The following is a 56,314-nucleotide window of genomic DNA, read 5'->3' as shown; positions in this document are numbered from 1 at the left end:
GAGCGAGACGAGGGCGATCTCCGCCGCGGCGAAGACACCGCCGACGAGCACGAAGAGGATGACGAGCCCGAAGGCGATCCAGGTGTCGGCGTCCATCAGCGGGACACCACCGTGGGTCGGCGACGGGCGGGCGGTCTGTGGTGATCGTCCATGCTGTGATCCTGGACAGCCATGCTGGGACGTCGCCGCGCCGGTGCTGCACGAGTGCTGTGGGTCCGGGGTGCACGGACCGGGACGTCAGCGGTCCCGAGGATCCGCCGGGGCGCCCAGGTCGGATCGGGACCGGGTCGGATCGTGCTCGGGTCGGGTTGGGTCGGATCGTGCTCGGGCCGGGTCGTGCTCGGGTCAGATCGTGAGCGAGCGGCCGATGCGGGCCTCGAGCCAGGCCTCGGGGTCGATCGGCGTGACACCGTCCATCAGGACCTCGAGGTGCAGGTGTGCACCCGTCGAGACGCCGGAGGAGCCGACGCTGCCGATGAACTGGCCGGCCTCGACGGTGTCGCCGGCCCGCAGCGGCGACGACCCGGGGATCATGTGCCCGTACAGGGTCGAGACCCGGCGGCCCTCGATCACGTGGTCGATGATCACCGTCGTGCCGTACGAGAAGTACGTGCCCGAGACGCGGACGGTGCCGGCGGCGACGGCGCCGATCGGGGCACCCATGCCCGGGTTGAAGTCGAGACCCTGGTGGAGCGAGGAGCACGCGGCGCACGGAGCGGAGCGGTACCCGAACCCGGAGCTCATGCGCACCGGGCCGGGGAACGGCGAGCGGACCTCGCCGCCGTACGACACCGCGCCCTCGGCGCCGCCGTCACCGGCGACGACGACCTGCTGTCCGCCGCCGACCGTGAAGTCGTCGCGGTCGAGGGCGGCCGCCGTGACCGCCTGGGTGACCGCGTAGTCCTGGGTGCGGACCTGCGGCGCGAGCGTGGACGTCGCTGACGAGGTGCCGGCGCTGGCGTGGGCGGGCATCGCGGACGCGGCGAACATCGCGAGTGCGGCAGCGGCGCTGGTCAGCGTGATGCGGCTCGCGCGGTGCGAGCGGGACGGGCGCGTTGCGCGTGCCGCGGGCGTCGCGGCGACCGGCAGCGCGGCACTCCGTCGACGGACGACCCGGGTGATCCGCGCGTCGACGTGCTCGGTGGTGGCACGGGCCTCGGTCGTGCGACGTCCCGACCGCGCAGCGACCGGGACGGTGTGCGGAGCCGGAGCCGGAGCGGCCGACGACTCGGGTGCTCGTCCGGGCGCCGGTGCGGGGGAGACGGTCGCGACCGCCGGGGCCGCGTCCGAGCGGGACGGGCGGGGAGCGCGGGTGCGACGCGCTGCCTTGCCGGCCGCTGCGCGCTCGGCCTCGAGGGCAGCGCGACGGGACAGGTGCACGACCGGGGTCTCCGGCTGCTGCTGGTCGGTGTCGTGTGTCGTCGTCATGGCCGCAGACCATTCTGCACGAGTCTGTCGCTTTGTACAGGGGTGATCGTGATCTTCCCGTTACCGAACGGCTGACAGTCCGCTGACGTGTCACCGCGGTTGCGTGCCCGTTGGACGTCGCGTCGGTAGTGTCCGAGACCAGCGACCGGAAGGACCTGTGCCATGGCCCGAACGCCGCGGGAACGCCACGAACCCATCGACCTCGCGACCGCCGAGGTCGTGCTCGCCGGCACCCAGGAACTGCTCCCCGTCCTCCGGGCGTCGGCCGTCCGTGCGGGCGTCGACGCCGCCAGGATGCGGGTCGTCGGGGTGGACGACCTCCCCGATCCCCACGAGCACGCCGATGCCGACCTCGCGGTGATCGCGATCCGCCGACCGGGCGACGACCCCGCGTTCCACCGGGCACAGGAGGCCGCGGAGCTCATCGCGCCGCTGCTCGCGCCGAACGCCGTGCGCATCGTCATCACGGTCTCGGGGGTGACCCGGCTCGCCCCGAAGGTCGAGCGGACGCTGACGTCCGAGGTGCTCCACCAGATCGGCGTGGCCTCGGCCCGCTCGGGCTTCAAGCGCCCCTTCCGGAGCCTGCGGACCCGCCTCGGGACCGCCGGACTGCGGGCCGCCGGGGTCCGGGTGTTCCGGATCACGATCTGACCCGACGCCACGGCAGGGCCCGACCGGGTATCTTGACGTCGAGAGAAACCGCGCCGCGAGTACCGTGGACGGACCGAGGTCCGGCACGGTCGAACAAGGGAGTACCCGCCAGCATGGCCAAGATCATCTACACGCTCACGGACGAGGCACCGTTCCTCGCCACCCACTCGTTCCTGCCGGTCGTCGAGGCGTTCGCGCGCACCGCGGGGGTCGACGTCGAGACCCGGGACATCTCGCTCTCCGGTCGGATCATCGCCCAGTTCCCGGAGCGGCTCACCGACGAGCAGCGCCTGGACGACGCCCTGGCCGAGCTCGGTGAGCTCGCGCGGACGCCCGAGGCGAACATCATCAAGCTGCCGAACATCTCGGCGTCGATCCCGCAGCTCAAGGCGGCGGTCAAGGAGCTCCAGGCGCAGGGCTACGACCTGCCCGCCTACCCCGACGAGCCCACCACCGACGAGGAGCGCGACGTCCGGGCCCGCTACGACCGCGTCAAGGGCAGCGCCGTCAACCCGGTCCTGCGCGAGGGCAACTCCGACCGCCGCGCGCCGCTGTCGGTGAAGAACTACGCCCGCAAGCACCCGCACCGCATGGGCGCCTGGAGCCACGAGTCGCGGACCAACGTCGTGACGATGGGCAAGGACGACTTCCGCTCGAACGAGCAGTCGTGGATCGCCCCCGCCGACGACACCCTGACGATCGAGTTCGTGGCCGCCGACGGCGACACCACCGTGCTCAAGCAGTCGATCCCCGTCCTCGCGGGCGAGGTCGTCGACGGCACCGTCCTGCACGTCCGCGCGCTCGAGGCGTTCCTGCAGGACCAGATCCGTGCCGCGCAGGACCAGGGCGTCCTGTTCTCGGTGCACCTCAAGGCCACGATGATGAAGGTCTCCGACCCGATCATCTTCGGTCACGTCATCCGGGCGTTCTTCCCGACCGTGTTCGAGCGCTTCGGCGCCGACCTCGCCGCCGCCGGGCTCAACCCGAACGACGGCCTCGGCTCGATCCTCGCCGGGCTCGACAGCGTGCCGAACGGCGCGGAGATCACGCAGGCGTTCGCCGACGGGATCGACGCCGGCCCCGAGCTCGCGATGGTCGACTCGGACAAGGGCATCACCAACCTGCACGTGCCGAGCGACGTCATCGTCGACGCCTCGATGCCCGCGATGATCCGCACCTCCGGCCACATGTGGGGCCCGGACGGCGAGGAGCACGACACCCTCGCGGTCATCCCCGACTCGAGCTACGCCGGCATCTACCAGGCCGTCATCGAGGACTGCCGCGCGAACGGCGCCTTCGACCCGTCGACCATGGGCTCCGTGCCGAACGTCGGGCTCATGGCGCAGAAGGCCGAGGAGTACGGCTCGCACGACAAGACCTTCGAGCTCCCCGGCGACGGGAAGGTCCGCGTCGTCACGAGCTCCGGTGAGACGGTCATCGAGCACGAGGTCGAGCAGGGCGACATCTGGCGTGCCTGCCAGACGAAGGACGTGGCGATCCGCGACTGGGTGAAGCTCGCCGTCACGCGCGCCCGTGCCACCGGTTCGCCCGCCGTGTTCTGGCTGGACGAGACGCGTGCGCACGACGCGAACCTGATCGGGCTGGTCCGGCAGTACCTCGGCGAGCACGACACCGACGGGCTGCAGATCGAGGTCATGGCACCCGAGGACGCCATGCGCTTCTCGCTCGAGCGCATCCGTCGCGGTGAGGACACCATCTCGGTCACGGGCAACGTGCTCCGCGACTACCTCACCGACCTGTTCCCGATCATGGAGCTCGGCACCTCGGCGAAGATGCTCTCCGTCGTCCCGCTCCTGGGCGGCGGCGGGCTGTTCGAGACCGGTGCCGGCGGCTCGGCCCCGAAGCACGTGCAGCAGCTGGTCGAGCAGGACTACCTGCGCTGGGACTCCCTGGGTGAGTTCCTCGCGCTCGCGGTGTCGCTCGAGCACCTCGCGGGTGTGACGGGCAACGCACGGGCGAAGGTGCTGGCGGACACGCTCGACCGTGCCACGGGGACGTTCCTCGACGAGGACAAGTCGCCCGGCCGCAAGCTCGGGTCGATCGACAACCGCGGCAGCCACTTCTACCTGGCGAAGTACTGGGCCGACGAGCTCGCCCGGCAGACCGAGGACACCGAGCTCGCAGCGGCGTTCCAGGGCCTGGCGGCGCAGCTCGACGAGCACGAGCAGACGATCGTCGACGAGCTGGTGGCGGTCCAGGGCAAGCCGGCCGACATCGGCGGCTACTACCGCCCGGACGCAGCGAGGACGAACGCCGTGATGCGTCCGTCGGCCACCCTGAACGAGGCGCTGGCCGCGCTCTAGACGCGCACCGACGACGGACGGGAGGCGCGGTGCCGGCTGGCACCGCGCCTCCCGTCCGTCCTGCGGTCCCGTCGGGCCCACTCGGGTGCCCGAGCGGGCCTCTTCGGTCACGCTCGGCGGTGCCCGGCGACGGCTCTCGCCCGCCCAGCGGACGTGAGCAGCATGTCCCGCCCGCTCGACGCGCGGCGGTGCGAGCACGGCAGCCGACCGTCCGGTGTGCCCGAGCGAACCAGATCCGTCACGCTCGGCGGTCCTCGGCGACGGTTCTCGCCCGTCCGGCGGACGTGAGCGGCATGTCCTGTCCGCTCAGTGGAGGCCGCGCGCCGCGCCGCGCCGCACGCGCCGGGCCCGCCGCGTCAGCCCTTCGGGACCGGGGGACCGACGACCAGCAGCGCCGAGAACACCAGCGCGACCGCCACGACCCCGATCGCCACCGACACCCCGGGCCGACGCACCACGAAGAACAGCAGCCGGTCCCACGGTCCCGATCGCTCGTCGGGGGAGTGACGCCAGGGGCCCTCGAGCATGCCGCGCCGGGCGACCGCGACCTCGAACGGCACGGTCGCGTACGGCACGACGGCGCTCGCCCACCCGAGCACGAGCGCCCCGACCGACCAGCGCTGGTTCACCGCGACGACCGTCGTCACCACGAGGTACGCCAGGAACACGAACCCGTGGATGCTCCCGCCGATGCGCACGCCCAGGTCGCCGGCGTCCAGCCCGTACTTCAGCACCATCCCGGCGATCAGCAGTGTCCAGGTCACGAGTTCGGCCACCGCGGCGGCACGGAACAGGGAGCGAGGGGTCATGCCGACATGGTCGCGCACCCGTCCGGGAGAACCCCCGACACACCGCCGGTCGTATCGATTCGACCAGGTGAGCGGGTAGCGTCGGGGGCATGTCAGCGCCGACCGAGAGCCGTCCCCTGAACATCGTCGTCTGGAACGAGAACGTGCACGAGAGCCGCGGTGACGCGACCGTGCTCGGGCACTACCCCGACGGCATGCACACCGTGATCGCCGCCGCGCTCCGGGAGCACCACCCCGAGGCATCGGTGGGCACCGCCACGCTGCAGGAGCCCGAGCACGGTCTGACCGCCGAGCGCCTGGCGGAGACGGACGTGCTGTTCTGGTGGGGACACGTCGCGCACCAGGACGTGTCGGACGAGGTCGTCACCCGCGTGGTCGAGGCCGTGCACGCCGGGATGGGCCTGGTCGTCCTGCACTCGGGGCACTACTCGAAGCCGTTCACCCGGCTGATGGGCACGACGTGCTCGCTGAAGTGGCGGAACGACGGAGAGCGCGAGCTCGTCTGGACGATCGCACCCGAGCACCCGATCGCCGCCGGCGTCCCGCACCCGATCGTCATCGACCGCCAGGAGATGTACGGCGAGTACTTCGACATCCCGCGCCCCGACGAGGAGGTCTTCCTGTCGACCTTCGCCGGCGGCGAGGTCTTCCGCTCCGGTGTCGCCTACCGCCGGGGACTCGGCCGGGTCTTCTACTTCTCGCCGGGCGACCAGGAGTACCCCGTCTACCACCACCCGGACATCCAGCGGGTGCTCGCGAACGCGGCGGCCTGGGCGGCCCCGGTGTCCGAGCGACGCGAGCTGACGGCTGACCCCCACCCGCGGGACTGGTTCCTCGCCGGTGGTGCGGGTACACAGGAGGGGTGACCAACCATCTCGACGGTGCGGCCCGCCGCACTGCGGTGATCGAGGCGCTCGAGGTACTCGGATCAGGGCCCGAGGAGCGCTTCGACCGCATCACCCGCATGACGCACGAGGCGTTCGGCGTCCCGTTGACCTTCCTCAACCTCGTCCACCACGACCTCGTCACCACGCAGTCGACGTTCGGGTTCCAGCAGGGCACGAGCGTGCCGGCGACCGGGCAGTTCTGCGCGACGACGGTGCTCACCCCCGAGCCGATGGTCGTCCCGGACACGCTCCTCGACCTCCGCTTCGCCGACACGCCCGCCGTGACCGAGTACGGGGTCCGGTTCTACGCCGGCGCACCGCTGACGATGTCCGACGGCACGCGGGTCGGGACGCTGTGCGTGATGGACGCGCAGCCGCGGGTGTTCTCCGACGAGGACCTCGCGCTCCTCGGGGACCTCGCCCGGTGGGCGGAGCGCGAGCTCGGCCACTCGATCGAGCGGGGCCGGGTACGACGTGTCCTCACCGGGCTCGTGCCCGACCCGGTCACGACCGGGGGAGCCGCGGTCGACGGGTTCCTCGAGCCGGACGAGGACGGGGGCGACCTGGTCGACTGGCGCACCGCCGCGGACGGGTCCGTCCAGGCCACGATCGGCACGGTCACCGCGGGCGGTCGGGCCTCAGCGCTCCTCGCGGCGTCGGTCCGTGCCGCCGTCGTCGCCCGCACGGACCTGCCGCTGCACGACGCGCTCGCCGGCCTGGAGGCGCAGCTCGCCCCCGACCTGTCGGCCGGCGGTGCCGTCGGGTCGCTCCTGCACGTGCGCCTCGACCCGACGACGGGTCACACCGAGTGGGTCGACGCCGGGCACGGTCCGGCGCTGCTCGTGCGGGCCGACGGGACGGTGGCCGCGCTGCGGTCGTCGGACCTGCCGATCGGCCTGCAGCCGGACACCGTGCCGCGCACGGTCGGCGCGCTGGACCTCGGGCCGGGGGACCGCGTGGTGCTGGCGACCGACGGCGCGCTGGCGCTCGACGGCGTCGGGGACGTGCAGGGGCTCGGAGCGCTGGCGGTGGCCCACCCCGAGGACCTCGTCGCGCACGTCCGGTCGCTCGTCCCCGTCGGTGGCGACGGCGCGGACGTCGCCGTCGTGGTGCTCGCCCGCACCTGACCGCGCGGAGCCGGGGGCGGGTGCCCCTCCGGGTGGACGTGCTGCGGCGTCAGCGGCCGCGGGGCGCCGGTCGTCCGGTGGCTGCCGCGACGAGCAGCGTGGCCAGGAGCGCGAAGCCGGCGAGCTCGACCCCGAGGCCGGCGGTCTTCCAGTAGGCGCTGCCGACGACCTGCGGCTGCGTGATCGCGTCCGGCCACCACGGGTCGAGGAACGGCACCGTGCCGGGGAAGGGGTCGAGCCCGAGGACCACGAGTCCCCCGAGGAGGAGCACCACGCCGAGGCCCGCCATCGCGCCACGGGACCGGTGCAGCATCCGCACGACGAGGGCTGCCGCCATGCCGGCCATGCCGGCCACGGCGAGCAGGAAGGCGATGACGACGACCGGTTGCGGGGTGAGGGCCACCCAGTCGAGCACGGCGATCGGCAGCAGCAGCCACCGTCCCGCCCGTACCCAGCGCCGCGGGTCCCGCCATCCGTCCATGCCGGTCACGGTACGGCAGCGCTCGGGGGGTCCCCTGAGGGCCTCCTCCGGGCGGGGCCGGCTGGCTACCATCGAGCACATGGCGCAGGACGGCCGGATCAGGCAGGAGCGGGCGGTGGCGACGCGCGCGGCCCTCATCGAGGCCGCGGCGGCCGAGTTCGACGAGCGCGGCTACCTCGGCGCGTCGATGGACGGCGTCGCGGAGCGTGCCGGCATGACGAAGGGGGCGCTGTACTTCCACTTCCGGTCGAAGGCCGACATCGCCAGCGCGGTGATCGCCCGGCAGGACGAGATCTCCCGGCACTACGCGGAGGTCGCCGCCACGCGTTCGGCATCGCCGCTGGAGTCCCTGATGTGGATGTCGCAGGGCGTGGCGACGCAGATGACGCGGGAGGTCGTGGTCCGTGCCGGGCTCCGGCTCGCCGCGGACCCGAACGCCCGGGAGATCCCGCGCGAGCACCCGTTCGGCCGCTGGGTGGACCACACGGCCGACATCATCCGCCGGGCGATCGAGGTCGGCGAGGTCGACCCGTCGTGGGACCCCGAGCTCGTCGGGCACGTCGTGAGCCCCGCCGTCGCCGGTGTGCAGATGGTGTCGGACATGCTGCACGACCGGGCGGACCTGTACGACCGGCTGCAGGAGCTCTGGACGATGCTGCTGTCGGCGATGGCGACCGAACGGACCCGGGCCGAGGTGCCTCGACTCGTGGCGATCATCCGGCCGGAGGGCCCCGGGGAGGTCTGAGCGACGCGGGTCCCCCCAGGGACACCCACGTCGCTTCTCTTGGAGGATACCAAGGAGTACGTTTCCGCAGCAGCCCCACTTCGCGGGGATGACGACGACGTCGTACCCTGGCCCGATGGGCACCCCGGCGGCCGAGTTCCACGTCGACGTCGAGCTGGTCGTCGCACTGCTCCGTGACCAGCACCCGGACCTCGCCGAGCTGCCCCTGCGGGTCGTGGCGAGCGGGTGGGACAACGTCGTGGTCCGTGCCGGTGACGCCCTCGCCGTGCGGCTGCCCCGCCGCGCCGCGGCCGCCACCCTCGTCGAGCACGAGCAGCGGTGGCTGCCGACGATCGCTGCGCTGGTGGGGGACGCCGCACCCGTCCCGGAGCCCGTCCGCACCGGCCGTCCCGCGCTCGGCTACCCCTGGGCGTGGAGCATCGTGCCGTGGTTGCCCGGGCGACCGGCGGGTGAGCAGGCCCAGGGCGTCCGGGTGGCACGGGACCTCGCCGCCGTCGTGACCCGCCTGCACGTGCCGGCACCGGCGGACGCCCCCGCGAACCCGGTCCGCGCCGTCCCGCTCGCGACGCGGAGCGAGGCCGTGACGACGCGACTGGCGACGGACGACGTGCCCCGCGCCGTGGAGCTGGCCACGCTCTGGCGGACCGCTGCCGGTGCGCCGACGCACGTCGGGCCTCCCGTCTGGGTGCACGGTGACCTGCACCCGTTCAACCTGCTCGTCGAGCCGACGCCGCTCGGTGACCGACGCCTGTCGGCCGTGGTCGACTTCGGTGACCTGACCGCGGGCGACCCGGCGGTCGACCTCGCCACCCGGTGGTTGACGCTCGACGACGCCGGCGGGCGGACGTTCGCGTCGCTCGTCGACGCGGACCCCGCCACCTGGACACGGGCGCGCGGGTGGGCCGTGTCGATCGCGTCGGCGCTCGCCGTGACGGACGACGACGCGTTCCGGACGGTCGCGGCCCGGGCGATCGACGCGGTGCTGGACGGCTGAGCCCGCAGGGGTTACCGTTCCCTCACCTGTCCGTGCACTGGAGATCGGAGGGGCCTGATGACCCTCGAGTTCCGCGTCCCGCACGACGTCGACACCGACGCCTCTCCCGCCCCGTCCGCCCGACCCGACGCCGTCCGTCGCACCGGTCTCCGCGGTCTGCTCGACCGCCTGGCCGTCCGGCGCGCGGCAGCCCGCGACCGACGGCTGGTCGCCCACCTGCACGAGCTCGACGACCTGCAACGGCTGCTCACCGGCGCACGGGGCGTCGTCGAGCAGGGGTGGATCCAACACTCCTGGTTCGCCTACCTCGACGAGCACGGACGCCTGCGCAAGGCGTCGAGTGCTGCGGCGCTCGCCGCCCAGGGCCGACCGCTCGTCGCCGCCTGCCTGGTGGGGGCCGTCGTCTCGGCGGCGGGTGGCCCGCAGGTCGTGCACTCGCAGCCGGTGCAGCGGGCCCTCGACCTGGTGTGGCACGCCCTGGCCGCCGACGAGGGGCGACCGGTGGTCTGGTGCCCGGCGCCGGACGTCCGGATGGCCCGGGTCCGCGACCTCACCACCTGGAACGACCGGCCCGGGCGGAGCGCTGCCGAGGTCGCGTCGCTGCTCCTCACCGCGGAGCGGGTCGCCGTGCACGAGGCCGAGCGGGTCGCCGCCCGACGCGTCCCCCTGCCGGCCTGATCGGGGAGCCGGACCGTCCCGGGTCCCACCGGACGACCCGTCGTACCCCGTGCGGCGGGTCGTCCCCGCTGCGGGCAGGGTCCCGCAGTAGCCGACCGCTGCTCGACATCGTTACCGTTCTCCCAGGTGACACCGCTCCCTCGCCCGCTGAACTGGGGTTTCTTCCTGCGCGAAATTGCAGGAACTGCACGGATCGGACGTTTGCCGTTGGTCAAGTACCCCGACCCCTGCGTACGGTCGGTCGAGTTCGTGCCCCGTCCGGTGGGGCGTTCGGCCGACCAGGGAGGGGCGCCCAACCGTGTTCCAGTACGTCGTGGAGCGATGGGACCAGATCTGGTTCTCGTCGTGGCAGCACTTCTCACTGGTCGTCCAGTGCACCGTGCTCGCCACGCTCATCGCCGTGGTGCTCGCAGCACTCGTCTACCGCAGTCCGCAGCTGACCTCGATCGCGAACGGGGTGTCCGCCGTCGGGCTGACCCTGCCGTCGTTCGCCGTGATCGGTCTGCTCATCGTGCCGCTCGGGTTCGGCGTCGTGCCGTCCGTCGTCACGGTCGTGTTCTTCGCCACGCTGCCGATCCTGCGGAACGCGGTGGTCGGCCTCGCCGAGATCGCGCCGACGGTCGTCGAGTCGGCGCGGGGGATCGGCATGAGCCGGATGCGCACCCTGCTGCAGGTCGAGCTGCCGATGGCGTGGCCGATCATCCTGAGCGGCGTGCGGGTGTCCGCGCAGATGGTGATGGGCATCGCCGCGATCGCCGCCTACGCGCTCGGCCCCGGCCTCGGTGGCTTCATCTTCTCCGGCCTGTCCCGCCTCGGCGGCGCCAACGCCCTGAACTCCGTCGTCGTCGGGGTGGTCGGGGTCGTCCTGCTCGCCTTCGTCCTCGACCTGCTCCTCATCGGCCTCGGCCGCCTGACCACCCCGAGAGGTATCCGTGTCCAGCACTGACTCCGCCACCACCACCGCCCCCGAGGGCGACGTCACCGGCCGCAGCATCCTGCTCGACGAGGTCACCAAGCGGTACCCGGGCCAGCAGAAGCCCGCCGTCGACGGCATCACGCTCGAGATCCCGGCCGGCAAGATCGTCATGCTCGTCGGCCCGTCCGGCTGCGGCAAGACCACCACGCTGAAGATGATCAACCGGCTCATCGAACCCACCGAGGGACGCATCGTCGTCGGGGACGAGGACGTCACCGGCATCGACGCCGACGAGCTCCGCCGACGCATGGGCTACGTCATCCAGGCCGGCGGCCTCTTCCCGCACATGACCGTCGCGGCGAACATCGGGATCGTCCCGAAGATGCTCGGCTGGTCGAAGGAGAAGATCGCCGCCCGCGTCGACGAGCTCCTCGACCTGGTCTCGCTCGACCCGGCCACCTACCGCGACCGCTTCCCCCGCGAGCTCTCCGGCGGCCAGCAGCAGCGCGTCGGTGTCGCCCGGGCGCTCGCCGCGGACCCGCCCGTCCTGCTCATGGACGAGCCGTTCGGCGCCGTCGACCCGATCACCCGGCAGCGCCTGCAGGACGAGCTGCTGCGCATCCAGGAGGAACTGCACAAGACGATCGTCATCGTCAGCCACGACTTCGACGAGGCCGTGAAGCTGGGCGACTGGATCGTGATCTTCACCGAGGGTGCGCACATCGTGCAGTACGACACCCCGGAGCGGATCCTGGCCGAACCGGCGAACGAGTTCGTGGAGAACTTCATCGGCTCCGGCGCCGGCCTCAAGCAGCTGACCCTCAACCGCGTGCGGGACGTCGACGTCGTCGACGCCGTGACCTGCTCGCCGGGCGAGGAGGCGAAGGCCGTCCTGCAGCGCATGGACGAGGCCGGACGGCACGGGCACGCCGTCGTGGTCGACCGCCGTCAGCGCCCGATCGGGTGGCCGTCCCGGCGGCAGCTCGAACGCCTCGACCGCATCCCGGAGGGCATCGACCCCGCCCTGCCCGTCGTGGGCGAGGGGGCGACGCTCAACGACGCGCTCGACACCATGCTCGTCTCGAGCGCCGGTGCCGCGCTCGTCACGGGCCGCCGTGACGCCTTCCGCGGCGTCATCACCGTCGAGACCGTCATGGAGGCCATCACCCGGTCCCGTGCGGCCGCCGCGGACGAGCAGGCGTACACGCCGGTCGGTACGAACACGAACCCGATCGAGACCCTGCCGTCCTCGCCCGTGGCCCCGACGGTCGCGACGTCCGGGGAGGACCTGTGACCACCGTCGCGACCGACGCGCCCGCCGCAGCCGGCCCGGGCACCGCGCAGCGCACCCCCTGGAAGGGCCTGCTCGTCCAGCCGATCGCGATCCTGGTGGTCCTGGCCGCCTGGGTCCTCTGGCTGAACACCGCGGACCTCAGTGCCACCGAGCGCTCGACCCTCAATCCGTCGGGGATCCTCGAGCTCACCGGACAGCACCTCGTCCTGACGCTCCAGGCCACCGTGCTCGTGCTCGTGATCGGCATCCCGCTCGGGGTCCTGCTCACCCGCGGGCCCTTCCGGCGGGCGAGCACCACGGTCATCGCCGTCGCGAACTTCGGACAGGCGGCCCCCGCGGTCGGGCTCATCGTGCTCCTCGCGGCCTGGCTCGGCCTGAACAGCTGGTCGGCGGTCGTCGCCCTCGTGCTCTACGCGATCCTGCCGGTGCTCCGGAACACCATGCTCGGTGTGCAGAGCGTCGACGACCGGCTCGTCGAGGCCGGCCGCGGCATGGGCATGAGCGCCCTCAGCGTGCTGCTCAAGGTCGAACTGCCGCTGGCGGTCCCGGTCATGCTCTCCGGCATCCGGACGGCCCTGGTGCTGCTCGTCGGCACCGCGAGCCTGGCGACCTTCGTCGGCGCGGGTGGCCTCGGGCTCCTCATCACCACGGGCGTGAACCTGTTCCTGCCGAAGGTGCTCGTCTCCGGAGCGCTCCTGGTGGCGCTCCTCGCCCTGACCATCGACTGGATCGGCCGCGTGGTCGAGACGGTCGCACGACCGAAGGGACTCCGATGACGCCCGACGACACGACGCACGCCGACGAGACGACCCGCGAGCAGGGCGCAAGTCGCGCCCGCCGCACCGACGGGACGGGCGCCCGCCGCGCCTCCCGTCCGTCCACCGGTCGCCACTGGGTGACCGCCGCCGCCGTCGCGGGGGCGAGCGCCCTCGTCCTGACCGGCTGCGGCCTGCAGCCGGCCGCGTCCTTCGTACCGGGTGCCGCGCCGGGATCGATCCAGCGGATCGACGACCTGCCGGACGACGCGAAGCTGACCGTGACGTCGAAGAACTTCACGGAGCAGCTCGTCCTCGGCAAGATCGCCGTCCTCGCCGCCAAGGCGGCCGGGTTCGACGTCACCGACGAGACGAACGTGCCGGGGTCGGTCGCGGTGCGCGAGCTGATGACCTCGCACGGCGCGGACTTCACGTACGAGTACACGGGCACCGCCTGGCTCACGTTCATGGCGCACGAGCAGGGGATCCCCGACAAGACCGAGCAGTGGCAGGCGGTCAAGGACGAGGACGCCGGCAACGGGCTGACCTGGCTCGAACCGGCGCCGATGAACAACACCTACGCGTTCGCCGTGCGCGACGAGGCGGTGTCCGAGCTCGACGACGTGAAGACGCTGTCGGACATCACGAAGCTGCCGGTCGACCAGCGGACCTTCTGCGTCGAGTCGGAGTTCAACTCGCGTGCGGACGGCTTCAAGCCGATGCTCGAGAAGTACGGCCTGGAGCTCGGCGGGTCCGGCGAGAACGGCGTGCCGACGTCGAACGTCAGCATCCTCGACACCGGCACGGTCTACACCGCGACCGACCGGGGCAAGTGCAACTTCGGCGAGGTCTTCACGACCGACGGCCGCATCAAGTCGCTCGGCCTGACCGTGCTCGAGGACGACCGCGGGTTCTTCCCGGCGTACAACGTCGCACCCGTGATCGACTCCGAGACGCTCGAGGAGTACCCGCAGCTCCGTGACGTGTACGACCAGATCTCGCCGGAGCTCACCGACGAGGCGCTGCAGGAGCTGAACCGCCAGGTCGACGTCGAGGGCCGCGAGCCGGCGGACGTCGCCTTCGACTGGATGGTGGACAAGGGCTTCATCACGGCGCCCTGACGGGTGACTCGGTCGTCCGGGCGAACCGGGTGACCTGTCGGACGGGAGGCGCGGTGCCGGTGGGCACCGCGCCTCCCGTCGTCCGCGGGGTCGCGTCGCTGCTCCCGAGCTCCGGACGGGCTGCATCGCGTCGAGCGCGTGGCCGCGTGGCCGCGTGGCCGCGTGTCCGCGTGGCCACGTGGCCGCGTGTCCGCGCGTCCGCGCGGCCGGCTCCGGACGGCGCGCACGCCGCGTGCATAGTCTCGGACACGTGGCGGCTTCGGGACGGGACCTCGGCGACGGGTGCACGCTCACGCTGCGCGACCTGAGCACCGTCGACGCCGTCCACGACCTGGTGCAGGCCAACCTCGCACGCCTCCGGGCCGCGGAGCCGTGGGCGTGGGCGCCGGTCTCCCGGGACTCGCTCGTCCTGCACACGGAGCAGCTGCTCGGGCAGTACGCGATGGATCGTGCGGTGCCGTGCGTCGTCCGGGTGGACGGGAGCATCGTCGGGTCGGTGTCGCTCGCGCTCGACCCGTACCTGGGCCAGGCGTCGCTCGGCTACTGGATCGACGAGCGGTACGAGGGGCGCGGCATCGTCCGACGGGCCGCCTCCGCACTGCTCGAGGTCGCGCGTGAGCGGGGGAGCGCCCGGGTGGAGGTCCGCACCGGCGTCGACAACGCCCGGAGCCGGGCGTTGGCCGAACGGCTCGGGTTCGTGCACGAGGGGACGCTGCGCAGCGCGCTCCCGCTCGGGCCCCGACGGGTCGACGTGGCGGTGTACGGGCTGTTGACCTGACGGTCGTCGGCGGCGCTCCGCCGGTCCCCCGGCGGGACGAACGCTGCGTCAGCGGCCTTGGGACACGCCCGCCCACACGGCGAACGCGCCGCCGAGCAGGAGCAGCACGCCGACCACGATCCAGACCGCCAGCGCGACGAGGTTGAGGAGGATGCCCCACCCCGCTCGGCCACGGGCCATCGGCTCACGACTGCGGGAGGCGATCCCGAGGCACAGGCCGACGACGGGGGCGAAGAAGGTCCACCCGGCGAGCAGCGAGCAGACCCCGAGCACGAGGCTCGCGGTGCCGAGGCCGGTCCGAGGGGTGTGCTGCACGGTGGTCATGACCCCGACGCTACGGGGTCCTGCTGCCGCGTCGCGTCCCCCCGTGGTGTGACCGCGGGTCCTCCCGGGGACGGACCTCCTGCGGACGGACGGCCGCACGCCGGTATCGTCGGAGCATGGCCCTGTTCGGACGACGCCCCAGGAACGACGTTCGCGACCGCCCGGTCAGCCAGGTGGAGCTGAAGCGGGCCGTCGACGAGGGCTTCCTCATCGCCAGGGCCGCCGTCACCGTCGCGGTGGCGAACCGGATCATCACGAACGCCCTCCGCGACCAGGGGTACTTCGACCACGCCGTCATCGCCGAGGCCACCCGCGAGGAACTGCACCGCATGGCCGAGGAGCAGCGCGGCGACGCCGCCCGCATGCGGGAGATCCGGTCGACGTCGAGCAACAAGCGGGGGCGCTCGCAGCACCAGCACGACTACAAGCGCGGCGACGACCTGAAGCTCCGCACGCGCGAGGCCACCTACGAGCAGCTCGCCGCCATGCTCGACCGGCGGCGCGACGACCAGGGCTTCGTCGACCGCATCGTGCTGCAGGCCCGTGCCCGGGCGTGGGACGACATCGGCACGACCGTCGTCGGACGTCTCGGGTGGGCGCAGCGCCCGACCGAGGACTACGAGATCGGCCGCGACGAACGTCTGCAGCAGATGCTCGACGAGGACTTCGCGGCGCTGCTCGCGGAGCACCCGGCGGGCGCCGAGGCCCCGGTCGCGACGCCGGCCGATGCGGACGAGCCCGACGAGGGCGACGCCGCCGAGGACGGTACGGATCCCGCCGACGCGGACACCGCACGCCCCTGACGACGGACCCTGCGAGGTCCTGCAGGTGCCTGGTCGTTCCGGGCGTACCGGGCGGGATCGGGCGTACCTGGTCCCGCCGGATCACCCGGTACGCCCGTTCCCGCCAGGGACAGCGCGCGTGATGGGAAGGAACGGGCGCGTGCGGGCGGGCAAGTGCGGGAGCCGGGCACGGCTGACCGCCCGCGGGGGCGCGCGTCCCTAGGCTCGGGTACATGGTTGATGCGGTGGTCGTCGGTGCCGGACCGAACGGACTCGCGGCGGCGGTGACGCTCGCGCGGGCCGGGCTGTCGGTCGAGGTCGTCGAGCGGAACGACACGATCGGCGGTGGTGCCCGCACGGCACAGCTGACGCTGCCCGGGTTCCACCACGACGTCTGCTCCGCGGTGCACCCCATGGCGCTGCAGTCCGAGTTCTTCCGGCTCTTCCGCATGGAGGACCGCATCGAACTCCGGCTGCCCGAGGTGCAGTACGGCCACCCCCTCGACCGTGGCCGCGCCGGCATCGCCTACCGCGACCTCGAGCGCACCGCCGAGGGCCTGGGCATCGACGGCCGCGCCTTCCGGAACCTCATGGCGCCCCTGTCCGGCAGCGCCGACCGGGTCGCGGACTTCGCCACCGACGCGCTGCTGCACGTCCCGCGACACCCGCTCACCGTCCTGCGGTTCGGTCTCCGCGCCCTCGAGCAGGGGAGCGCCGCCTGGAACGCCCGGTTCCGCGACGAGGTCGCACCGGCGATGGTCTCCGGCGTCGCGGCGCACTCGATCCAGCACATGCCGTCCCTGTCGACCGCCGCGGCCGCGCTGTCGCTCGGCTCCTACGCCCACGCCCGCGGTTGGCCCGTGCCGATCGGGGGCAGCCAGGCGATCGTCGACGCGCTCGCCGCCGACCTCGTCGCCCACGGCGGCACCATCGAGACCGGGCGCGAGGTCCGGTCCCTCGCCGACCTGACCCCGGCGAAGGCCGTCCTGTTCGACACGAGCGTCCCGGGCATGCTGCACATCGCCGGGAAGCAGATCCCCACCCCGAAGCGCGGGGCGCTGCGCCGCTTCCGGTTCGGCAACGCGGCAGCGAAGGTCGACTTCGCGCTGTCCGACCCGGTGCCGTGGACGAACACCGAGCTGCGGAAGGCCGGTACCGTGCACATCGGCGGCACCCGTGCGGAGATCGCCGAGGCCGAGCACGCCGTGGCGCACGGTCGGCACGCCGAACGCCCGTACGTCCTCGGGAGCGAGCCGACCGTGGTCGACCCGAGCCGGGCCCCGCGCGGCAAGCACGTCTTCTGGGCGTACGCACACGTGCCCGCGGGCTCCGACGTCGACCCGACCGACGCGATCGTCCGGCAGGTCGAGCGTTTCGCGCCCGGGTTCCGCGACACCGTCCTGCAGTCGAGCAGCCGCACGGCCGTCCAGATGGGCGAGTACAACCCGAACTACGTCGGCGGCGACATCGCCGCCGGGGCCGCGAGCTTCTGGCAGCTCGTCAAGCGGCCCGTCCTGTCGTCCGATCCGTGGCGGATGGGCGGCGGCATGTACCTGTGCTCGGAGGCGTCCGCGCCCGGCCCGGGTGTGCACGGCATGGCGGGCTGGCACGCGGCCCGCAGCGCCCTGCGGCACACCTTCGGCCTGTCCGAGCACGTCGACCTCGCACCGGAGGACTGAACCATGGCGAAGAACGTCCGCATCGTGCACTGCAGCCCGGAGGCCGTCTTCGACGTGCTCCGGGACGGCTGGCTCTACCCGACCTGGGTGGTCGGCGCCTCGCGCATGCGCGGTCAGGACCCGGGGTGGCCCGCCGTCGGTACGGAGCTGCACCACTCGTTCGGCATCTGGCCGTTCCTGATCAACGACACGACGATCTCGCTCGAGGTCGACGAGCCCCGGCGGCTCGTCATCCAGGCGAAGGGCTGGCCGGTCGGCGAGGCCCGGGTCGAGGTCGAGGTGGAACCGCACCCGCGGGGGAGCCGGGTGACGCTCCGCGAGAACCCCGTCCGGGGTCCCGGATCACTCGTGCCCGGGTTCATCGCGCAGCCCGGCATCTGGATCCGCAACAACGAGAGCATCCGGCGGCTCCGCTGGGTCGCGGAGGGGCGCGCGGGCGCCCAGTAGACGGCCTGGAGGTTCGTGGCGGCACCGCCACGAGCCTCCGTGCCGCCACCTGGTCACTCCGCGCGACTGAACTCGCTCGCTCGACGCACCTGGTCGTCCGTCAGGGCGATGCCCGTGTACCGCTCGAACTGGCGGGCTGCCTGCAGCGCGATGACCTCGGCGCCGGTGATCACGCGCGCACCCGCGGCGCGACCGGCGCGGACCAGCGGGGTCTCGGCGGGGAACGCGACCACGTCGAAGACGGTCGACGCGGCCTCGACACGGTCCTGCGCGAAGGCGAGGGCGTCCTCGTCCGCACCGCGCATGCCGAGCGGGGTGACGTTGACCAGGACGTCGGCCTCGGGCGCCTCCTGCTCGCTCGCGACCCAGTCGAAGCCGTACTGCTCGGCCAGGGCAGGACCGGTCTCCGCGTTGCGCGCGACGACGGTGAGCTGCTCGAAGCCCGCACCGCGGAACGCCGCCGTGACCGCTTTGGCCATCCCGCCGGAGCCACGGAGCACCACGCGGGCCGTCGGGTCGACGTCGTGCGTGCGGAGCAGGGACGCGACGGCTTCGTAGTCGGTGTTCGACGCGGTGAGCACACCGTCGTCGTTCACCACGGTGTTGATCGACCGGATGGCGGCCGCGGACTCCTCGACCACGTCGACGAGGGGGATGATCGCCTCCTTGAAGGGCATCGACACCGAGCACCCCCGGATGCCGAGCGCGCGGATCCCGGTGACCGCGCCGGGCAGGTCGGTCGTGGTGAACGCCTTGTAGACGAAGTCCAGCCCGAGCTCGTCGTAGAGGAAGTTGTGGAAGCGCGTGCCGATGTTGCTCGGCCGGGCCGCGAGCGAGATGCAGACCTGCATGTCCTTGTGGAGGATGGGCATGGCACGAGTCTCCCACGCCCGTGCCGATGGAGCGGTCCACTACCGGTACCCGACCGCAGTGCCGTCCGGACGGGTTAGAGTGGCGGGATGCCGGTCTCCGTCTTCGATCTGTTCAGCGTCGGGATCGGCCCGTCGAGTTCCCACACCGTCGGGCCCATGCGTGCCGGCGCGGCCTTCGCGGCCGGGCTCGCCGACGCCCCCGTGACCGGGCTCGACGTCCACCTGTACGGCTCGCTCGCCTCGACCGGGCAGGGACACGGCACGCTCGGTGCGGTGCTCGCCGGGCTGATGGGCTCCGACCCCGAGACGGTCGACCCGGACGAGATGGCAGCGTCCCTGGACGACCTCGAACGCACCGGTGTGCTGCGGCTCGCGGGCGGAGCGACGGTGCCGTTCCGCCAGGCCGACATCGTGCTGCACCCGCTCACCATGCTGCCCCGCCACCCGAACGCGATGCGGCTGCGGGCGACCGGTGCCTCGGGAGCGGTCCTCGCCGAGGAGACCTACTACTCGATCGGTGGCGGGTTCATCACGAGCGACACCGAGGGTGCCGTGGCCGAGGCCGCGATCCCCGTCGACGACGCCGTCCCGCACCCGTTCTCGAGCGGCGCCGAACTCCTCGCCGCGTGCGCCGCGACCGGCCTGCCCGTCAGCGGCATCGCGATGGCGAACGAGACCGCGACACGGACCGGTGCCGAGGTCCGCGCCGGACTCCTGCACGTGCACGACGTCATGCGCGAGAGCGTCGACCGCAGCATCCGCCGCACCGGCACGCTGCCCGGCGGGCTGACGGTCCGGCGTCGCGCGGCGAACTGGCACGAGCAGCTCACCCGCGACGACCCGCACCACGACCCGCTCTTCGCGATGGAGTGGGTGAACCTCACCGCGATGGCGGTCAACGAGGAGAACGCCACGGGTGGCCGGGTCGTCACCGCCCCCACGAACGGTGCCGCCGGGATCATCCCCGCGGTGCTGTACTACGCCCTGACCTACGTCTCCGAGGTCCTCCCGGAGGACCGCGACGACGCCGTGGTCCGCTTCCTGCTCACGGCCGGGGCGATCGGCTCGATCTACAAGGAGCGGGCGTCGATCTCGGGCGCCGAGGTCGGCTGCCAGGGCGAGGTCGGCTCCGCCGCGTCGATGGCGGCGGCCGGGTTGGCCGAGGTCCTCGGTGGGACCCCCGAACAGGTCGAGAACGCCGCCGAGATCGCGATGGAGCACAACCTCGGGCTGACCTGCGACCCGATCGGCGGCCTCGTGCAGATCCCCTGCATCGAGCGGAACGCGATCGCGGCGAACAAGGCGATCAACGCGGCCCGGATGGCGCTGCGCGGGGACGGTGTGCACCACGTGTCCCTCGACCAGGTCGTCGAGACGATGCGGCAGACCGGTGCGGACATGTCGACGAAGTACAAGGAGACCGCGATGGGCGGACTGGCGGTCAACGTCCCCCTCTGCTGAGCGGCCGCAGCGCGCTGCGTCGTGGCGACGGCCCCGGTACGATCGCCCGGGCCGGTCAACGGACCTGCATCTCCAGCGGGATCGCGCGCGGTGCGACGTGGTGCTGCCCGTCGTCGGTGCGGACGATGAGTGCGGGACGCCCCGGGGTGTCGAGGACGTCCACCGCCGTCCCGGCGACGAGTCGCCCGCGGTCGCGGTAGCGGACCACCGCGTGGATCGGGACGTCGTCGGCAGGGACCGGTCGCCACCGTGGTGCTCGTGCGCGCTCCGTCTCCATCACTCCACCTTGGCGTCTGTCCGATTCGCGCACCAAATCGCTGAACGCTGCTCACGTGCACTGCCGGGAGGCGCTCCGGCCGCCGCGGGTACGGTCGGACGCATGAGCGACACGGACCACGACCACCTCGGCGACGGCGTCGACATGTCCTTCGAGGAACGCCGACAGGACACCCTCCGCAGGATGTCCGGGTCGGACGAGCACGACGCCGACCCGCGCGTCGAGGTCTCCCGCGCCGATGACGGGGACGTGCGCATCGACGTCGCGGACTCCGCGGCCGTCCGCCCCGGGGACGCCGACGGCACCGACCCCCGGACCGACGCGACGCAGGACCCGCACCCCGCCGACTGAGCCCTCCCTCGCACGACGCAACCCCGGCGACACCTCGCACCGCGGTACCGCTGCGAGCACCCGCCGACGGTGCGTCCCGCGGGAAGGAGGATGATCGTCGGGTGCACCTCGTCCTCCACCGCGTCGACGGCGGCGTCACCGCGACGCCCCTGACCGACGCGGGGGAGCCGGCCGGCGAGCCGACGCGCCTGGACGAGCCGGGCCTCCCGGCCTTCGTCGCCGCGAACGACGCACCCGACGTGCGCTGGGTCTGGGACGACACCGCCCGCTGGTACCCGGCCGTCCTGGCGGCCGGAGGACGCGTCGGCCGCTGCGTCGACCTCCGCCTGTGCCGTCGCATCCTGCGCGGCGCGCTCGCCGCACGGGGGACGGCCCTCGCGACGGCACCACCCGACACGTGGGACGACCCCGGCCAGGAGGCCCGCCCCACCCGCCCGTCGCAGGCCCGGCTGTTCGACGACGCGCTCTTCGTCGTCGCACCGGCCGACGACGCAGCCGATCCGGTCGCCGAGTTCCGCCGCCAGCTCGACGCGGTCGCCACGTCGACGACGCCGGGCGCACTGCGCCTGCTCACCACCGCCGAGTCGGCGGGAGCCCTCGTCGCGGCCGAGATCCTGTCCGCAGGTCTCCCCTGGCGTCCGGACGTGCACGAGCGCCTGCTCGAGGAGGAACTCGGCCCCCGGGTACCCGCCGGGGTGCGGCCGCGCCGGCTCGAGGAGCTCGCGGGGGAGATCCGCGCACACCTCGGCGACCCCGCACTCAACCCCGACTCGCCCGCGGACGTCCTGCGGTCGCTCCGGGCCGTCGGCCTGATGGTGACGTCGACGCGCAAGTGGGAGCTGCAGGAGCTCGAGCACCCGGTCATCGCGCCGCTGCTCGAGTACAAGCGCCTGTCCCGCCTGCTCACCGCGAACGGCTGGGCATGGCTCGACGAGTGGGTGCAGGACGGGCGCTTCCACCCGAAGTACGTCGTCGGCGGGGTCGTCACCGGGCGCTGGGCGGCGGACGGCGGCGGTGCCATGCAGCTGCCGAGGACGGTCCGCAGTGCGGTGGTCGCCGACGACGGCTGGGCCTTCGTGGTGGCGGACGCGGCGCAGCTCGAACCGCGCGTGCTCGCGGCGATGGCCGGTGACCGGGCGATGGCGACCGCGGGCGACGGGCGGGACCTGTACGACGGGGTGGTCGCCTCGGGGGCGGTCGAGACGCGGCAGCAGGCGAAGGGCGCGATGCTCGGCGCGATGTACGGCGCGACCCAGGGTGACGCTGGACGGCTCGTCCCGCGGCTGGCGAGGGCGTTCCCGGCGGCGCTGGGGCTCGTCGACCGGGCGGCCCGGGCGGGCGAGCGCGGCGAGCCCGTGACGACGCTGCTCGGCCGGACGTCGCCCGTCCCCGACGAGGCCTGGTTCGCCGCGCGCAACCGCGCCTGGTCGGTGGACGGCACGCCGGCGCAGCAGCGGGCGGTCGAGGGGCGTGCCCGCAGCTGGGGGCGCTTCACGCGGAACTTCGTGGTGCAGGGCACCGCGGCCGAGTGGGCACTGGCGTGGATGGGATCGCTCCGGACCCGGCTCGCGACCCGGTTCCCCGGCCCGCTGACCGCCGGGCCGCACCTGGTGTTCTTCGTGCACGACGAGATCGTGGTGCACACGCCCGTCGAGCACGCCCCGTTCGTGGCGGAACAGGTCCGGGCCGCGGCGGTCGATGCCGGACGGCTGCTCTTCCGGGACTTCCCGGTGGTCTTCCCCCTGACGGTGTCGACGGTGCGCGACTACGGGGCCGCGAAGGACTGAGCCCGGGCCGGCGCGTGCGCGCTCGCAGCCGGGGACGGGCAGGGTGGGTCGATGGAGCGACACCACGACGAGGACCCCTCGGCTGCCGGTCGGGTCGACCGTGCGGAGCAGGCGGCGGTCGTCGAGGACCGGCACGTCGGCGACCTCGACCTCACGACGTGGCGGTCCCGGGCCGGCCACACGGTCGCCGAGGGCTGGGCGGCACTCGGCCGTCGCTACGGCGCCCTCCCCCTGCTCGTCCTGACGCTGGCAGTCGGTGTCGGCATCGCCGCGACCGCGACCTGGGCGGCATCGGAGGTGTACGACGCCGTGCGGGCGTCCGACGACGTCGCGGTGCTCGACCGCCCCGTCCTCGACTGGATGCTCACCCTGCGCTCCCCGTTCGCCGACCAGGCGGTCACGTGGTGGACCGACATCGCCGGGACGATCGGGATGCCGATCGTCGCGGTCTGCTTCCTGATCGGCTTCACGGTGCAGCGCCGCGCCTGGACCCCGCTCGTGCTGCTCGTCGCGGCGAGCGGCGGCTCGCTCCTCATGACGATCGCAGGCAAGGACCTGATCGGCCGTGCCCGACCGCCGCTGTCCGACGCGGTGCCGCCGTACGAGCACTCGCCGTCGTTCCCGTCCGGCCACACGCTCAACGCCACGGTCGTCGTCGGCACGATCGTGTACCTGCTCATCCTGCGGCAGTCACGCACGGTCACCCGGCTGTGGACGATCGTCGTCGGCACGCTCTTCGTGCTGTCGATCGGCGTCTCGCGGGTGTTCCTGGGCCACCACTGGACGACGGACGTGCTCGCCGCGTGGGCCCTCGGTCTGGCGTGGCTGGCGCTCGTGATCACGGCGCACCGGCTGTACCTGACCGCCCTCCACCGGGGTGCCGACCCGGTCGTGCGCGGCCGCGGACCGGCACGCCCGGTCAGGTCGTCACGGTAGGTTCACCCGCATGGAAGAACGGGTCTTCGGCGGCAGGTACCGCGTCACCGGCACGCTCGGTCACGGCGGCATGGCCTCCGTCTACCGCGCCGTCGACGAGCAGCTCGGCCGCGAGGTGGCCGTCAAGGTCTTCCGGATCGGCGCGGTCGACCACGGCGAACGTGCGCGCGCCGAGGCCGAGATGCACACGCTGGCCGCGCTCCGCAGCCCCTCGCTCGTCACGCTCTACGACGCCGCACTCGACGACGGCAACGGCGACTCGTACCTCGTGATGGAGCTCGTCCCCGGCAGCGACCTGGACACCCGGCTGCGCGAGGGCCCGCTCGACACCACGACGACCGCGCGCACCGGCGCCCAGGTCGCCGAGGGACTCGCCGCCGTGCACGCGCAGGGCATCGTGCACCGCGACGTGAAGCCCGCGAACGTGCTGCTCGAGAGCGACGGCCAGCACGTCAAGCTCGCCGACTTCGGCATCGCGCTGCTCCGGGACGCCGCGCGCGTGACCGGGACCGGCACCGTCATCGGCACCGCCGCCTACATCTCACCGGAGCAGGTCCTCGGGCGCGAGGTCACCGGTCAGGCCGACGTCTACGCCCTCGGGCTCGTCCTGCTGCAGTGCCTGACGGGTGAACGACCGTTCCCCGGCACCGCCGTCGAGTCCGCCACCGCGCGGCTCACGCGGGGCCCCGACATCGACCAGCACCTGCCCACCGCGTGGCGGACGCTGCTGCACGTGATGACCGCCCAGGACCCGGCCGAGCGCCCGACCGCGGCCGAGGCGGCCCGACGTCTCCGTGCCCTCGAACGCGACGGGACGGCACCGGCGACCCAGCTGCTCCCGGGCGGACCCGGCACTCTCACCCGTGCTGCCGGCGGAGCGGCCGGTGCCGGAGTCGGTCTCGCCGGTGCCGCGCTCGGCGCCGGGGGACCGGACGCAGCCCACGCCGACCAGGCCACCCAGGCCGTGCCGGGCGCTGTGGACGGCGACCAGGCCACGCGGGCGATGCGTACCGCCGGCGGTGCCGACGCCGCGACCCGGGCGTACGACCGGACGGGTGCGCAGGACGACGTCGCGACGACGGTCCTCGGTGCCCAGCGGGGCGCCGGTGGAGCGGGCGCCGCTGCTGCTGCTGGCGGTGGTGCGGTGGCCGGTGGTGCCGCGTCGCGAGGAGCCGGTGGTCCAGCGGGGGCTGCCGGACGGGGCGGTCCCGGTACGGACGGATCGAAGCGACGGCGTGCGGGGATCATCACCGCGGTGGTCGTCGGGATCCTCGTCCTCGCGGGGATCGGCGTCGCGCTCTTCGCGCTGGGCGGGGGAGACGACTCGACGCCCGCGCCGACCGACTCCAGCGAGCCCTCGTCGCCGACGGAGCAGCAGACGAGCGAGCCGGAGCAGCAGCCCAGCCAGGAGCAGCAGCAGCCGAGCGAGCCCGCGCAGGAACCGAGCGAGCCGGCAGAGGAGCCCACCGAGGAGCAGCAGCCGAGCGAGCCCGCGCAGGAGCCGAGCCAGCCCGCCGACGACCCGAGCGTCGGCCCCCAGCCGGGCGGTCCGGCGTCGAACCCCGTCGAGGCCCCCCAGGGCGGCGCGGGCAACAGCGGCAACGGCAACGGTCCCGGGAGCAACAGCGGCAAGGGCAAGGGGTCCGGTGCGGCGGACACGACGGTCGACACCACCGTCGGGTCGCTCACCCAGGGGCCGGCGACGGGCCCCGGCCGCGGCTGACGCGGTCGCTGCTGACCCCGGCGCGGTGGACGGACAGCGTCGAGCCGACGCCCACCGTCGCGGGAGCACGCTCGGAGCATGTCGATGAGCACACCGTTCGATCCGCAGCAGCCCGGCGCCGACCTCCCCGTGGACGGCGACGACCAGACCGAGATCGAGGTCGAGGAGGACCGCGGCGCCGACGTCGGCCCGGACTCGGTCGACCCGTCGGTCTCGCCAGCCCCGCACGAGGACGAGGACGAGGCCGGCGGGGGCCCGGTCGCCCGGTGACCCGAGACGGCTGGCCGCTGACGGACACCACCGACGCCTGACACCTCGCTGCCAGCCACGGACGGCAAGCTCGTGCGCATGTCGTTCGCGAACGCGTGGGACCCGTCGAAGGGTCGCGCCATCCCAGAGGACCAGGTCACCGAGCACGGGCTCGAGCTCGACGAGGACACCGCCGCCGAGCTCGGCATCTCGTTCGACGTCGTCGGCGGAGCGTCGGCCGACCCCTCGCGGGTCTCACCCGTCGACGTGCGGGTGCCGAGCGCCTCGACCACCGACGACTGACCGCCCGCCCCGACCGAGCCGAGCAGAGTCGAGCCGAGCCGAGCAGCCCGGGGCACGACGTGCTTCAGCACAACGGGGAGCACGTGACACCACGGACTTCCGTGGCGCGACGTGCTCCCCGTTGAGCGGAGCCCGGCACGCTCAGGGCCGAGCTCCGGAGCGCGGCACGGTCAAGGCCCAGCCCCGCAGCTCGGTCAGGGGACGGTGTGCCCCGCCGCCGTCAGGACGCGGTACCACTCCTCGCGCGAGAGCCGGACGTCGGAACCCGCGGCCGAGTCCCGCACCCGCTGCGGGTTCGTCGTGCCCAGGACGACCTGGAAGTGCGCGGGGTGTCGGGTGATCCAAGCGACCGCGATCCCCGTCGGGGTGACGCCGTGTGCCGAGGCGAGCTCCTCGAGCACGTCGTTGAGCTCGGCGTACTGCTCGCGGTCGCCGAGGAAGACGCCGTCGAAGAAGCCCTTCTGGAACGGCGACCAGGCCTGCAGCGTGACGTCGTTCAGGCGCGCGTGGTTGAGGATGTCGTTGTCGCGGTCGATCGACTGGTCGAGCCCGGCCATGTTCGCCGTCAGGCCCTGCGTGATCACGTTGGCGTGCGTGATGCTCAGCTGCACCTGGTTGAACGCGAGCGGCTGCCGCACCGACCGCTTCAGCAGCTCGACCTGACCGGGGGTGTGGTTCGAGACGCCGAAGTGGTGCACCTTGCCGGCGGCGTGCAGCTCGTCGAACGCCCGGGCGACCTCCTCGGGCTCGACGAGGGCGTCGGGACGGTGCAGGAGCAGCACGTCCACGTAGTCGGTCCGCAGCGCCTCGAGGGACTCGTGCACGGACTCGATGATGTGCTCGTACGAGAAGTCGAAGTACGCGCCGTCCGGCGTCGGGCGGATGCCGACCTTGGTCTGCAGCTGGATGTCGGCGCGCTCGGACGGCGACAGGGTGACGGCGGAACCGAACCGCTGCTCGCACCCGTGCCAGACGCCGTACACGGCGGCGTGGTCGAACATCGTGACGCCGGCGTCGCGCGAGGCGGTGTACAGCTCGCGGATGTCCTCGTCGCTCATGTCGTTGATCCGCATGAGGCCGACGACGACGTCGGACGCGGTGAGGTCGGTCTGTGGCAACTCCAGTGTCTTCACGCGCTCGATCCTGCCAGCAGCTCGCCGTGCGCAGAGAGGCCCTGCCGGTGCCCGTCGGGCCGCGCCCGGCAGTCACGCCCGATGCGACCGGGTGACGGACGGGAGGCGCGGTGCCGGACCGGCACCGCGCCTCCCGTCCGGTGCTCAGCGCGTGGGCGACGCGGCCGGGCCGAGCAGACCGAGGAACGTCAGGTCGTCCGCCACCTTGGTGACGAGCGCGTGGTCGAGCGACGGGATGTCCGGTGAGCCGAGCGGACGCACCGAGCGGACCGCGGCCGCGAACGCGTCCGCGGGGATCGCGGACCCGGCGTGCGGCACCTCCGGGGTCGCGAACGCATGCAGCAGCGGCAGCACCGAGCGTGCACGGTCCTCGTCCGGCAGCGCCTCGAGTGCGGACCGGAAGCGCTCGACCCACTCGGCGTGGTCCGCGACCCGCTCGATCGCGTACCCGTCCTCGACCAGCCAGTCGACGAAGGTGTCCAGCGAGACGCCGTCGTCGTGCGGGTTGACGACGTTGAACGTCCGGTGGCCTTCGACCACCGACGCGCCGATGGCGTCGATCGCGGCGGCCGTGAAGTCGGCGGGCAGGCCGTCGTAGTGCGAGCGCTGCACCCGGCCGTCCGGGGTCCGCTGCACGAAGGACACGGGTGCCAGCCCGGTCGCGAGCACGCTCCAGACCAGACGGGTGAACACGTCGGGCAGGTTCACCTGGCCGCGCCAGCGCGGGTGCGCCAGCACCATGTCGGAGCGGAACACCGCGACGGGGACGCCGTGCTGCTCGTGCGCCTCGCGGAGCAGCACCTCGCTCGCCCACTTGCTCGCGCCGTACCCGTTCGCGTACTCGTCGGCGATCGTCCACTCGGGGATCGTCGCCCGGAGGTCCGCTCGCTCGTCGAGTGCCGCGGGGGCGCCGGGGGCGACGTCCTCGGTCGCGCTCGGGCGGGCTCCACCGGCGACGGCGACGCTCGACACGAAGGTGACGGGCACACTCCCGGCGGCGATCGCGAGCCGGACGACCTCGGCGGTGCCGACGACGTTGGGCCCGAACAGCGCGGTGTACGGCAGGACGTGGTTCACCAGGGCGGCGGCGTGCGTGACGAGGTCGACCCGCGCGGCGAGGTCCTCCCACCGCGGTTCCTCGAGGCCGAGCAGGTGCTCGCTGACGTCCCCGGCGACCACCTCGAGCGACCCCGAGAGCTCGGCGAACCGGTCGGCGAACGCGGGATCGGCCGCGAAGGCCGCGTCCAGTCGACGGCGGGCAGCGGCGTCGTCCGACCCGCGCACGACGCAGACCAGCGTGCCGCCGACCGGTGCGAGCCGCTCGAGCCAGTCCATCGCGGTGAAGCGGCCGAGGTAGCCGTTCGCGCCGGTGAGCAGGACGGTGCGCGGCCCGTCCGAGGTGGGGCGGGGTGCGCGTGCCACCGGCGCGGGGACCGCACCGAGCAGGCGGTCCACCCGCAGGTCCGACGCCCGCAGCACCGTCGGGTCGGCGCCGTGCACGCGGGCGACGGTCGGCCGGTCGTCGGCGGCCGAGCGCTCGACGTACGCGGCCACGGCCGCGAGGTCGTTCGTCGGGTCGGTGATGACACCGACGGGCACCTCGGTCTCGAAGACGTCCTCGAGGACCCCGGAGAACGTCAGGGCCGACAGCGAGTCACCGCCGAGGTCCGAGAACCGGGCGGCCGAGGCGGTCTCGGTGCTGACCTCGGCACCGAGCAGGTCACGGGCGGCACGGACGACGGTGTCGACGGTCGGTTCGTCACCCACGTGCTCGCGCAGGGTCGCGACGAGGGTGCCGCTCTGCTGCTCGGCGACCGCGTCGTAGAGCGCCGCGAACCGGTCCCCGTAGCGGGCGGTGACCCGGGGGCGGAGGAGCTTGCGGGCATCGGAGAGCATGCCGTTGTCGACCGTGAAGGGGTCCGGTTCGACGATGATCGCTCGGGGCACCTCGTACGGCGCGAGCCCGTGGGCGCGGGCGGTGCGCTGGAGGGCGGCGAGCAGGTCGCCCTCCGTGGCCTCCGGGTCGACCGGCACGACGACCGCGACGAGGAACGCGTGCCTGCTGTCCCCGTGCAGGGCGATCTGCCGGACCTCCGGCGTCCCACCGAAGGTCGCCTCGAGGGCCGAGACCGCGACGAACTCGCCCTGTGAGAGCTTGATGACGTTGTTCCGGCGGTCGAGGTACTCGTACGTGTCCGGACCGGTCTGCGCCATCACGTCGCCGGTCCGGTAGAACCCGTCCTCGTCGAACACCGCGGCGGTGACGTCCGGGCGACGGAAGTACCCGGGGATCACCGCGGTGCTCTTCACGAGCAGCTCGCCGCGCGGGTGCGGTCGGTCGGTGGTGCGGTAGCCGAGCTCGGGGACGTCCACCAGCTTGTGCTCGGTGACCGGTGGCTGCTGCACCACGCCGTCGCGCAGGATGCTGCCCGCCTCGGTCGAGCCGTACAGGTCGTGCAGCGGGACGCCGAGGCACTCCTCGAGGTACGTGCGGAGCTCGGGCGTGAGCGGGGCGCTGGCGCAGACGGCCTGCCCGACGCGACCACCGAAGGCACGTGTCCGGAGGTCGTCCTGCACCTGAGCACGCACGGCCGGGGCGTCGGTGGCTCCGGCCGCGAGTCGGCGCTGCTCCTCGCGGGCGCCCTCCTGGCGGACCATCTCGGCGATCCGCGGGACGAGCACGAGCTCGGTCGGTGCGTAGACCCGCAGGTCCTCGAACAGGGCCGACAGGTCGGTCGAGGTCGCGAGCGCCACGGTGCCGCCGCGGCCGAACGTGGCGAGCAGCGCCGCGCGACCGGTCAGGTGGCTCAGCGGCAGGTAGGCGTAGCCGACGGTCACGGCGTCCGGGTGGTCCGGCGGCAGTGCGTGCCAGAGCCGCTCGACCATGGACCGCGTGTACATCGCGCCCTTCGGGGTCCCGGTGCTGCCCGAGGTGTACAGCAGCAGGGCGAGCGGGTCCTCGTCGGGCGCCGGTCGCCACGGGGTCGGCTGGGGCAGGTCGCGGCCCCGTGCCACGAGGTCGGCGAGCGTCGGCAGCGCCGCCGCACCGTCGGTGCCCTCGGCCCCGGTCGCCCCGCAGGCCGCACCCGTCGTGTCGAGCAGGACGGTGTGCACCTCGGCGGCGGCCGCGTCGGTGACCGCCCGGGCCGTCGCGGCCTGGTCGGCGGTGACGCCCAGCCACACCGGCGTCGTCTCGTCGACGATCGCACGGAGCTGCTCGACGGTCGCGCTGGTCTGCAGCGGCACGCTCACCGCGCCGAGCACCGAGCACGCGAGCTCGAGGAGCACGACGTCGGCGCTCGGCGGACCGAGCACCGCGATCCGGTCACCCGGGGCCACGGACTCGCCGAGCACCGCCGCGAGGGCCCGCGCACGGTCCCGGAGCTCCCGGAAGCTCGTGTCGGTGACGACCTCGCCGTCCCGCTGTCGGATCGCCGTTCGGTCGGCGTACCGGTCGAACACCGCCTCGACGGAGGTGTCCTCGTCCTGCTGCACCATGGTGGTTCCCTTCCTCGTTGGTCCGACGCGCCCCCGCGCGCGGCCTCTCAGCGCGCGGCGAGCACGATGCCCGCACGCGCCGTCCCCCGGTCCACTGCCCACCGTCCCGTCGCCGCGAACGCCGGGCCGCGACGCGCGCTCGCCGTGAAGGTCCCGTCCGGGCGCAGCTCCACGTGGGCACCGTCGATGCCGAACCAGCCGTCGTGCGCGGCCGAGCGGGCCTTGGCGACGGCCTCGGTCGCGGCGAGCAGGACGCTGTCCGGACTCTCAACCCCGGTTCGCCGGAGTGCGGCGAGACCCCGTGCGACACGGCCGTCCGTGACGTCCGCGATGCGCCGGAGCACTCCTGGCGGCAAGGGGAGGGCATGGGTGGCGTCGATGCCGATGCCGGCGTGGTCATCGCGCCGGGCGACGGCGCAGGCGCGCAGGCCGGGGCAGTGGGTGATCGTGCCGACCACGCCCTCGGGCCAGCGGGGAGCCCCGCTCCGACCCACGGGCAGTGCCGTCACCGGGGTGCCGATCGCCGTCAGGGCGCGGCGGGCGAGCAGGCGGCCGGTCCGGAACTCGGCACGCCGCGACGGGACGGCACGGGCGATCGCAGTGCGTTCGTCGTCGGCGAGGGGGCCGCTCAGGTCGTGGTCGGCGGCGGCGGCGACGACCGAGGCAGGGAGCAGCCCCACCCAGTCGGTCCCGCCTTGAAGTTGCACATTGCAATCAGACGCCCGGAAGCTCCGAGTCCCCCGGACGGGGCACGTCGCGGAGCGGCCGCGACCGGGTCCGTCAGGCGGGCAGGACCGCGACGACGGCCGAGCGGTCGCGCCAGGTCGCGGTCAGTGTCTCGCCGTCCGGCACGGGCAGTCCGATCACCCGCAGCACGACGAGGTCGCCGTGGTCGGTGTGCACCGTCGTCTCGGTCCCGTCGGTGCTGGCCGTGGCCGACGTCACCGTGGGGGAGTCCGGCGCCGACCCGCTGCCGACCGCCGTGCCCTCCTTGTCGAACCGTCCGGAGCCGTCGGCGCGCTCGAGCTCCGCTTCGTGCCCGCCGGTGGCGATCGCACGACGCAGGACGTCGGCGTACACCGGGTCCGCGACGGCGTCGTACACCCAGCGCTGCCCGAGCACCGAGTGGTGCATCTCGCACACCAGGGAGCCCCGGGCGCCGTCGAGCGGAGCGCCGCGGTAGGTCAGCGGCGTGTGCAGGAGCCGTCCCTCGGGCGTCCGCACGACGATCTCCTCGACGCCGACCTCACCCTCGGGGTCGTCGAACCGGAAGCGGGTGACGATCTCGACGGCGGCACCGGCGGTGAGGCCGCTCCACGGCTGCGCGGGCAGCCAGGCGGCGAGGGCCTCGGCCTTGGGCGGTCGGAGTTCTGCGCGGTGGATGACGGCCATGCACCGACGCTACCGAGCAGACCTCGGCTTCCATGGTCGGCCCGCCGCACCGCGGTCAGCGCGTGGCGGTCAGCGCACGGCGGTCAGGGCACGGAGGTCAGTGCACGGAGAAGCCGCCGTCGACCGCGATCGACTGGCCCGTGACGTACGCGGACCCCGGTCCGGCCAGGAACACCGCCGCGGCCGCGAAGTCCGACGGCTCGCCGTTGCGCCCGACGAGGGTGCGCGCGGCGAGCGCCGCGACCCGCTCGGGGTCGGCGGACAGTCGCCTGTTGAGCGCGGTCTGCACGAAGCCGGGGACCAGGACGTTCGAGGTGACCCCGCTGCCCGACCAGGCCTCCGCCTGGGAGCGTGCCAGTGCCTCCAGGCCGGCCTTCGACACCCCGTACGCGCCGCTCGCGGCGAAGGGGCGGTGGGCCTGCTGCGAACTGATGCCGATGATCCGGCCGTACCCGCGTGCGGCCATGCCGGGCGCGAGCCGCTGGCCGAGCACGAAGGGTGCGTCGAGGTTGACGGCCATCGTCGCGTCCCACGTGCCCTCGTCGAGGTCCGGCATCGGCGGTCGCAGGTTGATGCCGGCCGAGTTGACGAGGACGTCCACCTCGCCGACGGCGTCCGCGAGCGCGTGGGCGCCCGCCCGGGTCGACAGGTCCGCGACGACACCGGCGGCCGATCCGCCGTCGGCGGTGATCGTCGCGACGGTCTCGTCGATCGCCTCCAGCGTGCGCGCCGCGACCAGCACGTGGGCGCCCGCGTCCGCGAGGGCGAGCGCGATCGCCCGACCGATGCCGGAGCTGCCCCCGGTGACCAGTGCACGGCGTCCGTCGAGGCCGAAGAGCTGCTCCAGTGCCATCCGGCCAGGCTACCGACGCCCGTACGCTGGGTCGGTGCGCGACGACCTGCTCCCCGTGCTCGCCTGCCCCGTCTGCGCCGAGCCCCTCGCCCGTGTCGACGGCGGGCAGGTCGGCTGTGCCGGCGGCCACCGGTTCGACGAGGCGAAGCAGGGCCACCTCACGCTCCTGCCCGCGAAGCGCCGCGCCCTGACCGCGGACACCCCGGACATGGTCGACGCGCGGATCCGGTTCCTCGGGCGGGGGCACTACGCACCGGTCGAGCGGGCGCTCGCCGCGGTGGTCGCCGCCACGGAGGCCCCGGGCGTCGTCCTCGACGTCGGCTCCGGCCCCGGCACCTACCTCGCGCACGTGCTGGACGCGGACGGACCGGACGAGACTGCGTCGGCCGGGAGGCCCGGCTCGGCCCCGGCAGGCCCCGTCGCTGCCCGCCTCGGGGTCGCGCTGGACCTGTCACCCGTCGCCATCCGGCGGGCGGCACGCGTCCACCCGCGGGCCGGCGCCGTCGTCGGGGACGTGACCGAGCGCCTCCCGGTCGTCGACGACGCGGCGGCCGTCGTGCTGGACGTCTTCGCCCCGCGCAACCAGCGGGAGTACGCGCGGGTGCTCCACCCGGACGGCGTGCTCGTCGTCGTGACGCCACGGACCGGACACCTGGCGGAGCTCGCCGAGGCGACCATCGCGGTGGACCCGGAGAAGGAGCGGCGGCTGCGGGAGTCGCTCGAGCCGACGTTCGCGCTGCAGGGGTCCGAGGACCTCACGTGGACGATGGAGCTGTCCGCGGAGGACGTGCACGACGTGGTGCACATGGGCCCGAGCCACCACCACGTCGATCCGGACCGGGTGTTCGCGCCGACGGCCGTGACGGCCGCGGTGACCGTGAGCACGTGGACGGTCGCCAGGCAGCACTAGGCGCTGCCGCCGGCCGTCCACGTGCCGAGGTCGGGTGTCAGCCCTGCGGCGCCGCCACGTCGAACTGCCACACGACGCCGAACCGGTCGCGCAGCTGCCCGGCGAGCGGGGCCCACGGCGAGGGCGCGAGCGGCTGTCGCACCTCCGCACCCTCGGACAGGGCCTCCCAGTACCGGGTGACCTCGTCCGCGTCGTCGCCGTGCACGAAGACGTAGCAGGCGTTCGTGCCCTGGTCGTACGGCTGGTCCGGCCAGACGTCGAACGCCATGATCCGGAAGCCGGCCTCGGTGCTGACCTGGCCGAACACGATGCGGTCCGCCCAGGCGGGGTCCTGGGACGCGCCCATCTGGCCGTAGGTGGCGGCGGTCACGGTGCCGCCGAACGCGGATGCGTAGTGGTCCAGGGCCTCGCGGGCCTGTCCGTCGAAGTTGAGGTGGGTCGTGGTCTCGATGCTCATGGATCGAGTGTCGCGAGTGTTGCGGTCAGATCGTGACCGCTTCTCCGACGAGGATGGACGACGTGTCCGGACCCTCCTCGCGCATGCTCGCGCTGCTCTCCCTGCTGCAGGTGCACCGGGAGTGGACGGGCGACGAGCTCGCCGGTCGCCTGACCGTGAGCCCGCGCACCCTCCGCCGCGACGTCGATCGCCTCCGGGACCTCGGCTACCGCATCGACTCCGTCCGCGGTCCGGCCGGCGGCTACCGACTCGCCGCCGGATCGGACCTGCCGCCGCTGCTGTTCGACGACGACCAGGCGGTGGCGATCGCCCTCGCCCTCGCGGTCGCGCCGGGGTCGGGTGCCGACATCGCCGAGGCCGCCACCCGCGCGCTCGCGACGGTGCGACAGGTCATGCCCGAACGGCTCCGGAACCGGGTGGACCTGGTGGATGCCGTCGTGGGATCGTCCGCCCCGCGGGTCGATCCGGACGTGCTGGTGGCCGTCAGCGAGGCCGTGCAGCGCCACGAGGTGTTCCGGTTCGGGTACGGCACGGACGACCGTTCCCGCAGGGTCGAACCGCACGCGGTGGTCGCCCGGCACGGTCGGTGGTACCTGCTGGCGTGGGAGCCCGAGCACGACGACTGGCGGACCTACCGGGTGGACCGGATCGCACCGCGGATGCGGACGCGGCTCCCGTTCGTGCAGCGACCCGTACCCGGTGGGGACGTGGCAGCCTTCGTGGCGGCCCGCTTCAAGGGGTCCGACCGCGACGACGCGTGGCCGTGCACCGGGTCGGTCTCGCTGACCGCTGCCGACGCCGCGCGGGTCGCCCCGTTCCTGCCGGAGGACGCCGTGCTCGAGGAGTCCGACGACGACCGTCGACGGCTGACGCTCGGGTCCTGGTCGTGGGACGGGCTCGCCGGCGCGGTCGCCGGGATGACGGTGCCGTTCGTGGTCGAGGGGCCGGAGGAACTCCGCGCCGCCGTCCGCAGGTCGGCGGAACGGCTGGAGCGCGCGGCGGTGCGTTAGGGCGGTGCACGCGTCCGTCAGGACGGCGTGAGGATTCCGTGAGGACCGGCCTGGAGGCACACGGCCGGAACCAGCATCGGTACCGCACCACACGTGGTGCGGTCCGCGCCGCCCGGCGTCGGACCCGCAGCAACCAACGGAGTCCTTCGTGTTCGACGTCTTCGTCGTCGCCGGTGTCCTCGCCGTGTTCGGTGTCGTGGCACTCATCGCCAAGGGGGTGGAGCGGCTGTGATCGTCGTCACCATCGCCGCCGCCGTCCTCGGCATCGCCTCGGTCGTCTACCTCGTGTGGGCGCTCGTGCACCCGGAGCGGTTCTGATGAGCGCTGCCGACACCTGGGCCGGGATCGCCCAGGTCGCCACCCTCGTCCTGCTCCTCGTGGTCGCCTACCGCCCGGTCGGTGACTGGATGGCGCGTGTCTACACGCCCACGGGGCACGCCCGCATCGAGCGCGGCGTCTACCGCGTGATCGGTGTGGACCCCGACGCCGAGCAGTCCTGGCCCGCGTACCTGCGCGGCGTGCTGCTCTTCAGCGCCGTCGGCGTGCTGCTCGTCTACCTGCTGCAGCGCATCCAGGTCGTGCTGCCCGGTGACCTCGGGCTGCCGAACGTCGGCCCGTCGCTCGCGTTCAACACCGCCGCGTCCTTCGTCGCCAACACCAACTGGCAGTCGTACTCGCCCGAGGCGACCGTCGGCTACTCCGTGCAGATGGCAGGCCTGGCGGTGCAGAACTTCCTGTCCGCCGCGATCGGGCTCGCGGTCGCCGTGGCCCTGGTGCGCGGGTTCGCGCGGCGGAGGAGCGGCACGCTCGGCAACGTCTGGGTCGACGTCGTCCGTGGCACCGGCCGGCTCCTGCTCCCCGGGGCGTTGGTCTTCGCGATCGTCCTGATTGCCGGCGGCGTCGTGCAGTCGTGGGGCACCGGCACGGACATCACCACGCTCGCGGGCGGCACCCAGCACATCCCCGACGGCTTCGTCGCGTCGCAGGAGGCGATCAAGGAGCTCGGCACGAACGGCGGCGGGTACTTCAACGCGAACTCGGCGCACCCGTTCGAGAACCCGCAGGCGTGGACGAACCTCGTCGAGGTCTTCCTCATGCTCGTCATCCCGTTCTCGCTGCCCCGCACGTTCGGGCGGCTCGTCGGTGACGACCGCCAGGGGTACGCGATCCTCGCCGTGATGGGCGCGATCTTCCTCGTGTCGCTCTCGGTGATGTCGATCGCCGAGCTCACGGGCGGCGGCAGCGCCACGCAGGCGGCCGGTGCGGCGATGGAGGGCAAGGAGATGCGCTTCGGCATCCTCGGCACGACGCTCTTCGGCACGACCTCGACCGCCACGTCGACGGGCGCCGTGAACGGCATGTTCGACAGCTTCACGCCGATCGGCGGGATGATGGCGCTCCTCAACATGATGCTCGGCGAGATCAGCCCCGGGGGCGTCGGCTCCGGCCTGTACGGCATGCTCGTGCTCGCCGTCATCACGGTGTTCATCGGCGGACTGCTCGTCGGCCGGACCCCGGAGTACCTCGGCAAGAAGATCCGCGCCCGTGAGATGACCTTCGCGGCGCTGTACATCCTCGTCACGCCGACCCTGGTGCTGCTCGGCACCGGACTGTCCCTGGTGATCCCGGGTGTCCGTGAGCAGGTCCTCGGCACGAGCATCTTCAACCCCGGCAACCACGGGCTGTCCGAGCTGCTCTACGCCTTCACCTCCGGCGCGAACAACAACGGCTCGGCGTTCGGCGGTCTCACCGCGAACACCACGTGGATGAACTCGGCGCTCGGCGTCGTGATGCTGCTCGGCCGCTTCGTCCCGATCGCGCTCGTGCTGGCGCTCGCCGGGTCCCTGGCCGCACAGGACAAGGTGCCCGCGACCGTCGGCACCCTGCCGACGCACCGGCCGCTGTTCATCGGCCTGCTCGGTGCCGTCGCCGTGATCGTCACCGCACTCACCTACTTCCCCGTGCTCGCCCTGGGCCCGCTCGCGGAGGCCCTCTCCTGATGGGAACCGAACCCGTGTCCACCCCGACCCCCTCGTCCACCGTGACCAGCGCGCCGGAGGCGAGCAGTGCCTCCCGGCCGGTCACCCGATCGTCCGCGTTCGGTCCCCGTCAGCTGGCGGCGGGCCTCCCGGGCGCCCTCCGCAAGCTCGACCCGCGCCTGATGTGGCGCAACCCCGTCATGTTCATCGTCGAGGTCGGCGCCGCGCTCACCACCGTGACCGCGTTCGTCGAGCCGTCGGTGTTCACCGCCGCGATCGCGGTGTGGCTCTGGCTGACCGTCGTCTTCGCGAACCTGGCCGAGGCCGTCGCCGAGGGCAGGGGCAAGGCGCAGGCCGACACCCTGCGGAAGACCCGTTCGACGACCAGCGCCCGCCGGGTGCTGCGATGGGACGCGTCCGACGCCGCCGCACTGTCGAACGACACCGAGGAGGTCGCCTCAGTGGACCTCGCGAAGGGCGACGTCGTGGTGGTCGTCGCCGGCGAGGTCATCCCCGGCGACGGTGACGTGATCGAGGGCATCGCCAGCGTCGACGAGTCCGCGGTCACGGGCGAGTCGGCGCCCGTCATCCGCGAGTCCGGTGGTGACCGCAGCGCCGTCACCGGTGGGACGCGGGTGCTGTCCGACCGGATCGTCGTGCGCATCACCTCGACGCCCGGCGAGACCTTCATCGACCGGATGATCCGGCTCGTCGAGGGTGCCGCGCGGCAGAAGACGCCGAACGAGATCGCGCTGAACATCCTGCTGGCGTCGCTGTCGATCGTCTTCGTGATCGTCTGCCTGACGATGCAGCCGATCGCCGGTTTGGTCGGCGCGACCGTCAGCGTGCCGGTGCTCATCGCCCTGCTCGTCTGCCTCATCCCGACCACCATCGGCGCGCTGCTCTCGGCGATCGGGATCGCCGGCATGGACCGGCTCGTGCAGCACAACGTGCTCGCGATGTCCGGGCGCGCGGTCGAGGCGGCCGGGGACATCACCACGCTGCTCCTCGACAAGACCGGCACGATCACGTACGGCAACCGGCAGGCATCGCGCGTGGTGCCCGTCCCGGGCGTCACGGTCGCGACGCTCATGGAGGCCGCAGCCCTGTCGAGCGCCGCGGACAGCACGCCGGAGGGCCGCTCCATCGTCACGCTCGCCGAGCAGGACGGCATCACGCCCGGCACCCCGGCGGGTGCGCTCGAGGTGCCCTTCACCGCGCAGACCCGCATGTCCGGGCTCGACCTGGCCGACGGATCGCAGATCCGCAAGGGTGCAGCGGCCGCCGTGCTCGCCTGGTCGGGGTCTGCCGACGCCGCCGTGGTCGCCGCGGTCGACACCGCGGTCGCCGAGATCTCCGACCAGGGCGGGACGCCGCTCGTCGTCGGCCGTCGCTCGGCCTCGGGCGCCGTCGACCTGCTCGGGGTCGTGCACCTGAAGGACGTCGTGAAGGACGGCATGGCCGAGCGCTTCGCGGAGCTGCGGTCGATGGGCATCCGCACGGTGATGATCACCGGCGACAACCCCCGCACCGCGGCCGCGATCGCCGCCGAGGCCGGCGTCGACGACTTCCTCGCCGAGGCCACGCCCGAGGACAAGCTCGCCTACATCCGGAAGGAACAGGAGGGCGGGAACCTCGTCGCGATGACCGGTGACGGCACGAACGACGCCCCCGCCCTGGCACAGGCCGACGTCGGCGTCGCGATGAACACCGGCACGACCGCTGCGAAGGAGGCCGGCAACATGGTCGACCTCGACTCCGACCCGACGAAGCTCATCGACGTCGTCCGGATCGGCAAGCAGCTGCTCATCACCCGCGGGGCGCTCACCACGTTCTCGATCGCCAACGACGTCGCCAAGTACTTCGCGATCATCCCGGCGATGTTCCAGGCGGCGTTCCCCGGCCTCGCGGCGCTCAACGTCATGGGGCTGCACAGCCCGGCGTCGGCGATCCTGTCGGCCGTCGTGTTCAACGCGCTCGTCATCGTGGCGCTCATCCCGCTGTCGCTGCGGGGTGTGCGCTACCGGGCGGCCTCGGCATCGTCCGTCCTCGGACGCAACCTGCTCGTCTACGGGCTGGGCGGCGTCATCGTCCCCTTCATCGGTATCAAGCTGATCGACCTCGTGGTCGGTCTCATCCCGGGGTTCTAGACCATGGCTTCCTCATCACGCTCCTTCCTCCGTTCCACCGGTGTGGCGATCCGTCTCGCCCTGCTGTCCACCGTCGTCCTCGGCGTCGCCTACCCGCTCGCGGTGTGGGGCGTCGGGCAGGCGGCCTTCCACGACCAGGCGAACGGCTCGATGGTCACCGACTCCTCCGGGAAGGTCGTCGGCTCGTCCCTGATCGGGCAGTCCTTCGCGGGTGCCCAGGCCGACCGCTGGTTCCAGTCGCGTCCGAGTGCCGCGGGCGAGGACGGCTACGACGCGAACGCCTCGTCCGGCTCGAACCTCGGGCCGAACAACCCCGACCTGCTCAAGAGCATCGAGGAGCGGCGGGCCGCCGTGGCGGAGGCCGACGGGGTCAGCGCTGCCGACGTACCCGCCGACGCGGTGACGGCCTCGGGCTCGGGGCTCGACCCGGACATCAGCCCGGAGTACGCGCTGCAGCAGGTGGCCCGGGTGGCCGACGCCCGGGGTCTGTCGGAGTCGACGGTCCGCACGCTCGTCGAGCGGCACACCGAGTCCCGGCAGGTCGGGTTCCTCGGCGAGCCGGTCGTGAACGTCCTCGAGCTGAACCTGGCCCTGGCCGCCGAACGCTGACGGTCCGGCCTGCCGGTCCGGCCGGTCTGGCCCGGCCTGGCCCGAGCCGAGGGCGGCCCGGCCGTGGCCGGCCCGGTCCGGCCCGGTCCGGCCCGAGGGCGGAGCCGCCAGCACAACCGGAAGCACCTCGCGCCGCGGAACCGCGTGGTGCGACGTGCTTCCGGTTGTTCGGCAGCACGGCGCACCACGCACCACAACCACACCACACCACACCGAACCGCGGGAGGATGAGCACGTGAAGCGCGGGAAACTCCGGGTGCTGCTCGGCGCCGCTCCGGGTGTCGGCAAGACGTACACGATGCTCGAGGAGGGCCACCGGCTGCGCGCCGAAGGCCGGGACGTCGTCGTCGCCGTCGTCGAGACCCACGAGCGAGCCGCCACCGCAGCCCTGGTCGACGGTCTCGAGCTCGTGCCCCGCCGCGTCGTCGAGCACCGCGGCGTCGCACTCGACGACATGGACCTCGACGCGGTCGTGGCACGGGCACCCGACGTCGCCCTCGTCGACGAACTCGCGCACACGAACGCCCCGGGCAGCCCGAACGAGAAGCGCTGGCAGGACGTCGAGGAGCTCCTCGCCGCCGGCATCAGCGTCATCTCGACCGTGAACATCCAGCACATGCAGTCCCTCGGCGACGTCGTCCGGGAGATCACCGGCACGGTGCAGCGCGAGACCGTCCCCGACGCCGTGGTCCGCGCCGCCGACCAGATCGAGGTCGTCGACCTGTCGCCGGCGTCCCTGCGCGAACGGCTCTCGGACGGGCTGGTCTACCCGGCCGCCCGCATCGACGCGGCGCTGTCGAACTACTTCCGCCTCGGCAACCTCACCGCGCTGCGCGAGATCGCCCTGCTCTGGCTCGCCGACGAGGTCGACGACGCGCTCAAGGCCTACCGCGCCGAGCACGGCATCGACCATCGGTGGGAGACCCGGGAGCGCGTGCTCGTCGCGTTGACCGGCGGTCCCGAGGGCGAGACCCTGCTGCGCCGCGGTGCCCGCATCGCCGCCCGCAGTGCCGGTGGAGAGCTCGCGGCTGTGCACGTCACGACGAACGACGGGCTGCGCGAGCGCCACCCCGGCGCGCTCGGCAAGCAGCGCGCCCTGCTCGAGCAGCTCGGCGGGACGTACCACCAGGTGGTCGGCGACGACGTGCCGAGCACCCTCGTGCGCTTCGCGAAGTCGGTCGACGCGACCCAGATCGTGATCGGCGTCAGCCGTCGCAGCCGCCTCGCCGCCGCACTGACCGGACCGGGCATCGGCAACACGGTGGTCCGCGAGTCCGGCGACATCGACGTGCACGTCGTCACGCACGAGCGCGCCGGCGGCGGGTTCGCCCTGCCGAAGCTCGGCGGCAGCCTCTCGCGCGGCCGCATCGCCGCGGCGTTCGCGGTCTCGCTGCTGCTCGGCCCGCTGCTGACCTGGCTGCTGTCGCTCGGCAGCGATCCCGACTCGATCACGGTCGACGTGCTGTCGTACCAGCTGCTCGTGCTCGTCGTCGCCCTGACCGGCGGGATGTGGCCGGCGGTCTTCACCGCGGTGCTCTCCGGCCTGAGCCTCGACTACTTCTTCGTGCAACCCCTCTACATGGTCACCGTCCAGCAACCGTGGCACCTGGTGGCCCTCGTGATGTACGTGATCAGTGCCGTCCTGGTCAGCTTCGTGGTCGACCGGTCCGCCCGCCGCAGTCGAGCCGCCCGTCGCGCGGCCGCCGAGTCCGGGCTGCTCGTCGGGATCGCCGGCAGCGTCCTCCGCGGTGACGACGCCCTGCAGGCGCTGCTCGACCGCACCCGCGAGGCGTTCGGGTTCACCGGCGTGCGGATCCGGCAGGGCGAGGAGGTCCCGGCCACGTCGGGGACGTTCGCCGACGGGCCGGACGCGACCACGAGCCTCCCGTCCGGTGCCGTCCTGGAGTTCTCCGGCGCACCCGACGACCCGACCCAGCGCCGGCTGCTGCGCGTCGTCGAGCAGCAGCTCGACGCCGCGGTCGAGCACCGCCGACTCACCCGCACCGCGGTCGACGCCGAGCGGATCGCGGCGGCCGACCGGGTACGGAGCGCCATCCTCGCGGCCGTCGGCCACGACGTGCGCCGGCCGATCGCGGCGGCCTCCGCCGCCGTGCAGACGTTGCGGGCGTCCGACATCCAGCTGTCGGCACCCGACCGGGAGGCACTGCTCGCCACCGCCGACGAGAGCCTCGGTCAACTGGCGGTCCTGCTGGCCGACCTGCTCGACGTCAGCCGGGTCCAGGCCGGGGTGCTCGCCGTCACCCCGCTGCCCACCGCGCTCGAGACGGTCGTCGCCCCCGCGCTCGACGAGCTCGAACTCGGGCCGGACGACGTCGACCTCGACCTGCCCGCCGACCTGCCCCCGGTCCTCGCCGACCCGGTGCTCCTGCAGCGCGTCGTCGTCAACCTGCTCGCGAACGCGCAGCGCTACGCCCCCGAGGGCACCCGGGTCCGGGTCGCCGCCAGCGCCTTCGGCGGCGGGGTCGAGCTGCGTGTCGCCGACCACGGACCCGGCATCCCCGAGGACCGCCGCGGCGAGGTGTTCCAGCCCTTCCAGCGGCTCGGCGACACCGACAACGAGACCGGCCTCGGCCTCGGGCTGGCCCTCGCCCGTGGGTTCACCGAGGGCATGGGCGGCACCATCGAGGTCGACGACACCCCGGGCGGCGGGCTCACCGTCGTCGTGCGGCTGCCGATCGCCGGACACCTGGGAGTGGATGTCAAGTGAGCACGAAGGTCCTCATCGCCGACGACGACGCACAGCTCGTCCGCGCCCTGTCCGTCACGCTCGCCGCGCGCGGGTACGACGTCGCCACCGCCCGGGACGGTCGGGCCGCCATCGACGCCGTGATCACCGAGCGCCCCGACATCGTCATGCTCGACCTCGGCATGCCCCGCCTCGACGGCATCGGGGTGCTCGAGGGCATCCGCGCGTGGTCGCAGGTGCCGGTGCTCGTGCTCTCCGGGCGGACCGATTCGTCGGACAAGGTCGACGCGCTCGACGCCGGTGCCGACGACTACGTGACGAAGCCCTTCCAGATGGACGAGCTGCTCGCCCGGCTCCGGGCCCTCGGGCGACGGCAGGCGACCGCGGCGGCCACCGCAGGCGCGACCCCGACCGTCACGATCGGGGACCTCGTGGTGGACCTCGTCGCGAAGCAGGTCACCCCGCCGACCGGCCCCGCGATCCGGCTCACCCCGACCGAGTGGCGGCTGCTCGAGGTCCTCGTCACGAACCCCGGGCGGCTGATGACCCGCGAGATGCTCCTGACCGAGGTCTGGGGTCCGACGCACGGCAACGACTCCGGGTACCTGCGGCTCTACATGGCGCAGCTGCGGCGGAAGCTCGAGCCCGAGCCGTCGCACCCGCGGTTCCTCGTGACCGAGTCGGGCATGGGGTACCGGTTCGACCCGAGCGGGGCCTGAGCCCTCCCTTCAGCGCCGGTTCAGGCCGCGCCGCCATGCTCGGACGATGCGTGTGCTGGTCGTCGACGACGAGGTGCGGCTCGCGGACGGCATCCGCGCCGGGCTGCAGGCCGAGGGCTTCGCCGTCGACGTCGCGCACGACGGGGTCGACGGGCTCTGGTACGCCCGTGAGCACCCGTACGACGCCATCGTCCTCGACCTGATGATGCCGGGCATGAGCGGCTGGAAGGTGTGCGAGACGCTCCGCGCCGAGCAGGACTGGACCCCCGTGCTCATGCTGACCGCGAAGGACGGTGAGTGGGACCAGGTCGACGCCCTCGACGCCGGTGCCGACGACTACGTGACCAAGCCGTTCTCGTTCCCGGTGCTCGTCGCGCGTCTCCGTGCGCTCGTCCGCAGGGGGTCCCGGGAACGCCCCACGGTCCTCCGGGCCGGCGACCTGCGTCTCGACCCGGCGGAGCGACGGGTGTGGCGGGGCGAGGACCTGCTCGACCTGACGAGCCGGGAGTTCACGGTCCTCGAGTACCTCATGCGGCACGCGGGTCAGGTGCTGTCGAAGCGCGACGTCATCGCGAACGTCTGGGACGACGACTTCGCGGGCGACCCGAACATCGTCGAGGTGTACGTCGGGCACCTGCGCCGGAAGGTCGACCGGCCGTTCGGCCGGACCGCGATCGAGACCGTCCGCGGGGCCGGCTACCGCCTGGACGCCGACGGTGGCTGACCGGTCGCGGCGGGTCCGACGGCCGCGCAGCATCCGTGCACGCGCGACGGGAGGCGCGGCGGTCGTCGTCCTCGTCGCGCTCGTGATCGGGGCGGTCGCCTTCGTCGGGGTCCTCCGGGGCTCGCTGTCCGACGGCGTCCGGTCGTCGGCCGAGCAGACGCTCGACGGCCTCTCCGCACGGGTGGAGACGGACGGTGCCGCCGCCGTCGAGGCCGAGGGCGACGACGTGCTCGCCCAGCTGCAGGACGGCACCGGCCGGGTGCTCGCGCGGGCCGAGGACAGTCCCGACGCGGCCCTCTCCGGCGCCGAGGAGTCCCGGTACCGGCACGACGGCGAGCGCTGGTCCCTCGTGTCCGACGACGTCGAGCTGCCGGACGGCACCGAGAGTGTGCTCGTCGTCGGGCTGCCGCTCGAGGACGCCGACGCCGCCGTTCGGACCGTGTCCGTGCTGCTCGTCGTCGCCGTCCCGGTCGTCGTGGCCCTCATGTCGCTCGTGACGTGGTTCGTCGTCGGTCGAGCGCTCCGTCCGGTCGACCGGATGCGCCGCGAGGTCGACGACGTCGAGGGCGCGAACCTGCACGCGCGCGTGGCGGAACCGGGCTCGGGGGACGAGGTCGACCGTCTCGCCGCCACGATGAACCGGATGCTCGCGCGGCTCGAGGCGTCGCAGGAGGCCCAGCAGCGCTTCGTCTCCGATGCGTCGCACGAGCTGCGGTCCCCGCTCGCGACGATCCGGCAGCACGCCGAGGTCGCCCGGGCGCACCCCGACGTCACCGGGACGGCCGAGCTGGCCGCGGTCGTCCTCGACGAGGGTGCCCGGCTGCAGGACCTCGTCGAGTCGCTCCTCCTGCTCACCCGTGTCGACGAGCGGGGCCGTACCCGTGACCGGGCGGTGGACCTCGACGACCTCGTGTTCGCGGAGGGGTCGCGGTCCGCGGGGGCCGAGGCCGTCCGCGTGGACGTGTCCGGTGTCGCTCCCGCGCGGGTCGGCGGGGACGACCGGCTGCTCGCCCGGGCGGTGCGGAACCTCGTCGACAACGCCGTCCGGCACGCCGCGAGCACCGTGACGGTCACGCTCGTCGGGACCGGCGACGACGCGGTCCTCACCGTCGACGACGACGGACAGGGGATCCTGGAGCAGGACCGGCAGCGCGTGTTCGACCGTTTCGTGCGGCTCGACGAGGGCCGTGCCCGGGACGCGGGTGGGTCGGGTCTGGGGCTCGCGATCGTCGACGCCGTCGTCCGGGCGCACGGCGGCAGCACCGCGGTCTCGACGGCCCCGGCGGGCGGGGCCCGGTTCACGGTCCGGCTCCCGCTGCTGCACGACTGACGCGCTGCCGAGGGCGGTCCCGGACACCCCCGGCGTCGCCCCAGGTGGCTTCAGGCCCGCTTCAGCGCCCGTTCCGCAGGCTTGCCGCATGCAGACCACGACGAAGACCACCGCCCGCCGCATCGCCCTCCTCTCCGCGCTCCCACTCGTCGGGGCGCTGGCGCTCGCCGGCTGCGCCGGTGACGACGACCGCGACGACACGGCCGCCCCGGCTGCCTCGGCACCCTCCGTGACGGCGACCGACGGCAGCGCGAGCGGCAGCACGGGCAGCGGTTCCGACGCCGCCGGGAACGACGCCCTCGGAGCCGCTGCGGAGACCGCACGGGAGGCCGTCGGCTCGGGCACCGTCACCTCGATCGAGCAGGAGGCCGGCGGTACCTCGTGGGAGGTGCTCGTCGTGACCGCGGACGGCAACGAGCAGGAGGTCCACGTGGCCGCCGACGGGGAGCGCACCACCGCCGGTCCGACGAAGGACACCACGGACGCCGAGGACGTCGCGGAGAACCAGCGGTTCGTCGACGCCGCAGACCTGTCCGTCGCGCAGGCAGCATCCACGCTCGTCGAGACGATGCCCGGCACGGTCACCGAGCTCGGACTCGACGACCACGCCGGCACGGTCGTCTGGGAGGGTGACGTCCGCGACGACGCCGGGACGAAGCACAGCATCCGGATCGACGCCGGCAGCGGCGAGGTCGTCACGAACACGGTCGACACCGACGACTGACCCGCAGAAGGGCGCCGGCGCCCGGGTGGCGGGGCACTGGCGGGTGCGTGTCGTGTCCGTGTCGTGGTGCTGTCGCCCCGGGCGTTCCTAGGCTCGGCACCATGAACGAGATGCGGATCGCCACCCTCCGACGTGAGCGCGGCTGGACCCAGGAACGGCTGGCCGAGGCGAGCGGCGTGGCCGTCCGGACCGTGCAACGACTCGAGGGCGGGAACGACGCGAGCCTCGAGACCCTGTCCGCGATCGCCCGGGCGCTCGAGGTCCCGGTGCGGGAGCTCTTCGCGCAGGACGACCCCGCGGAGCTGGAGCCGGGCGTGCGCGGGCTCGACGAGCGGACCGAGGCCGCCGCGGCTGCGGCTGCGTCGGAGCAGGCCGCGCGTGACCGGTTCGTCAGCGGGTTCTGGTCGCTGTACTCCGCGGCCGGGATCGCCTTCGGGATCGTCACGGTCCTGCTCCTCGTCCTGCACGTGTGGTCCTCGCTGGTGTTCCTGCTCGTCGGGGCGTACTGGGTGGTCGGGCGGCTGGCCGGACGGTTCCTGCTCGACTCGGTGCTCGGCCCCTGGCTCGACCGGCGCTGGCCGCTGTCGTCGGCGACCGACGTGCCGGTCCGTGCCGCTCGCTGAGCCGACGCCGGTCCGCGTCGGGCCGGACGACGTCGACGAGGTGCACGCCTTCCTGTCGGCGTGCGACCTGACGGTCGCGGGGCTGTCGGACCCGGGCGTCCGGCTCTGGGCGCTCCGTGGTCAGGGCGGCGCCGTCGTCGGTACCACCGGGTACGAGACCGGGCCGGACGGGAGGCACGCCCTCCTCCGCAGCGTCGCCGTCGGACCGGCACTGCGCGGCTCGGGTCGCGGTGCGGCGCTCGCTCGGTTCGCGATGGCGGAGGCGACTGCGGGCGGGGCGCGACGGGCGTGGTTGTTCAGTCGGCGGTCCGGGCAGTTCTGGCAGGGCCTCGGCTTCGCGCCGGCCGATCGCGCGGAGCTCGCGACCGTGCTCGCCGGCACGACGCAGGTCGAGCTGTTCCGCGCGACCGGGCAGCTCGGGCACGAGGTCGCGTGGAGCCGGCTGCTGGTCCCGCCCGTGCCAGTCCCTTAGGAGGGTCCAAGGCTGCGCCGACGATCCGCGCACGTGGCGGTCGCACGCTCGTGGGCATGACCGAGACGATCCCCACCGAGCGACCGCGCCTGCTCCCGCCACCCATCCGTCCGCTCGGCGTCCGCGACCGCCTGGTCGGTCTCGTCCGCGGCGGTGCGGACACCGCGCGGTGGGAGCGCCCCGCGTTCCTCGGGCTGCTGCTCGTGACCGCTGTCCTCTACGTCGTGAACCTCGGCGTGAACGGCTGGGCGAACGCGTTCTACTCGGCGGCGGTGCAGGCGGGGAGCCAGAGCTGGGAGGCGTTCTTCTACGGCTCCTCCGACGCCGCGAACGCGATCACGGTCGACAAGCCGCCGGCATTCCTCTGGGTGATCGGCATCTCCGTCCGGTTGTTCGGGCTGAACTCGTGGTCGATCCTCGTGCCGCAGGCGTTGATGGGCGTCGCGTCGGTGGCGGTCCTGTACCGGATCGTCCGGCGCCGGTTCTCGGCCGGCGCCGCCCTGACCGCGGGTGCGGTCCTGGCCACGACCCCGGTCGCGACCCTCATGTTCCGCTACGACAACCCGGACGCCCTGCTCGTGCTGCTCACCGTCGGGGCGATCGCCCTGACGCTGCGCGGGGTCGAGTCCGGGCGGATGCGGTGGGTCGTCTGGGCCGGCGTGCTCGTCGGGCTCGGCTTCCTGACGAAGCAGCTGCAGGCGTTCCTCGTGCTGCCGCCCCTGGTCGGGGTGTACCTCCTCGCGTCGCCCCGCCCGGTGCTCCGGCGGATCGGGCACCTGTCCGCGGCGGCGCTCGCCGTGGTGGTCTCCGCCGGGTGGTGGGTCGCGATCGTCGAACTCGTGCCGGCCTCGGCTCGGCCGTACGTCGGCGGGTCGCAGACGAACAGCTTCCTCGAGCTGACCTTCGGTTACAACGGACTCGGCCGGGTCACGGGCGACGAGACGGGGAGCGTCGTGCCCGGCGGGACGACCGGGGCGGGCTCGTGGGGCTCGACCGGCCTGACCCGGCTGTTCGGCTCGGAGTTCGGCACGCAGGTGACCTGGCTGCTGCCGACCGCGCTCGTGCTGCTCGTCGTGTCCCTCGTCGCGATCGGGGTCCGTCGCCGCCGTGACCCGCGGCTCGCGACCGTGCTGGTGCTCGGCGGCTCGTTGCTCGTCACCGGGCTGGTCTTCAGCTTCATGGGCGGGATCTTCCACCCGTACTACACGGTGGCGCTCGCGCCGTACATCGCGGGCGTGGTCGGCATCGGTGCCGGGCTCCTGTGGCAGCGCCGCGCGGTGCTCGCCTGGCGCATCGCCGCCGCCGGCGTCGTCGCACTCTCCGGAGCGTGGTCGTCCGCGCTGCTGTCCCAGGCGTCGTCGTGGCAACCGTGGATCCGGTGGGTGGTCCTCGTCGCGGCCGTCGTCGGGACCGTCCTCGTCCTGCTGCCGCCGCGCGGTCGGGGCCTCGCGGGGGCGACGGTGGCGACCGTGCTCGTCGCGGCGCTGCTCGGGCCGACGGCGTTCTCGGTGCAGACCACCACGGTCGGGCACACGGGTGCGCTCCCGTCGGCCGGGCCGAGCGTCACGACGAGCGGGTCCGGCGGGGGTCGCGGCGGCGCGCCCGGTGGTCAGGGTGGTCCCGGCGGCCAGGGAGCGCCCGGCGGCCAGGGAGCGCCCGGCGGTCAGGGCGGCCCCGGCGGAGCACCGGGCGGCCAGACCGGCCAGAACGGGACCGGCCAGAACACGACCGGACAGAACGCGACCGGCCAGAACGGGACCGGCCAGAACGGGACGCGCCAGAACGCGAACGGCCCGGGGACCGCAGGCGGCACCGACGGCCGCACGAACGCCCCCGGCGGCGGCACGAACCTGCTCGGCGGTTCGACCGAGGTGTCCGACGAGGTCGTCGCCGCGCTGTCCGCGGACGCCGACCAGTACACCTGGGCCGCCGCGACCGTCGGGTCGAACAGCGCCGCCGCGTACCAGCTCGCGACGGGCGACCCCGTGATGGCGATCGGCGGCTACAACGGCACCGACCCGGCCCCGACCCTGGCGGAGTTCCGGGCCCTCGTCGCCGCGGGGAAGGTGCACTGGTTCGTCGGTGGCAGCACCAGCACCAGCAGCAGCGGGAGCGACGCCGCAGCCGAGATCGCCGAGTGGGTCGCCGCGCACTTCGAGCCGACGACGGTCGACGGCGTGACGATGTACGACCTCACACCGGCGTCCTGACCACGCACACCGCCGGTACCGCCCGCGTCCCCCGGACACGAGCGGGCGGTACCGTCGATCCGTGACCATCGAGCTGCGCCGGGTGACCGCCGAGGACTGGGCCGTCTGGCGCCCGGTCCGCCTCGCCGCCCTCACCGACGCGCCTCAGGCGTTCGGCTCCCGCCTCGAGGACTGGCAGGACGCTCCGGAACACCGCTGGCGCACCCGGTTGTCGCTGCCGGGCGCGGTCGACCTGCTCGCGGTCGAGGAGGGCGACACCGTCGGGATGGCGAGCGGGGTCCCCGACCCGGACGACCCCGCGCTGGCCGAGCTGATCTCGATGTGGGTCGCGCCGGGCGCCCGCGGTCGGGGGCTCGTCGCACGCCTCGTCGACGAGGTCGCTCGCGTGCTCGTCGCGCAGGGGACCGAACACCTCGAGCTCTCGGTGATGCCGGACAACGACCGCGCACGCCGGGCGTACGAGCGCATCGGGTTCACCGCGACGGACACCCCCGGCGACCGGCTGCCGGACGGCCGGACCGAGACCGTGATGCGCCGCGACCTCACCGCCGAGCGCACGCTCCTCGCGTACGAGCGCGGCGCCGACCGCTGGACGGAACGGACCGACGACCACCGCGCGGGACTCGTCGACGACCTGCTCGGCCTCGTGCCCGACGGCGCCCACGTCCTGGAACTCGGCTCCGGCCCAGGTCGGGACGCGGACGCGCTCGAGGCAGCGGGACTCCGTGTCGACCGGACCGACGGCACCACGGCGTTCGTCGACCGGCTCCGCGTCGCCGGCCACGAGGCCCGCGTGCTCGACGTCCGCCGCGACGGCTGGGGCGGCCCGTACGACGCCGTCGTCGCGAACGCGGTCCTCCTGCACGTCGCGCGGTCGGACACCCCCGCCGTGCTCGAGCGCGCGCGCCGGGCGGTCCGCCCCGGTGGCGTCCTCGCGGCGACGGTGAAGCGGGGCGACCGCGACGGCCAGGGTGATGGCTGGAGCGACCGGAAGCTCGACGACCCCCGCTGGTTCACCTACTGGGACGAGGACGCCCTCGCGGCAGCCGTCACGACCGCCGGGTGGACCGACGTCCGGGTCCGTGAGACCACCCGCCCCGGCGCCGAGGAGCGCTGGCTGACCGTGACGGCCCGTCGGCCCGACGAGGACCGGCCCGACGAGGACCGGCCCGACGAGGACCGGCCCGATGAGGACCGGCCCGACGAGGACCGGCCGGACGAGGAGGACCGACCGTGAACCGAGCACTCCGCTGGACCGCCTGGGTCGTCACCGTGGTGGTGCTGCTCGCGGTGGTCTTCCTCGTGTACGCGAACATCGTCATGCAGGGCACCAGGAGCGCTGCGCTGCAGGTCTGGCGGGACGACCGTGTGGCCGTGCGCGACGTGGGCGACAGCGTCGTGATGACCCCGACGGGCAGCGACGACGGCAAGGGGATCGTCTTCATCCCGGGCGCGAAGGTCGACCCCTTCGCGTACATGGCGACCTTCCGCCAGGTCGTCGCCTCGGGCACCACCGTCGTCATCACGAAGCCGACGCTGAACCTGGCGTTCTTCGACACCCGCCCGCTGGCGACCTTCGAGGCGCACGCACCCGGTGTCCGCACCTGGGCGGTCGGCGGCCACTCGCTCGGCGGGGTCCGCGCGTGCCAGCTCGCGCAGGACGCGGACGGTCTGCTGCTGCTCGGCAGCTACTGCGCGAACGACATCGCTCGTTCGTACGTCCAGGTCCTCAGCGTCTCCGGCTCCCGCGACGGCCTCTCGACGCCCGACAGAGTCGCCGCCGCCCGCGACGAACTCCCCTCCACGGCGCGGATGGTCGAGATCGAGGGTGCGAACCACGCCGACTTCGGCGCGTACGGCGACCAGCCCGGCGACCGCACGGCGACGATCTCACGCGAGGACGCGCGGGCGCAGATCAGCGCGGCCGTCCAGGACTGGGTGCGCACCCTGGGCTGACGCGACCACACGACAGACCGGAGGCTCGGTGCCAGCCGGCACCGAGCCTCCAGACCGTCGGCTGATCGGGGAGTGATCAGTGGATGCGGCCCGCCTCGTGGTCGCGACCGGTCCGGCGGCCCGTCGCACGGGCGACGAAGTACAGCACCACGCCTACGGCCAGCAGCAGGGCGGCGTACAGCCAGACCTGCCCGCTCTGCTGCGTGAGCAGCAGGATGCAGGACGCCACCCCGAGCACCGGCACCCACGTCCACACACGGAAGTGGTCGTGCTCGACCCTGTCCTTCCGCAGCACCAGCACGGCGACGTTCGTGCTGATGAAGACGAACAGCAGCAGGAGCACGACGGTCTCGGCGAGGGTTCCGACGTCACCGACGAGCGTCAGGAGCATCGCGACGACGGTGGTCGCGACGATGGCGACCCACGGGGTCTTCCGGTTCGGCAGGACCTTCGCGAGCAGGGCGGGCAGGAGCCGCTGCTCCGCCATGCCGTACGTGACGCGGCTCGCCATGATCATCGTGAGGAGCGCGCCGTTCGCGACGGCGACCAGGGCGATGAGGCTGAACACCCAGTCGGGGATCGGCACGCCGGTCGCCGACACGACGGCCAGCAGGGGGCCGCTCGACCCGGACAGCTCCGAGGCCGGCAGGGCGATCGAGCTCGCGAGCGCGACGAGCACGTAGACGACGCCGGCGGCGGCGAGGGACCCGAACAGCGCGCGGGGGTAGATGCGACGGACGTCGCGGACCTCCTCGGCGATGTTCGCCGAGGTCTCGAAGCCGACGAACGAGTAGTAGGCGACGATCGCGGCGCTCAGGGTCGCGAGTGCGGGGTTCGCCTCGGCGGGGAAGGCGCCGATGCGCGAGACGTCGCCGCCGCCACCGCCCAGCATGACCGCGACGACCACGATGACGATGACCAGGCCGGAGACCTCGATGATCGTCATGACGACGTTGCTGCGCAGCGAGTCGGAGATGCCCCGGGCGTTCAGGCAGGCGACGAGTGCGAGGAACACGATCGCCGTCGGCACCGGCGGCAGGTCCACGAAGGTGCCGAGGTAGTCGCCCGCGAACGCCAGTGAGAGCCCCGCGGCGCTCGTGACACCGGCGGCGAGCATGCTGAAGCCGACGAGGAACGACACGATCGGCGTCTTGTACGCCCGCTCGGCGAACACCGCGGCGCCACCGGCCTTCGGGTACTTCGTCACGAGCTCGGCGTACGAGCCCGCGGTCAGCAGGGCCAGGAGCAGCGCGAGGACCAGCGGTGCCCAGAGCGCGCCGCCGACGTCCTTCGACAGGGTGCCCATGAGGGCGTAGATGCCGGCGCCGAGCACGTCGCCGAGGATGAAGAGGAACAGGAGCGGGCCGGTGATCGCCTGCTTGAGCTTCGAGCCCGAGCCGTCCTGGGCCGTCGTGGTGGTGCTCATGTGGTGCCTTCCGTCACGCCCAACCTCGACGGGGAGCGGTCCGAGCGCTCCCGGAAGGTCCGCTCGGCGCGGTCGACACGGGTCCTCCCGAGCCTGAGCGTCCGAGCCGGGGCGGTCCTAGACTCGATCGGAGCCGAACCGACCACCGAGACCAGAGGAACTCCGATGACGATGCCGGACCGGCGCACGCCCGCACGACTCGCCGACACGCGGGCACTCCTGTTCGACCTGGACGGCGTGCTGACGCCCACCGCCGACGTGCACATGCGCGCGTGGAGCCGCCTGTTCACGCCGTTCCTGTCCGAGCACGGCGCTGCGCCGTACACGGAGCAGGACTACTTCGACCACATCGACGGCAAGCCCCGCTACGACGGGGTCCGTTCGTTGCTCGCGTCCCGGGGCATCGAGGTCCCGCAGGGCGCGCCGGACGACGCCCCCGGGAGCGACACCGTGTGCGCGCTCGGCAACCGCAAGAACGCCGAGTTCACGGCCGAGCTGACCGAGCACGGCGTCGAGCCGTACCCGGGGTCGCTCCGGTTCCTCGTCGCCGCGATCGCCGCCGGCATGCAGGTCGCCGTCGTGTCGAGCTCGGCGAACGCGACGCAGGTCCTGCGCACGGCGGGCATCCTCGACCACTTCCCGGTGGTCGTCGACGGCCTGGTCGCGCGTCAGGACGGCCTCGCCGGCAAGCCCGCGCCGGACACCTACCTCGACGCCGCCGGGCGCTTCGGGCTGGCCCCGGCCGAGTGCGTCGTCGTCGAGGACGCCACGAGCGGGGTCGAGGCCGGTCGGAACGGCGCCTTCGGGCTCGTCGTCGGCGTGGACCGCGGCGCCGGAGCCGACGCGCTGCGCGAGCACGGCGCGGACGTCGTCGTCCAGGACCTCGCCGAACTCGTCGACCAGCTCCCGGCCCCGCGCACCAGCTAGCCTCCCGTCCCACCGGAACGGCCCCGACGGCGTGGCCAGACCGTCCGACCACCGCACGACTCCTCCCTCCCACGGAGCACACGCCATGAACCCCATCACCTCCGACCCCCTCGACCGCGTCCGCTACCCGGTCGACGAGTGGGCGCTCGTCGAGACCGAGTACGCCCCGGACGAGCAGGGCGTCGCGGAGACGAACTTCGCGGTCGGCAACGGCTACCTCGGCCTGCGCGGCAACCTCGACGAGGGCCGCGGCGGCGTGCAGTACGGCACGTACGTCAACGGCTTCCACGAGACCTGGCCGATCCGGCACGCCGAGGACGCCTTCGGCTTCGCCAAGACCGGGCAGACGATCATCAACGCGCCCGACGCCAAGGTCATCCGGTTGTACGTCGACGACGAGCCGCTGGTCCTGGCCGAGGCCGACATCCTGCGGCACACCCGTCGGCTCGAGTTCCGCGGCGGCTACCTGTACCGCGAGACCGAGTGGTCGACGCCGTCCGGCAAGCGCGTGCTCATCCGTGCCCGTCGACTCGTGTCCTTCACCGACCGGCACCTCGCCGTCATCGACTACGAGGTCACCGTGCTCGACGGGGACGCCTCGATCCTGCTGTCGAGCCAGATCCTCAACCGGCAGGACGTGCAGGACGAGTACCACGCGGGCATGCGGGCTGCGGCGAACGCCTTCGACCCCCGCAAGGCCGAGGCGTTCACCGAGCGGGTGCTCGAGCCGAAGCTCAAGCGCAGCACGGGCGGCCGTTCGCTGCTCGGCTACCAGGCGTCGAGCTCGGGCATGACGATCTGCGTCGGTGTCGAGCACCACCTGGAGACCGAGAACTCGTGGGACGAGGCGTCGTCGATCGAGGACGACCTCGCGAAGCACGTCTACCGCGTGCAGGCCCGCGCCGGGGTGCCGATCCGACTCGTGAAGCACATGGTCTACCACACGTCCCGCGGGGTGCCGGCGCGGGAGCTCGCCGACCGGTGCGAGCGGACGCTCGACCGTGCGCGCGCCGAGACGGTCGAGGAGACCTTCGCCAAGCAGCGCGCGTGGATGGACGACTACTGGACGCGCAGCGACGTCGAGATCCCGGGGCAGCCCGCGATCCAGCAGGCGGTCCGGTGGAACCTGTTCATGCTCGCGCAGGCCACCGCCCGCACCGACGGGCACGGCATCGCGGCGAAGGGCGTCACGGGCTCTGGGTACGGCGGTCACTACTTCTGGGACATGGAGATCTACGTCCTGCCGTTCCTGTCGTACACGGCGCCGATCGTCGCGCGGAACGCGCTGCGCTTCCGCTACAACATGCTCGACGCCGCTCGGTCGCGGGCGCGGGAGCTGAACCAGCGCGGGGCGCTCTTCCCGTGGCGGACGATCAACGGCGAGGAGTCGAGCGCGTACTACGCGGCCGGGACCGCGCAGTACCACATCGATGCGGACATCGCCCATGCGCTCATGCAGTACGTGCGGGCCTCGGGTGACACCGACTTCCTGAAGCGCGGGGCGATCGACATCCTGGTCGAGACCGCCCGCCTGTGGTCCGACCTGGGCTTCTGGCGGTCGAACGGCGACCGGAAGTTCCACATCGACGGGGTCACCGGGCCCGACGAGTACACGACGGTCGTCGACGACAACCTCTACACGAACGTGATGGCGCGGGCCAACCTGTGGTTCGCGGTGAACGCCTGCCGGCAGCTCGCGACCGACGACCCGGAGGAGTACGGCCGCATGGTCCGGCGCACCGGGCTCGTCGACGACGAGGTCACCGAGTGGGAGCACGCCGCCGAGTCGATGGAGATCCCGTTCGACCCGCACCGCGGCGTCCACCCGCAGGACGCCCAGTTCCTCGACAAGGAGCTCTGGGACCTCGAGAACACGCCCGAGTCCAAGCGACCGTTGCTGCTGCACTACCACCCGCTGGTGATCTACCGGTTCCAGGTGCTCAAGCAGGCCGACGTCGTGCTCGCGCTGTTCCTGCAGGGCCACGAGTTCACCGCGGCCGAGAAGCGTCGCGACTTCGACTACTACGACGCCCTGACGACCGGTGACTCGACGCTCTCCGCCGTGGTCCAGTCGATCATGGCGGCCGAGGTCGGGTACCACGACCTGGCGGCGCAGTACTTCCTCACGGCGCTCTACGTCGACCTCGCCGACCTGCACGGCAACACCGCGGACGGCGTGCACATCGCGTCGACGGGCGGCATCTGGGGTGCGCTCGTGAACGGCTTCGGCGGCATGCGCGACCACGGTGGCCGGATGACGTTCAACCCGCGCCTGCCGAAGGACTGGGAGCGCCTGACCTACCGCATCCAGGTGCACGGCTCGCGC

Annotated in this window: 54 protein-coding genes (2 of these 54 cut by a window edge); 40 read left to right on the top strand and 14 right to left on the bottom strand. The window is 73.2% G+C overall.

The features are described 5' to 3' along the window. A protein-coding gene (locus tag J2X59_RS05220) for a hemolysin family protein (protein ID WP_326495928.1) crosses the window boundary here: on the bottom strand, positions 1 to 96 show its start. The gene continues 1,221 nt to the left of window position 1, outside the view; the window shows 96 of its 1,317 coding nt (coding positions 1–96); its start codon is at positions 94 to 96; the stop codon falls past the left edge of the window. A gap of 249 nt (positions 97 to 345) precedes the next feature. Continuing rightward, positions 346 to 1,428 (bottom strand): M23 family metallopeptidase, encoded by a 1,083-nt coding sequence (locus tag J2X59_RS05215; RefSeq protein WP_271826592.1) that lies wholly within the window; start codon positions 1,426 to 1,428, stop codon positions 346 to 348. A gap of 162 nt (positions 1,429 to 1,590) precedes the next feature. On the opposite strand from J2X59_RS05215, the gene J2X59_RS05210 reads away from it, so the two are divergent. Further along, positions 1,591 to 2,079: a hypothetical protein gene (locus J2X59_RS05210; RefSeq protein WP_326495927.1), complete on the top strand. Its 489-nt coding sequence runs from the start codon at positions 1,591 to 1,593 to the stop codon at positions 2,077 to 2,079. A gap of 113 nt (positions 2,080 to 2,192) precedes the next feature. Next, positions 2,193 to 4,403 (top strand): NADP-dependent isocitrate dehydrogenase, encoded by a 2,211-nt coding sequence (locus J2X59_RS05205; RefSeq protein WP_326495926.1) that lies wholly within the window; start codon positions 2,193 to 2,195, stop codon positions 4,401 to 4,403. Between the two features lie 356 nt (positions 4,404 to 4,759). On the opposite strand, the gene J2X59_RS05200 is transcribed toward J2X59_RS05205, so the two are convergent. Beyond that, on the bottom strand, positions 4,760 to 5,212 hold the full coding sequence (locus tag J2X59_RS05200) for a DUF3817 domain-containing protein (protein WP_326495925.1): 453 nt from the start codon (positions 5,210 to 5,212) through the stop codon (positions 4,760 to 4,762). A gap of 89 nt (positions 5,213 to 5,301) precedes the next feature. Between J2X59_RS05200 and J2X59_RS05195 the strand changes: the two genes are divergently transcribed. Both J2X59_RS05195 and J2X59_RS05190 read left to right on the top strand, forming a co-directional pair. Continuing rightward, complete coding sequence (locus J2X59_RS05195) at positions 5,302 to 6,078, top strand: ThuA domain-containing protein (RefSeq protein WP_200884121.1); 777 nt, start codon at positions 5,302 to 5,304, stop codon at positions 6,076 to 6,078. Then, complete coding sequence (locus J2X59_RS05190; protein ID WP_311205616.1) at positions 6,075 to 7,226, top strand: PP2C family protein-serine/threonine phosphatase; 1,152 nt, start codon at positions 6,075 to 6,077, stop codon at positions 7,224 to 7,226. Before J2X59_RS05195 ends, J2X59_RS05190 begins: the two co-directional genes overlap by 4 nt. A gap of 49 nt (positions 7,227 to 7,275) precedes the next feature. Here the strand turns inward: J2X59_RS05190 and J2X59_RS05185 are convergent, their stop codons facing one another. Then, positions 7,276 to 7,707, bottom strand: a complete 432-nt coding sequence (locus tag J2X59_RS05185; RefSeq protein WP_326495924.1) for a hypothetical protein — start codon at positions 7,705 to 7,707, stop codon at positions 7,276 to 7,278. Positions 7,708 to 7,786: 79 nt separating this feature from the next. On the opposite strand from J2X59_RS05185, the gene J2X59_RS05180 reads away from it, so the two are divergent. From J2X59_RS05180 to J2X59_RS05145, 8 genes are all read left to right on the top strand, one after another. Then, positions 7,787 to 8,452: a ScbR family autoregulator-binding transcription factor gene (locus tag J2X59_RS05180; protein WP_066657319.1), complete on the top strand. Its 666-nt coding sequence runs from the start codon at positions 7,787 to 7,789 to the stop codon at positions 8,450 to 8,452. A 115-nt stretch (positions 8,453 to 8,567) separates the two neighbouring features. Beyond that, positions 8,568 to 9,446, top strand: a complete 879-nt coding sequence (locus J2X59_RS05175; RefSeq protein WP_326495923.1) for an aminoglycoside phosphotransferase family protein — start codon at positions 8,568 to 8,570, stop codon at positions 9,444 to 9,446. Positions 9,447 to 9,503: 57 nt separating this feature from the next. Continuing rightward, entirely contained in the window at positions 9,504 to 10,124 is a 621-nt protein-coding gene (locus J2X59_RS05170; protein WP_209684839.1) for a DUF6197 family protein, read from the top strand. A gap of 298 nt (positions 10,125 to 10,422) precedes the next feature. Beyond that, positions 10,423 to 11,070, top strand: a complete 648-nt coding sequence (locus tag J2X59_RS05165; protein WP_326495922.1) for an ABC transporter permease — start codon at positions 10,423 to 10,425, stop codon at positions 11,068 to 11,070. Next, complete coding sequence (locus J2X59_RS05160) at positions 11,057 to 12,334, top strand: ATP-binding cassette domain-containing protein (RefSeq protein WP_066657297.1); 1,278 nt, start codon at positions 11,057 to 11,059, stop codon at positions 12,332 to 12,334. The genes J2X59_RS05165 and J2X59_RS05160 overlap by 14 nt, the downstream gene beginning before the upstream one ends. Beyond that, complete coding sequence (locus tag J2X59_RS05155) at positions 12,331 to 13,110, top strand: ABC transporter permease (protein WP_209684840.1); 780 nt, start codon at positions 12,331 to 12,333, stop codon at positions 13,108 to 13,110. The genes J2X59_RS05160 and J2X59_RS05155 overlap by 4 nt, the downstream gene beginning before the upstream one ends. Next, complete coding sequence (locus J2X59_RS05150; RefSeq protein ID WP_326495921.1) at positions 13,107 to 14,210, top strand: glycine betaine ABC transporter substrate-binding protein; 1,104 nt, start codon at positions 13,107 to 13,109, stop codon at positions 14,208 to 14,210. Before J2X59_RS05155 ends, J2X59_RS05150 begins: the two co-directional genes overlap by 4 nt. Positions 14,211 to 14,460: 250 nt before the next feature. Next, on the top strand, positions 14,461 to 14,988 hold the full coding sequence (locus J2X59_RS05145) for a GNAT family N-acetyltransferase (protein WP_066657295.1): 528 nt from the start codon (positions 14,461 to 14,463) through the stop codon (positions 14,986 to 14,988). A gap of 48 nt (positions 14,989 to 15,036) precedes the next feature. On the opposite strand, the gene J2X59_RS05140 is transcribed toward J2X59_RS05145, so the two are convergent. Then, positions 15,037 to 15,312 carry a hypothetical protein gene (locus J2X59_RS05140; protein ID WP_209684843.1) on the bottom strand — a complete coding sequence of 92 codons (276 nt, stop codon included), beginning with the start codon at positions 15,310 to 15,312 and terminating at the stop codon, positions 15,037 to 15,039. Positions 15,313 to 15,428: 116 nt separating this feature from the next. On the opposite strand from J2X59_RS05140, the gene J2X59_RS05135 reads away from it, so the two are divergent. The 3 genes from J2X59_RS05135 (at position 15,429) to J2X59_RS05125 (ending at position 18,220) form a co-directional block, all read left to right on the top strand. Further along, positions 15,429 to 16,115, top strand: coding sequence for a hypothetical protein (locus J2X59_RS05135; RefSeq protein ID WP_066657291.1), 687 nt, complete (start codon positions 15,429 to 15,431; stop codon positions 16,113 to 16,115). 212 nt (positions 16,116 to 16,327) lie between these two features. Continuing rightward, positions 16,328 to 17,773, top strand: a complete 1,446-nt coding sequence (locus J2X59_RS05130) for a phytoene desaturase family protein (RefSeq protein ID WP_326495920.1) — start codon at positions 16,328 to 16,330, stop codon at positions 17,771 to 17,773. A gap of 3 nt (positions 17,774 to 17,776) precedes the next feature. Then, positions 17,777 to 18,220: an SRPBCC family protein gene (locus tag J2X59_RS05125; RefSeq protein ID WP_066657286.1), complete on the top strand. Its 444-nt coding sequence runs from the start codon at positions 17,777 to 17,779 to the stop codon at positions 18,218 to 18,220. A gap of 53 nt (positions 18,221 to 18,273) precedes the next feature. Here J2X59_RS05125 and J2X59_RS05120 read toward each other — a convergent pair whose 3' ends face one another. Then, positions 18,274 to 19,092: a shikimate 5-dehydrogenase gene (locus J2X59_RS05120; RefSeq protein WP_326495919.1), complete on the bottom strand. Its 819-nt coding sequence runs from the start codon at positions 19,090 to 19,092 to the stop codon at positions 18,274 to 18,276. An 87-nt stretch (positions 19,093 to 19,179) separates the two neighbouring features. Between J2X59_RS05120 and J2X59_RS05115 the strand changes: the two genes are divergently transcribed. Further along, complete coding sequence (locus tag J2X59_RS05115; RefSeq protein WP_326495918.1) at positions 19,180 to 20,553, top strand: L-serine ammonia-lyase; 1,374 nt, start codon at positions 19,180 to 19,182, stop codon at positions 20,551 to 20,553. A 55-nt stretch (positions 20,554 to 20,608) separates the two neighbouring features. On the opposite strand, the gene J2X59_RS05110 is transcribed toward J2X59_RS05115, so the two are convergent. Beyond that, a complete protein-coding gene (locus J2X59_RS05110) occupies positions 20,609 to 20,830 on the bottom strand; it encodes a hypothetical protein (protein WP_326495917.1) in 222 nt (73 codons plus the stop codon). A gap of 102 nt (positions 20,831 to 20,932) precedes the next feature. On the opposite strand from J2X59_RS05110, the gene J2X59_RS05105 reads away from it, so the two are divergent. The 6 genes from J2X59_RS05105 (at position 20,933) to J2X59_RS05080 (ending at position 26,179) form a co-directional block, all read left to right on the top strand. Further along, entirely contained in the window at positions 20,933 to 21,181 is a 249-nt protein-coding gene (locus J2X59_RS05105; RefSeq protein ID WP_326495916.1) for a hypothetical protein, read from the top strand. A gap of 101 nt (positions 21,182 to 21,282) precedes the next feature. Continuing rightward, entirely contained in the window at positions 21,283 to 22,968 is a 1,686-nt protein-coding gene (locus J2X59_RS05100) for a bifunctional 3'-5' exonuclease/DNA polymerase (protein WP_326495915.1), read from the top strand. A gap of 51 nt (positions 22,969 to 23,019) precedes the next feature. Continuing rightward, positions 23,020 to 23,904 (top strand): phosphatase PAP2 family protein, encoded by an 885-nt coding sequence (locus J2X59_RS05095; protein WP_326495914.1) that lies wholly within the window; start codon positions 23,020 to 23,022, stop codon positions 23,902 to 23,904. 10 nt (positions 23,905 to 23,914) lie between these two features. Next, positions 23,915 to 25,627 carry a serine/threonine-protein kinase gene (locus J2X59_RS05090; protein ID WP_326495913.1) on the top strand — a complete coding sequence of 571 codons (1,713 nt, stop codon included), beginning with the start codon at positions 23,915 to 23,917 and terminating at the stop codon, positions 25,625 to 25,627. A gap of 84 nt (positions 25,628 to 25,711) precedes the next feature. Continuing rightward, positions 25,712 to 25,897 carry a hypothetical protein gene (locus tag J2X59_RS05085; protein ID WP_158407777.1) on the top strand — a complete coding sequence of 62 codons (186 nt, stop codon included), beginning with the start codon at positions 25,712 to 25,714 and terminating at the stop codon, positions 25,895 to 25,897. A 78-nt stretch (positions 25,898 to 25,975) separates the two neighbouring features. Beyond that, positions 25,976 to 26,179, top strand: a complete 204-nt coding sequence (locus tag J2X59_RS05080) for a hypothetical protein (RefSeq protein ID WP_326495912.1) — start codon at positions 25,976 to 25,978, stop codon at positions 26,177 to 26,179. Positions 26,180 to 26,373: 194 nt separating this feature from the next. On the opposite strand, the gene J2X59_RS05075 is transcribed toward J2X59_RS05080, so the two are convergent. The 5 genes from J2X59_RS05075 to J2X59_RS05055 all read right to left on the bottom strand — a co-directional run bounded on the left by J2X59_RS05075 (position 26,374) and on the right by J2X59_RS05055 (position 33,055). Continuing rightward, positions 26,374 to 27,312, bottom strand: coding sequence for an aldo/keto reductase (locus tag J2X59_RS05075; protein WP_209684849.1), 939 nt, complete (start codon positions 27,310 to 27,312; stop codon positions 26,374 to 26,376). A 144-nt stretch (positions 27,313 to 27,456) separates the two neighbouring features. Next, positions 27,457 to 30,810, bottom strand: coding sequence for a carboxylic acid reductase (gene car / locus J2X59_RS05070; protein WP_326495911.1), 3,354 nt, complete (start codon positions 30,808 to 30,810; stop codon positions 27,457 to 27,459). A 47-nt stretch (positions 30,811 to 30,857) separates the two neighbouring features. Beyond that, entirely contained in the window at positions 30,858 to 31,517 is a 660-nt protein-coding gene (locus J2X59_RS05065; RefSeq protein WP_326495910.1) for a 4'-phosphopantetheinyl transferase family protein, read from the bottom strand. 73 nt (positions 31,518 to 31,590) lie between these two features. Beyond that, positions 31,591 to 32,202, bottom strand: a complete 612-nt coding sequence (locus J2X59_RS05060; RefSeq protein ID WP_326495909.1) for a CG0192-related protein — start codon at positions 32,200 to 32,202, stop codon at positions 31,591 to 31,593. 97 nt (positions 32,203 to 32,299) lie between these two features. Beyond that, complete coding sequence (locus J2X59_RS05055; RefSeq protein ID WP_326495908.1) at positions 32,300 to 33,055, bottom strand: SDR family NAD(P)-dependent oxidoreductase; 756 nt, start codon at positions 33,053 to 33,055, stop codon at positions 32,300 to 32,302. A 34-nt stretch (positions 33,056 to 33,089) separates the two neighbouring features. Between J2X59_RS05055 and J2X59_RS05050 the strand changes: the two genes are divergently transcribed. After that, positions 33,090 to 33,965 carry a putative RNA methyltransferase gene (locus tag J2X59_RS05050; protein WP_326495907.1) on the top strand — a complete coding sequence of 292 codons (876 nt, stop codon included), beginning with the start codon at positions 33,090 to 33,092 and terminating at the stop codon, positions 33,963 to 33,965. A 37-nt stretch (positions 33,966 to 34,002) separates the two neighbouring features. On the opposite strand, the gene J2X59_RS05045 is transcribed toward J2X59_RS05050, so the two are convergent. Then, a complete protein-coding gene (locus J2X59_RS05045) occupies positions 34,003 to 34,422 on the bottom strand; it encodes a VOC family protein (protein WP_326495906.1) in 420 nt (139 codons plus the stop codon). Between the two features lie 62 nt (positions 34,423 to 34,484). Here J2X59_RS05045 and J2X59_RS05040 point away from each other — a divergent pair, with 62 nt between their 5' ends. The 15 genes from J2X59_RS05040 (at position 34,485) to J2X59_RS04970 (ending at position 51,635) form a co-directional block, all read left to right on the top strand. Next, positions 34,485 to 35,432: a helix-turn-helix transcriptional regulator gene (locus tag J2X59_RS05040; protein WP_400340089.1), complete on the top strand. Its 948-nt coding sequence runs from the start codon at positions 34,485 to 34,487 to the stop codon at positions 35,430 to 35,432. A gap of 228 nt (positions 35,433 to 35,660) precedes the next feature. Next, entirely contained in the window at positions 35,661 to 35,750 is a 90-nt protein-coding gene (locus tag J2X59_RS05035) for a potassium-transporting ATPase subunit F (protein ID WP_058729515.1), read from the top strand. Beyond that, a complete protein-coding gene (gene kdpA / locus J2X59_RS05030) occupies positions 35,750 to 37,432 on the top strand; it encodes a potassium-transporting ATPase subunit KdpA (RefSeq protein WP_326495905.1) in 1,683 nt (560 codons plus the stop codon). Before J2X59_RS05035 ends, kdpA begins: the two co-directional genes overlap by 1 nt. Continuing rightward, on the top strand, positions 37,432 to 39,561 hold the full coding sequence (gene kdpB, locus J2X59_RS05025; RefSeq protein WP_326495904.1) for a potassium-transporting ATPase subunit KdpB: 2,130 nt from the start codon (positions 37,432 to 37,434) through the stop codon (positions 39,559 to 39,561). Before kdpA ends, kdpB begins: the two co-directional genes overlap by 1 nt. Before the next feature lie 3 nt (positions 39,562 to 39,564). After that, positions 39,565 to 40,170: a potassium-transporting ATPase subunit KdpC gene (gene kdpC / locus J2X59_RS05020; protein ID WP_326495903.1), complete on the top strand. Its 606-nt coding sequence runs from the start codon at positions 39,565 to 39,567 to the stop codon at positions 40,168 to 40,170. 235 nt (positions 40,171 to 40,405) lie between these two features. Next, positions 40,406 to 42,898: an ATP-binding protein gene (locus J2X59_RS05015; RefSeq protein WP_326495902.1), complete on the top strand. Its 2,493-nt coding sequence runs from the start codon at positions 40,406 to 40,408 to the stop codon at positions 42,896 to 42,898. Then, positions 42,895 to 43,596, top strand: a complete 702-nt coding sequence (locus J2X59_RS05010) for a response regulator transcription factor (RefSeq protein WP_326495901.1) — start codon at positions 42,895 to 42,897, stop codon at positions 43,594 to 43,596. The genes J2X59_RS05015 and J2X59_RS05010 overlap by 4 nt, the downstream gene beginning before the upstream one ends. A 46-nt stretch (positions 43,597 to 43,642) precedes the next feature. Continuing rightward, on the top strand, positions 43,643 to 44,320 hold the full coding sequence (locus J2X59_RS05005; protein WP_326495900.1) for a response regulator transcription factor: 678 nt from the start codon (positions 43,643 to 43,645) through the stop codon (positions 44,318 to 44,320). Next, positions 44,313 to 45,650 carry a sensor histidine kinase gene (locus tag J2X59_RS05000; RefSeq protein WP_326495899.1) on the top strand — a complete coding sequence of 446 codons (1,338 nt, stop codon included), beginning with the start codon at positions 44,313 to 44,315 and terminating at the stop codon, positions 45,648 to 45,650. The genes J2X59_RS05005 and J2X59_RS05000 overlap by 8 nt, the downstream gene beginning before the upstream one ends. Positions 45,651 to 45,738: 88 nt before the next feature. After that, positions 45,739 to 46,374 (top strand): PepSY domain-containing protein, encoded by a 636-nt coding sequence (locus J2X59_RS04995; RefSeq protein WP_326495898.1) that lies wholly within the window; start codon positions 45,739 to 45,741, stop codon positions 46,372 to 46,374. A gap of 101 nt (positions 46,375 to 46,475) precedes the next feature. Then, positions 46,476 to 46,997, top strand: a complete 522-nt coding sequence (locus tag J2X59_RS04990) for a helix-turn-helix domain-containing protein (RefSeq protein ID WP_326495897.1) — start codon at positions 46,476 to 46,478, stop codon at positions 46,995 to 46,997. After that, positions 46,984 to 47,469, top strand: a complete 486-nt coding sequence (locus J2X59_RS04985; RefSeq protein ID WP_326495896.1) for a GNAT family N-acetyltransferase — start codon at positions 46,984 to 46,986, stop codon at positions 47,467 to 47,469. The genes J2X59_RS04990 and J2X59_RS04985 overlap by 14 nt, the downstream gene beginning before the upstream one ends. A gap of 56 nt (positions 47,470 to 47,525) precedes the next feature. Then, a complete protein-coding gene (locus J2X59_RS04980; RefSeq protein WP_326495895.1) occupies positions 47,526 to 49,679 on the top strand; it encodes an ArnT family glycosyltransferase in 2,154 nt (717 codons plus the stop codon). Between the two features lie 61 nt (positions 49,680 to 49,740). Next, on the top strand, positions 49,741 to 50,916 hold the full coding sequence (locus J2X59_RS04975) for a bifunctional GNAT family N-acetyltransferase/class I SAM-dependent methyltransferase (RefSeq protein WP_326495894.1): 1,176 nt from the start codon (positions 49,741 to 49,743) through the stop codon (positions 50,914 to 50,916). Beyond that, positions 50,913 to 51,635 carry an alpha/beta hydrolase gene (locus tag J2X59_RS04970; protein WP_326495893.1) on the top strand — a complete coding sequence of 241 codons (723 nt, stop codon included), beginning with the start codon at positions 50,913 to 50,915 and terminating at the stop codon, positions 51,633 to 51,635. Before J2X59_RS04975 ends, J2X59_RS04970 begins: the two co-directional genes overlap by 4 nt. A gap of 76 nt (positions 51,636 to 51,711) precedes the next feature. Here J2X59_RS04970 and J2X59_RS04965 read toward each other — a convergent pair whose 3' ends face one another. Then, positions 51,712 to 53,061, bottom strand: a complete 1,350-nt coding sequence (locus J2X59_RS04965; RefSeq protein ID WP_326495892.1) for an APC family permease — start codon at positions 53,059 to 53,061, stop codon at positions 51,712 to 51,714. Positions 53,062 to 53,226: 165 nt separating this feature from the next. On the opposite strand from J2X59_RS04965, the gene J2X59_RS04960 reads away from it, so the two are divergent. Next, on the top strand, positions 53,227 to 53,988 hold the full coding sequence (locus J2X59_RS04960) for an HAD family hydrolase (protein WP_326495891.1): 762 nt from the start codon (positions 53,227 to 53,229) through the stop codon (positions 53,986 to 53,988). Between the two features lie 85 nt (positions 53,989 to 54,073). Further along, positions 54,074 to 56,314, top strand: partial view of a glycoside hydrolase family 65 protein gene (locus J2X59_RS04955; protein ID WP_326495890.1) — the 5' portion only. The gene runs 270 nt beyond the window's last position; only the first 2,241 of its 2,511 coding nucleotides appear in the window; it begins with the start codon at positions 54,074 to 54,076; the stop codon falls past the right edge of the window.

Source organism: Curtobacterium sp. 260, assembly GCF_030803485.1.
Lineage (GTDB): Bacteria > Actinomycetota > Actinomycetes > Actinomycetales > Microbacteriaceae > Curtobacterium.
The sequence above is the reverse complement of the archived record's forward strand: the minus strand, read 5'-3'. Positions and strand labels throughout refer to the sequence as shown.

Excerpts from the sequence above, each read along its gene's own strand:
- J2X59_RS05215 (WP_271826592.1), bottom strand. The coding sequence starts at position 1,428 with ATGACGACGACACACGACACCGACCAGCAGCAGCCGGAGACCCCGGTC.
- J2X59_RS05210 (WP_326495927.1), top strand. The coding sequence starts at position 1,591 with ATGGCCCGAACGCCGCGGGAACGCCACGAACCCATCGACCTCGCGACC.
- J2X59_RS05205 (WP_326495926.1), top strand. The coding sequence starts at position 2,193 with ATGGCCAAGATCATCTACACGCTCACGGACGAGGCACCGTTCCTCGCC.
- J2X59_RS05200 (WP_326495925.1), bottom strand. The coding sequence starts at position 5,212 with ATGACCCCTCGCTCCCTGTTCCGTGCCGCCGCGGTGGCCGAACTCGTG.
- J2X59_RS05195 (WP_200884121.1), top strand. The coding sequence starts at position 5,302 with ATGTCAGCGCCGACCGAGAGCCGTCCCCTGAACATCGTCGTCTGGAAC.
- J2X59_RS05185 (WP_326495924.1), bottom strand. The coding sequence starts at position 7,707 with ATGGACGGATGGCGGGACCCGCGGCGCTGGGTACGGGCGGGACGGTGG.
- J2X59_RS05180 (WP_066657319.1), top strand. The coding sequence starts at position 7,787 with ATGGCGCAGGACGGCCGGATCAGGCAGGAGCGGGCGGTGGCGACGCGC.
- J2X59_RS05175 (WP_326495923.1), top strand. The coding sequence starts at position 8,568 with ATGGGCACCCCGGCGGCCGAGTTCCACGTCGACGTCGAGCTGGTCGTC.
- J2X59_RS05170 (WP_209684839.1), top strand. The coding sequence starts at position 9,504 with ATGACCCTCGAGTTCCGCGTCCCGCACGACGTCGACACCGACGCCTCT.
- J2X59_RS05150 (WP_326495921.1), top strand. The coding sequence starts at position 13,107 with ATGACGCCCGACGACACGACGCACGCCGACGAGACGACCCGCGAGCAG.
- J2X59_RS05140 (WP_209684843.1), bottom strand. The coding sequence starts at position 15,312 with ATGACCACCGTGCAGCACACCCCTCGGACCGGCCTCGGCACCGCGAGC.
- J2X59_RS05135 (WP_066657291.1), top strand. The coding sequence starts at position 15,429 with ATGGCCCTGTTCGGACGACGCCCCAGGAACGACGTTCGCGACCGCCCG.
- J2X59_RS05130 (WP_326495920.1), top strand. The coding sequence starts at position 16,328 with ATGGTTGATGCGGTGGTCGTCGGTGCCGGACCGAACGGACTCGCGGCG.
- J2X59_RS05125 (WP_066657286.1), top strand. The coding sequence starts at position 17,777 with ATGGCGAAGAACGTCCGCATCGTGCACTGCAGCCCGGAGGCCGTCTTC.
- J2X59_RS05120 (WP_326495919.1), bottom strand. The coding sequence starts at position 19,092 with ATGCCCATCCTCCACAAGGACATGCAGGTCTGCATCTCGCTCGCGGCC.
- J2X59_RS05115 (WP_326495918.1), top strand. The coding sequence starts at position 19,180 with ATGCCGGTCTCCGTCTTCGATCTGTTCAGCGTCGGGATCGGCCCGTCG.
- J2X59_RS05110 (WP_326495917.1), bottom strand. The coding sequence starts at position 20,830 with ATGGAGACGGAGCGCGCACGAGCACCACGGTGGCGACCGGTCCCTGCC.
- J2X59_RS05105 (WP_326495916.1), top strand. The coding sequence starts at position 20,933 with ATGAGCGACACGGACCACGACCACCTCGGCGACGGCGTCGACATGTCC.
- J2X59_RS05095 (WP_326495914.1), top strand. The coding sequence starts at position 23,020 with ATGGAGCGACACCACGACGAGGACCCCTCGGCTGCCGGTCGGGTCGAC.
- J2X59_RS05090 (WP_326495913.1), top strand. The coding sequence starts at position 23,915 with ATGGAAGAACGGGTCTTCGGCGGCAGGTACCGCGTCACCGGCACGCTC.
- J2X59_RS05085 (WP_158407777.1), top strand. The coding sequence starts at position 25,712 with ATGAGCACACCGTTCGATCCGCAGCAGCCCGGCGCCGACCTCCCCGTG.
- J2X59_RS05080 (WP_326495912.1), top strand. The coding sequence starts at position 25,976 with ATGTCGTTCGCGAACGCGTGGGACCCGTCGAAGGGTCGCGCCATCCCA.
- car (WP_326495911.1), bottom strand. The coding sequence starts at position 30,810 with ATGGTGCAGCAGGACGAGGACACCTCCGTCGAGGCGGTGTTCGACCGG.
- J2X59_RS05060 (WP_326495909.1), bottom strand. The coding sequence starts at position 32,202 with ATGGCCGTCATCCACCGCGCAGAACTCCGACCGCCCAAGGCCGAGGCC.
- J2X59_RS05055 (WP_326495908.1), bottom strand. The coding sequence starts at position 33,055 with ATGGCACTGGAGCAGCTCTTCGGCCTCGACGGACGCCGTGCACTGGTC.
- J2X59_RS05045 (WP_326495906.1), bottom strand. The coding sequence starts at position 34,422 with ATGAGCATCGAGACCACGACCCACCTCAACTTCGACGGACAGGCCCGC.
- kdpA (WP_326495905.1), top strand. The coding sequence starts at position 35,750 with ATGAGCGCTGCCGACACCTGGGCCGGGATCGCCCAGGTCGCCACCCTC.
- kdpB (WP_326495904.1), top strand. The coding sequence starts at position 37,432 with ATGGGAACCGAACCCGTGTCCACCCCGACCCCCTCGTCCACCGTGACC.
- kdpC (WP_326495903.1), top strand. The coding sequence starts at position 39,565 with ATGGCTTCCTCATCACGCTCCTTCCTCCGTTCCACCGGTGTGGCGATC.
- J2X59_RS05005 (WP_326495900.1), top strand. The coding sequence starts at position 43,643 with ATGCGTGTGCTGGTCGTCGACGACGAGGTGCGGCTCGCGGACGGCATC.
- J2X59_RS04995 (WP_326495898.1), top strand. The coding sequence starts at position 45,739 with ATGCAGACCACGACGAAGACCACCGCCCGCCGCATCGCCCTCCTCTCC.
- J2X59_RS04990 (WP_326495897.1), top strand. The coding sequence starts at position 46,476 with ATGAACGAGATGCGGATCGCCACCCTCCGACGTGAGCGCGGCTGGACC.
- J2X59_RS04980 (WP_326495895.1), top strand. The coding sequence starts at position 47,526 with ATGACCGAGACGATCCCCACCGAGCGACCGCGCCTGCTCCCGCCACCC.
- J2X59_RS04965 (WP_326495892.1), bottom strand. The coding sequence starts at position 53,061 with ATGAGCACCACCACGACGGCCCAGGACGGCTCGGGCTCGAAGCTCAAG.
- J2X59_RS04960 (WP_326495891.1), top strand. The coding sequence starts at position 53,227 with ATGACGATGCCGGACCGGCGCACGCCCGCACGACTCGCCGACACGCGG.